Raw genomic sequence first — 55623 nt, 5'->3', positions numbered from 1 at the left:
CTGCGCGACGCGTTCCGCCGAGGCAGCCTGGTGCCGGTGGAAACCCCGGACCTGGACCTGGCGCGTCAGTTTTACTTCATCTGGCATAAACAGAAGTACCAGACCTCGGCGATGCGCGAGTTTCTGGAGCTGTGCCGCGCCTTCACCGCCGGGGTTCAGCGCAGCGACGAGATCGTGCTGCCGAATATCGCCTGATCGTCAGATCAGGATCACGGCCCACACCAGGGTAATCATGGTCAGTGCCACGAATTGCGCGGCGCTGCCCATGTCCTTGGCATTTTTCGACAGGGGGTGACGGTCCAGGGAAATGCGGTCAATGGCCGCTTCCACGGCCGAATTGAGCAATTCGACGATCAAGGCCAGCAGGCACACTGCAATCAGTAACGCCCGTTCGACCCGGCTGACGTTCAGGAAAAAGCTCAGCGGGACCAAGATGACGTTGAGCAACACCAACTGACGGAAAGCAGCCTCGCCGGTGAACGCCGCACGCAGGCCATCCAGGGAATAACCCCCAGCATTGAAGATACGTTTGATACCGGTTTGACCCTTGAAAGGCGACATAGACGTAGGCAACTGAACCAAAGAAGTGGGAAAACTAGATCACGCAAAGTCAAAAAAGCGTGAATCGGCAACAGCTTAATGCTGCGAAATTGACTCAAGTTGTTGCAAGAGCAGCGCCGCCTGGGTGCGCGTACGCACGCCCAGCTTACGGAAAATCGCCGTAACGTGGGCCTTGATGGTCGCTTCGGACACGTTCAGCTCATAGGCGATCTGCTTGTTCAGCAGGCCTTCACAGACCATGGTCAACACCCGGAACTGCTGCGGCGTCAGACTGGCCAAGCCATCGCGGGCGGCCTTGGCTTCGTCGGAGACGTTGATTTCTTCAAACGCTTGCGGCGGCCATGAGACATCACCGTCCAGCACCTTGCGTACGGCGTTCTGGATGTCTTCCATGGCGCTGGACTTGGGGATGAAACCGCTGGCACCAAACTCCTTCGAGCGCACCACCACATCGGCTTCTTCCTGCGCCGACACCATCACCACCGGTATTTGCGGGTATTGCCCACGCAGCAGCACCAACCCCGAGAAACCGTAAGCGCCAGGCATGTTCAAGTCGAGCAACACCAGGTCCCAGTCGGATTTTTCGGTGAGGCGGGTTTCCAGCTCGGCAATGCTGGCCACTTCAACCAGACGCACATCCGGGCCGAGGCCCAGCGTTACAGCCTGGTGCAGCGCACTGCGAAACAACGGGTGGTCATCGGCTATCAGGATTTCGTATGTGGCCATTGATTAAATGATCCTGTTTTTTATGGCAGCCTTGATGGGTTCAAGGTTCGCCAGTACACACGGCAATGGCCAGGCAGCCATCGCCATAGGGCACATTCAACGTCAAATGCACGTGAAACGACGTCGAAAACTCACGGTTGCACCCCAATCGGCGCCCAGCATGCCCAGCGTAGCCTGGGGGGTCAAGCACTACGCCCGTGGGCATTTTAGCGGGTTGCGGGTTTACAGTGCCATCATGCAAACGTCGTCTGGCTATACCGCCGGTATATAGGGCGCAAGTCGCGTATGGACGACATCGCAGGCGTCCAAAGGCATCTGGAACTTGGCGGCCAGATAATGGGTACTGAACACATCGAGGTAGGCGTCCAGCACTTCGCTGGCAACTTCATCCCCGGCCAACTCCAGGCACAGTGCCGCGACTTCGGCGGTGCAGAAATGATCATCACGCTTTGAGCGGCGCAGTTTGTAGCGCGAGAGTTGCTCAGGTGCCAGGCTCAGGACTGGCAAGTGCTCCAGATACGGGCTTTTGCGGAACATCTTGCGCGCTTCACTCCAGGTGCCGTCGAGCAGGATGAATAACGGGCGCTTGCCCTCCGTCACGATGACTTCGCTGACCACCCGTTCAGGCGCCACGAACTCGCCAGGGAATACGATATAAGGCTGCCATTGCGGGTCTGCGAGCAAGGTGAGCAAATCCGGCTCGACTTCGGTGCGCGCCCAGGGGAACGCGGTGGTGTCGGCGATGACGTCGGCGATCAGCCAGCCGGTGTTGCTGGGTTTCATCGGTTCAACATCATGCATCAGCAAGCACATCGCAGACCGGGCCTCGACCTTGGGTCGCCAGGCGCACAGGCAGTACTCTGGAATCACCCGGCAGCCGGGGCAGCGTTCGGCGCGGGAGCCGCGGTTGACGAAGGGCTTGATGGCACGCGCCAGGCGCTGGGTGCGCAGACGTGAAACGGCGTGACTCATCGGATGCACCGCTGGAACGGGTAAATCGACACGGATAGAACTCGTGAAAGGCTGAAGTGGGCGCAGTTTACCAGCGATACGCCTGGCTGTAGTGGCAAGGGCTCACCTATAATCGCGCGCCACTGAACGCACAGCGCAGTGGCTGGTCTATGCACCAGTAACCGAATCAGGAGAGTTTCATGCTGCGTTCCATGCTGCGCTTTGTCGCCCCATCCATCGCCCTTGCGCTGGTGTTGCCTGTGGGCGCACATGCGGCCTCGCTGCTGGAGGCCCAGATGAACAGGAAACTGCAAAGCGTCGCGGCTGAGAGCAACAAAGACCTGCCCCGGGAAATCGACGAAAAAACCCTGGAAGTGGCCTACACCGTTGAAGGCATGCAGTTGATCGATCACTTGAGTGTGATGTCCGACCGCGCCGAGCAAATGCGCGCCAACCCCAAGGCTGTGTATTTCCAACTGGGGCAAAGCGTTTGCCTGAACAAAGGCTACCGCGAGCTGATGGCCAAAGGCGCCGTGATGCGCTACGAAATCACCGAGAACAAGACTAACCGTCCTGTGGCATCGGTGAAGTTCGTGGAAGCGGATTGCCCGGCACCGGCAAAAAAGAAAAAGTAATTCTGTCTGACGTTCGCGCGCTGCTCTCAGTGGCGCGCATCCCCCCGCTCCAACGCCCCTCAAACAGCTAGACTCCGTATTGAGCAACCAATAAGCGGTTGCCAGCCAACGGTTTTTCGGCCCATGATCAAGCCATCCCAACCGCTCACTCACAGCACTTTTCATGCTGTTCTGTAACATTTTCAGGGCAAAAGAAGGTTGCCCCCTGCGGCAAGCAGCGACACATGTAGTGTCGTAGCCTCCGGCGAACTTCTCGTCGGCTACCCGGCCCTGCAAGAAGGAGAAGTTGAATGCCTTACGCACCGAATGACAGCCTGCTCCAGCATTTTGAAAAAAACGGGGCCGACCTCACGCAGCAGGTCGAAGCCCAACTCCAACTGATCGCCCCCGACAGCCCGAATATCCCTCTGTACCGCGACATGATCCTCACCGTGCTGCGCATGGCACAGGACGACCGCAACCGCTGGAATGCCAAGATCACCCTGCAAGCCATCCGTGAACTGGACAACGCCTTCCGTGTGCTCGAACAGTTCAAGGACCGGCGCAAGGTCACCGTATTCGGCTCAGCCCGCACGCCGGTGGAAAGCCCGCTGTACGCGCTGGCCCGAGAAGTGGGCGCAGCACTGGCGCGCTCGGACCTGATGGTGATTACCGGTGGTGGTGGCGGCATCATGGCCGCGGCGCACGAAGGCGCAGGCCTGGAGTACAGCCTGGGGTTTAATATCACCCTGCCATTTGAACAGCATGCCAACCCGACGATTGATGGCACCGACAACCTGCTGTCCTTTCACTTCTTCTTTACCCGCAAGCTGTTCTTCGTCAAGGAAGCCGATGGACTGGTGTTATGCCCTGGCGGGTTCGGCACTCTGGATGAAGCGCTGGAAGTGCTGACGCTGATCCAGACCGGCAAGAGCCCGCTGGTACCGGTGGTGTTACTGGATGCGCCGGGTGGCGGGTTCTGGCAAGGCGCGCTGGACTTTATCCGCAGCCAGCTGGAAGCCAATCGCTATATCTTGCCAACTGACCTCAAGCTGGTGCGACTGGTGTATAGCGCTGAAGAGGCCGTGGAAGAAATCAATCAGTTTTATGCAAACTTCCACTCCACTCGCTGGTTGAAGCGTGAGTTTGTGGTGCGCATGAATCATCCGCTCAGCGATCGGGCGCTGGCCCATTTGCAGAGTGAGTTCGCCAGCCTGCGGTTGAGCGGTGAGTTTCGGCAACTCGCTTATACCGGTGAGGAGCATGATGAGGCACGGTTCAGCCATCTGACGCGGCTGGTGTTTAACTTTAATGGTCGCGACCAGGGGCGCTTGCGGGAATTGGTGGATTACATCAATTTGCCGGAGAACTGGGTGCAAGCTCAGGGGAAGGCGCAGCAACGGATGACGCCAGAGACAGCGTGACTTTTTACAGGCGAAAAAAAAGGCCCACTATTTTCATAGTGGGCCTTTTGTTTTTTGGCGTTCAGTCGTCCATATCCCGACCACTTAACAAGCGGCTGATCATGTCCATCGAAAATCCGCGATAGCTCAAGAAGCGGCCTTGCTTCGCACGTTCCCTGGCATCAATCGGAAGGTGGCCCGCAAACTTGCGACGCCAGGTTTCCTCCAACTGCGACTGCCAACTGATACCGCACTCACGTAGCGCGAGGTCAATATCGGCACGTTGCAGTCCACGCTGGCTCAACTCTTCGCGAATCCGCGCAGGGCCATAACCGGAACGTGCGCGGTAGGACACAAAACTTTCAAGGTAACGGGCTTCCGACAACAGCCCTTCTTCCGTCAACCGGTCGAGGGCTGTTTCGATCATCTCAGGCTCTGCACCACGCTGACGCAACTTACGTGTCAGCTCGACTCGCCCATGCTCGCGGCGAGCGAGCAGGTCCATCGCAGTCCGCCGAACGGCGACGAGTGTATCCAGTACAACAGTCATCTTTTGCTTCAGACGTCAGTATCGGCTTCTTCCACTTCTGCAACCGGCTCGCGGTTGGCAGCAGCTTTCACGTCAGGGGCTGCGGTCAGCAGCTTGTCGCGGATCTGCTTCTCAAGCGTGGCGGCGATATCCGGGTTGTCTGCCAGGAACTTGGCCGAGTTGGCCTTGCCCTGACCGATCTTGCTGCCGTTGTAGGCATACCAGGCACCGGACTTCTCGACGAAACCGTGCAGCACGCCCAGGTCGATCATCTCGCCGTTCAGGTAAATACCTTTACCGTAGAGAATCTGGAACTCAGCCTGACGGAATGGCGGCGCCACTTTGTTCTTCACAACCTTGACGCGGGTTTCGCTACCAACAACCTCGTCGCCTTCCTTCACCGCGCCGGTACGGCGGATATCCAGACGGACCGAAGCGTAGAACTTCAGCGCGTTACCACCGGTGGTGGTTTCCGGGCTACCGAACATCACGCCGATCTTCATACGGATCTGGTTGATGAAGATCACCAAGCAGTTGGCGTTCTTGATGTTACCGGTGATTTTACGCAGTGCCTGGGACATCAGACGGGCTTGCAGACCCACGTGCATGTCACCCATTTCGCCTTCGATTTCAGCCTTGGGTACCAGGGCTGCCACGGAGTCGACCACGATCACGTCGATGGCGTTGGAGCGCACCAGCATGTCGGTGATTTCCAGGGCTTGCTCACCGGTGTCCGGCTGGGAAACCAGCAGGTCGTCAACGTTGACGCCCAGCTTGCCGGCGTATTCAGGGTCCAGGGCGTGCTCGGCATCGACGAACGCGCAAGTGGCGCCCATTTTTTGCGCCTGGGCAATCACCGACAGCGTCAGAGTGGTTTTACCGGAAGATTCAGGACCGTAGATTTCAACAATACGGCCTTTTGGCAGGCCGCCAATGCCGAGCGCGATGTCCAGACCCAGAGAGCCAGTGGAAATAGCCGGGATCGCCTGACGGTCGTGATCGCCCATACGCATTACGGCACCCTTGCCGAATTGACGTTCGATCTGACCCAGGGCCGCAGCCAAGGCTTTCTTCTTGTTGTCGTCCATTAAAGTCCTCACGTAATCAATAAGGCCGGGGCGGCCAACACCTGTATAAGTAGACAGTATTGTTCCACAAAGATCGTAGATCGCCTACCCCTGATTTTCTATTTCTGCTGCAGCTCGTCGCAACAAGCCCTCTAGCGCAGCCTTTACCGTTTGTCGGCGGACCTCATCGCGGTTGCCGGGGAAGTGCTCAAGCTCGGCCGTGACCTCGTCGCCCACGCCGAAGGCCAACCACACTGTACCCACCGGTTTATCTGGCGAACCGCCGTCGGGCCCGGCCACGCCGCTGACTGCCACGGCGAATCGGGCCAGGCTTTTTTCCTGGGCGCCGCGGGCCATCGCTTCCACCACTTCCTGGCTGACGGCCCCGACTTTGGCGAAGAGTTTTTCCGGCACATCCAGTTGCCGGGTCTTCTGCCGGTTGGAATAGGTGACATAACCCGCCTCGAACCAGGCCGAACTGCCCGGAATCCTCGTGATGGCTTCGGCAATACCGCCGCCGGTACAGGACTCGGCAGTGGTGACGTGGGCACTGAGCACCTGCAAGCGGCGCCCCAGTTCGGCAGCCAGTTGAGTGATTTCCTTCACGGTCGTCTCCAGGAATGGGCGGGGGTTTGCCTACCCTACAGGAGCCCATCGACCATGCAAGACACAGAGTGCATCAAGAGACTAATGCGCGACGGCCTGCACGTAGGCCTGGCAAGCGCGCAAGGCGATCAGGGCGTTATCGCCGTCGTCGGTGATGCGGATAATTCGCTGAGCATGCGCCGGGTCAAGTCGGGCTCGCGAGGTTGCATGAACCACGCCGCTGGCGGTGGGGGCGGCAGGCACTGTGCAGCCAATGGCGACGGTGTCGAGAAGGACTGACAGCCGCACATCAGCAGTGGCCAGGCGGTCGCGCAGAGCAGCTTGGTTGCGTTGGGCATCGTTCAATTCCTGGGTGTGGTGCTGGTCGCCGGTGTTGAGCTGTTGTTCAAGAGCCAGGCGTTTGGCCTGTTCGGCCTGTTGTTGCTGAAGAATTGCCTGGCTTTGCTGGCTGAGCGCCTGTGCATGGACCACCGATTGCAGCTCCAACTGCGCCCCGTATCGCCACGCTTGCACCTGCCACACAAGCGCCATGAGCAGGCACACACCGACCAAGCGAAACGCACCTAGGAAACGCATAGCACCGCCTTCGCCCGCGCCCACAACTGCAAACGGTCGTCCAGGCCGTTGAGGCCGCCGTTGATGCGCCGGGTGATGGTGGTGAACTGGCCTTTGTCGGCGAGCTCGTTGAGGCCGTTGCTTTGCCAGAACCAGGCGGCGGATTCGCAGGCCCATTGAGGCTGCTCCAGCAATTTCGGTTGTCGCAGCAGACGATCGTCACCAAACAGAGCTTGGCTGCACGCCATGTAATTACGGCGCCCGGTGATCTGGATCAGCCCCCTGCCCCGATACATTTGCCCATCACCGTCCGCCTCAGGGGTGTTGCCCAGCCGCGCAGCCAAGCTGCCGGTGTCGTACTTGCTCAGGTATTGATCGCTACCCAATTCGCGCACGTACTGTAACTGGGCAGACTCGTGACCGATTTGGGCGAGGAAGGCGGCGACGCGACGGGCCGTATTGATCTGGTGCCCCGCAAAGGCAGCATTTAGAAAGGTTAAAAAAATGCCCGCGCGAAGGCGGGCTCCAGGCATTACACCCAGAAGCTGAGCATGTGTGATTACCATGGGTTTTACTCTAAGAAAGGATCTACACCGACAAACCGCTGGCCTGGACCGTACTCCGATAGCCACCTTTTCGCTCGCCCCTGGATTTCACCGTTTTAATCGACCAGCGCCCTTGCATGAACCCCGGCCACGACTCATCCAACAGCAACAGGCCTTCAGCAGCCAACGAAGGATTACCAGGGCAGACCACATCGATTTGCAACCCTTCGCGCCCCACCCGCCGCATCTCTCCCTGCGCCGCCGAGCGTGCTTCGTCCTCGCTCTGGTATCGCTGTGTCACCACTTTGAAGGGTGCGATGCCCACCTTGACGACACGCTGTTTTCCGGCTGCCGCGTCCCACCATGACGTTTGCGCGCCGTTGTATTTGGCACGGCTGGTGTCGGTGAAACTGGCGCTGATGAACGCGCGCTCGCCTGGACGATTGTCATGGGTAATCGACAACCGTACATCCGGCAATTCCTTGCCCGACAGCGTCTTGATCTGGCCTTTACGCCCCAGTACATACAGCTCATCGACAGGTTTGGCCACCGCATCGAAGCGCTTTGCCAGGCGCGTCAGAAAAGCCATGTCGCTTTCATTGGTCTGATCGATGTGCGCGATCGGCTCACCGTCGAGTTCAGGCGCCACACGCGGTGAAAAACCGTATCGGGTGGTCAGTTGGCGAAACAGCGCACCCAGGGTTATCGGCCCATGGCTGGCGGTGCGGCGCTGTTTAAATTCGTGCTCGTCGAACGGTGCCGCCGTGGCCACCAGCACCAGTCGCAATGGGAACATCGAGGGCGTGCGCTGGGTAATCTTGAACACCCCCTTATCCACCAGGCCCGATTCCAGGTAGCCGATACGCAGGCCAATTTTGCCGCCCAGATCGGGCAGCCCTTCAAGACCCTCGATATCAAGGGTCAGCTTCAGTTGATCAGACACAAACCCCGCTGCGTCGGTGTGTTCCCACTCCAATAGCCGCTCGTTAAATAGCGCGGCATTAGTTCCGTAAAGCTCCACTACAGGTGTAAATCCGAGTGCCATAATGGCTCCTTAATCCCAGGCGGAAACCGGTCGACTTGCGACCGGTTGCGCATCCAATTCGGGCACCAGCACACTGACGCCCGCAGGCAGTACTGCGCCCTGTTCGGCCAACTCCGGATTCAAGCGCCACAACGCCTCTTCTGCGGCATCATCACTGCGCCCCAGTTGGCGGTAGAGCAACAGGTTCACCGAGTCGCCGGCAATACTTCGAACCCTACGCATTGACGAACTCCTCCAGTACCAACGACCAATTGATCACCATGGCCGTACCGTCGTCGATCACGCTGGCTTGTTTTTCACTGATCGACTTGATGGTCCATAACCCCCAGTTACGCCCTAATCCGTCCACCAACGGCAACGGCGTCCGCAGGGCCTGCAGGGCGCGCAACTCATCCAGGCGCGCCATGCCCTTGGCGCGCGCAGCCTTGCCGCCGAATGCCAGCGTTTCGAGCCCCTGGCCGACCTGGCTGGATTTAGGTTTGCCGGCAATGATGTCGAGACTGACCCAGCCCCCGCTGCTCCCACGATCAAGCGTGTCGTAGGCGAACCCACGGGACAGCCCGAAAATAAAAGTACCCAAGACCATCTGTTGTCGCATCACACAGCTCCATCGGTGAGTGCTGCGCCGCGTCGGGTCGCCAGCAGGTTGTCCATCGACAGCGGGGTAAATTGCGCTTCGATCTGTTGCACCACGAGCGCCGCCAGCTGTTGATGGCTGGCTTGCTCAGGCGCGGTGATGGTGATTTGCGGGGCGAAGTTGATTTGGCGGTTGTCGGCTTGAGGGGCGTTGAGGTTTTTGCTGACCTCTGTGGGCGATGGCAGGCGATCGCCTGTCCCCATCACTTTTTCAGCGAGCCACGCACCGACGTCGCTGCCCACGAAAGTACCCACGGCACCGCCGACTACCTTGCCGATTGCGCCCCCGGCGACGCCTCCCATAACCCCGCCCAACACTGTGCCGGCACCCGGAACGACCGAACCGATAACAGCTCCCGCCAGCGTGCCGACCGCTCGGCCAATCGCCATCCCGGCCACATCACCGACGACACCGCCGGCAACACCGCCGCCGATCGAGCCCACGCTGGTGCCAACCGCTTTACCCAGGTTCCCGGTCATCGCGCCTTGCGTCATCTCGATACCGGCCTGGGCCACCACCAGGCTGAGGGAGGCCCCTTTGGCCAGCGTGCTCACCTTCGCAGCGTTGCCAGAGATACCAGGACCGGAGGCCGACGGGCGATTAGCGTTGTGCCCGTCATTACTCGGGGCTTTGCGCTGGCTGTCCGGCGGCGTGGTTTTATTCCCTGCTGCCGGCCCCTCTCCGAGCACTTTCCCTGCGACCTTTTCGAAAATCTTGTCCTTCACGGCACCGAAAACACCGGAAACCACCGGGATCAGCACCGCCCCCGCCAGGGTGACGGCAGCGGCAGCCTTGGGCAGGCCTTCCGCGAGCCAAGCCACGCCACTGACCAGGCCGTTCATTGCGGTCAGCGAGGCATCCACAACGGGGGCCAGCGCTGTATCAGAGGCGGTGCTCAAGCGTGTGGTACTGGCCTCGTAGGCTTGCCGACGTGCGTAAGTAGAGTCCGCACGAACCGTGGCCGAGCGCAGGACCGAACCCTGATCGCCCAACGTGGAAGTAGCGTAGGTGGATTTCTCGGCCACCAGCGAAAAGGCCTGTTTCACGCTGTCGATCACCGGCACCAGGCTCAGAATGGTCTGGTTGCCGTCAAACAACTGCGTCGCCAGCATCGCCTGCCGTTCTGCAGGTTGCGATTTGAGGGCCTCCAGCACCGTAAGTACGGCCTGCGGGGCGTCCTGTTTCATGCCCGCCGCGAGTACTTTTGGATCAAGCTTGAGCTCTGCCCAGGCGCTGCGTTGCCCTGCAGAGGCGTTGTCGCCTTTAGCCAGGACCGCGCTGATTTTTTCCAGCCCGGCACCGGCAACAGCCTTGCTGTTACCTGCGCTCAACAACGCCGCCGAAAGCGCTGCTGCCTGTTCGGGGCTCATGCCCGCAGCCTTCGCGGCAGCGCCCTGATGTTGCACGATAGCGCCGATATCCGCCGATTCAGCCTTGAGCGATACCTGGGTGCCCAGCACGTTTGTTGCGTCGGCAAGGTCCAAGGCTTGTGCGCGATCAAGGTGCATTGACTCGCGCCAGCCGCCCATGAGTTCGCCGGCATTTTTGACGTCGATCTTGAACGCGGTCGCCATGATTGCGGCATCGCGGGTAAACTGCTGCAGGTCTGCCTGGCGCCCAACGGGGTCAATATTGCCTGAAGCGTCCTTACGATCGCTGCCGATACCTGTGCGGGCGGCGGCATACTCAACCTTAGCGAGGTCGACGGCGCTGGCACCACTGGCGGCCACCACCGGCTCGGATGCCATGGCAAGGTTGGCTTCGCGCAATGCCTTGCGCTCATTGCGGGTAAACCTCAACAGTTGATCAAGGTCGGTCATCGCGGCGTCCAGCGCCTGCGAGGGTGTACGCTTGTCGGCAGCCGCGGTGATCTTCGTACCCTCTGCGTTCCCGGCAGCTTCGGCTTGCCGGGCGTCCATCACCTTGAGCAACGAGACGTTGAACAGCTCCAACGTATCGACCAACCGTACCTGCCCGTCCGCCAGATGCTTGATCTGCAAGCTGGCATCGGCCAATGCCAATGCCAAATTCGCCGTACTCCCCGGTGCCACCTCAAGTGGGCTCGGCAGCGCTTGGGTGATAGGTTTGAGACTGGCCTGCATTCCTGTCATCTGAAGTGCGCCCTGAGTCAACACGCCGTCCTTGGCAATGGCTGACCCTGCTCCATGATTACTATCTGCCATTGCGCTCTACTCCTGTTTGACGCCAAGACGACTGATCACGATGTCGTAGCGGCGCAATGCTTTGCCGGCTTCCCAGTCGAGGATTTCCGCTTCGTTTACCGAGTAAACCAGCGGCACTACATCGAGGATCACTTCGATGTCGCGTTCCGAAAGAAGTCCGCCGGTTTGTTTAAAAAATCGTCGATGCGCTCCTGCAGCTCGGTCCAGTCGGGGACGGTCAGGCCGGCAAGATCGGGAATCATCAGGCCGGTGCAGTGAGCGGTGATGAACTCGGCCCGGTCTTTGTTAGTGGCCAGTTTTTTCATCACCTTGGTAGCGCGCAAGGCGGGCATTTCCAGGGTGACGCTGGTGAGAGTGCGACCGCTCGCGTCCAGCGGCAGCAGCAGGGCAACCTGTTCGCACGTCAACGACTCGCGCGGGCTATCGGTTTGCGCGAGAAAAAACGATGCAGGCCGGGTCGACATTTCGTGTACGTACTGCGCAATGCTCACGTAGTCCGGGCGCTTGAGTTGGTCGAGCTCTTTTTCCGACAGGCCGGTGGCGAGTTTCGCCAGTTCGAAGAACTGATCGTCCTCATCATCACCGGCCCGGGCCAGCGCGTCTTTCTGCGCGGCGTAGAACAACGGCTTGAGTTGAACTTGCTCGATCATTGCACCGGTGTCGGCGGTGATCGGGGACAGCAGGATGTGCAACGGTGGCATCCAGGCCATGGGGAATTCCTTGTTGAGCGGTGTTGAAAAGTGTGAAAAATCTAAACCTGAGCACGGCCCCTGTGGGAGCTGGCTTGCCTGCGATGGCATCCACTCGATGCTCCAGGGATACCGAGTCGCCTGCATCGCAGGCAAGCCAGCTCCCACAGGGGCCGTGCTCGCTTCAGATTGCGCCGGCCCTTAAGGCATCAGCACCGCGCGGCGGGCATCGCCAAGAATGTCGACGCCGTTGAGCACGAACTTCTGGGTGCGCACGTCGATGTCGATCACTGGAATGCCATTTTCCAGACGGTTGTAGGTACGGCAGGACAATTCCAGAGTGGTGACCGGCTTGGCGTTCATGGTCAGCGCCGTCTCGGCCAGGGACTTCAGCTTGCCGCCCACGGTGTGGTAGGTGAAATAGGTCTTGCCGTCCTGATCCTGACCGGCTTCACGCACGTTCAACAGGATGTCGTCACCCTGGGTGACGCCAAGCGCCAGCAGGACTTGGGCGCCAACACCTTGCAGTACCAAGGTTGCATTCAGCACTTTGGCGCTTTTGGCGACCTCCTCGGCGATGAAGCGCCCACCGGTCATCGGGTCCATCTCGAACTCGATCTTCGGCGGCGTAAAGGAATCAACGGTTGCCGACAACGGCAGGCCTTGAAGGGTGGCCGCAATGGCCTGTCTGACTCGGTTGGTAAACATTAGAGAACGTCCTCCAGGAACTGCTCGATGATTTCATCGCGGGCGTTGAGTTGATAAACCATGTGTTCGTTCGGCGCGTAGCGGCCGTAGTCGATGACGATGAACCAGGTGCCGTTCTTGTACTTCTCGACGCTGTTCAGTTCCGGGTGCAGGTACACGCTGCCGCCGGGAATGGTTTCGTCGGCCACAAGGGTTTGCAGCCAGTCGTTGATGCGCTTGACCTCCTGGTCCATGAAGGACTTGGTGAGGTTCTTGGACATGGCTTTCTGGCCGGCCTTGACCAGCTTGCGGCTGATGGCATCTTCCAGGCCGACGTAGCTGATGAACTTGCCGGTGATGGAGCGGTTACCCAGCAGCGAGAAACCGCCGAGGATGGTGCGGGCGTAGTAGCTCACGCCGTAGCGGTTGAGCAGGTCGCCTTCGGTGGAGGTGTCGAGGATGTTGTACTCGACCACGCGGGAAACGTCCTCGGCGAAGGTCACCTGATTACCCGGGCTTTCCCACTGCTTGACCTTGGCCAGTGCGGCGATGGCCAGCGAGGATGGCGACAGGAACACATTCTTCTTCGCGGCCTTGGAGTACACCGACGGCATGTTGTGCACCAGCAGGCAACGGTCGAAGCCCAGGTCGGCACCGCCCAGTTCGCCGCTGTAGGTCACTTGGTCGGCCACCGAAGCGTCCTTGCCATCCAGCACCACACGGGCCTTGATGCGCTTGCCGAAGGAGGCGAACTCACCCGCCACAGCCTTGGTGGCGGTAAAGCCCGGTGCGCCAATGATGGTCAAGTCTTCAGGAACACTGCTCAAGGCCGCCAGGCCCAGCTTGCGGCCGGTGACGGGGTCGTTGCCGCCGATCACGTTATTGATGGTGTCGGCCGGGGTCGCGCCTTCTTCGACGATCACCACGTAGACCGGCACCTTCACCACTTTGAGGATCTGGTACACCGCCTGAAACAAGGTGCCCGACTCGGTGCCGGTAGGGTCCAGCAGCGCCTGAGTGGTGAAGCTGTTGATGCGGAACGGTGCGTTTTTCGGGATCGACGCATGGGCCTTCGGTGCGGTGCCGACCAGGCCGATCACGTTATCGCCCAGGCCACCCATGGCCTCGGGGGATTCGGTGGCATTGACGGTGATTCCGTTGTGCTCGAAGTTCAAAACCTCAGCCATGATTAGTCAGCCTTCTTGGGGGTGGAGTTAAGGACGCTGGTCAGTTCCAGGCGGCCAGCGGTGCGCAGGGCGGATGCTTCGACGTCCAGCAGGTCGAGCTCCTCGCCGGCGGTGGACCAATGGCCTTTGCCGATGGGGAATGGGATGAGGACGGTGTAGGTTTGGCGGTTGGCCATGGGTGGAATTCTCCGAGTGGAAAATGCCAAAGCCCCTGCGGGGAGGGGCTTTGGGGAGGCGAAAAAAAACCGCTTTCGCGGTGGGGGGGTTACTTCAGGAAGGTTGGCAGCTCGGGCCACACCAGCTTCGAAGGTTCGCTTGCCTGCTCAGGGATATCGCGCAATGCCTTGCGATACGCAGCTACCTCAGCACGTTGTGCGTCGGTGGCTGGGTGGTCCGGCAACTGGGTGAAATCAGTAGCACGTAGAAATTGATCACGACGGGCGCGAATAGCTGCCCACTCCACTTCCGGCATTGGATACGCAAGCGGCGAAGTTTGAAGCGTTTCAACAGATGTATCAGACATATCAATCACCTCAGTTAAATACCACGTTCTCAGCGCGCGACAACCTCGATTTCAGTTCACCCACATTGAAGAGGCGACCATTACCCACTCGCATCGTGTCGATACGCACAGTTGTATAGTAGATATTTGGCACCAGAATACGCATCACGACGTTTCCGTTGGTATCTGCATAAACGGCAGGCGTCATATTACCAAACGTCGAAATATTCATAAGAGCCCTGTTAGGCTTATAGCAATAACCCACCACCGTCTCATCAATAATCTTGGCGGTTCCGTAGCTATAACCCTGAATATTGAACCAGAACATTTCCGCGCTGACGTTAATATTCAATGGCAACTTGAAATGTATGTATACCTTTTCAAGGCCTCCCAGATCGGTTGAATCGAAATCGCCTACAGACAAGACACTGATAGGAGTCCCCTGCCCGTCGATACCTCCGGTAGTGTAAACATGACCTTGGAAAATATTCCGTCGAACGGAGCCAATTGCGTTGGCACTCCCCTCGACATCCTTGAGATTTCGCCACTCATTGAACTGCGCCAACGCCCCGGCCATGGTCGTATTGATACTGCCAATCTTTCCATTGACCGCAGTGGTCAAGTTATTTGCCGCTGTCACCAGCGACGTAATAGTCGTTTCTAGACTCACGTTTAAAACTCCTTAAGTGTTAATGCCTTAACGGCTCGCTTCCAGCGACATCAAACGAAACAACAATTCGGTGTGACGAGCCATATTGTCGATATTCGCTGTTGCGAGTACCGCAACATCCTCCCCCAACAATATATTGAGGTTGTCACTCCCCACCACAATCGTCACGCTATCCGCCGGCAACGGCGAAATATCCAGCGTGAACTTTTGCAGCACTCGCGCCGCCGCCGCTTTATACGTCAGCAACTTCCCCGCCACGGAATACACCGCCAGCAAGGTCCCGCTGGCGAGGTAAAAGCCGAACTCGCCAATTTCATATTCACCGTCGCCATCAAACAGCGCGGCCATCCTGAGTTGGCGCTCGCCCAGGTCTTCGTAATCCACAATGGCGACGCGCTGGCGCTCATCGCGCAGGGCCAGTTCAGTGCCGTCGGGGTTGTAGCGGCCGGTGCCGGCGCCGACGTGGGTGATTTCGCCTTTCAGGCCCTGGTTCTTTGCCTGCAGCACTTCATCCAAACCCTTGGAAGTGAAGCGCACCAGGCGCGTAATGTCATCTGTCATGGCTGCGCCCTGAGGTCGTAGTCGTTAATGGTGTAGTGCCGGGCCACCCCGGCACTGTTAAGCCGGGCGGCAAGCCCGAACTGCGGAAGCGCCCCTTCAAGCAGCAACTCGCCATCGCTCAGCGGGGTGTGGGCTGCGCTGTTGACGGAGAACGCACCGTGTAGCTTCACGTCGGGCAAGGCGCCGGGCTGGCTGTCGTCGCCGATGCTCAGCCCAGGATCAGCCGCGGCAGCCACGCGCAAGCCTTGGGAGGTTTCATGCACGAGGGTGATCGTGGCCAGGTCCCGCTCGCTTTGCGCCGCGTTGATGCGTCGGATCAGGCGGTTGTGATCGCCACTGGACCAGTTGCGGCCGATGATCGCCTGCACATCGAAGGTGTAAGGCGTACCCTGCGGCCGCTGTTGGTACCAGGCGCTGATATTGGGCGTGAACCCCAATGATTCCACGGCATGACTCAAGGCCTTCGGTGTGCCGGCCTGGCGCTGGATCTGCCAGGACAACGCCACGGTCAGGCGCTTTTCCGTTTCACTGGAGTCGGCGTTCCATTCGCTGACACCTCGGTCTGCGGCCAGGTAGGGAAGAAACTCGGTAGGCGTTTGCAATGGATTCATCAACGCCGGAAACGGCGGTTCAACCCGATCCAGCAACTGGCCAAACCCCAGGTCCAACGCCTTTTCCAGCGGTGAACTGTTAGCCGGCAACAAACTCGCTTTGAGCTCACTCATAGCGTGCGCACCTCCACCTCGACACCCGTGCAATACGGAGCCTGGAACGCGGTGCTGACAATCGGCGCCAGCGGTTCGAGGATGTGCAGTTGCGCAGCGCCGGCACTGTGGATGGCGTAGTCGATCCAGCTGGGGTCCACCCGCCCTTCCAGGCGGTGGCAGGACTCTGCGTAGTCTTGCAGCAGTTTCTGCGCCGCCACTTGGGTCAGCCCCGAGTCCGGGCCGGCGTTGATCTTGGCCACCACGCGAATTTTATAGGGTTGAATCTGCGCGCCTTGGACGCTGACCAGATCGGTTTCGGGCCTTACATCCGGCCGTGCGAAATGTCGACGCACACCGTCAAGCAAGTCGGCAGATGGCGTGCCGTCGCCCTCCCTCGAAAGCACAGTGACCATGACTTCACCCGGTGCGGTGCGGCGAGCGTTGCCGTCCTTGACCTGGGCCGCGTAACCGTCCGGGTCGAAGGTGTAGGTGACCGTGACCACACCGGGCGTCGCACTTTGCACTTTCACCGCCGGGCGCTCACCCAAAGTGAACACTTCACGGCGATACTGCATGCGCGAGCCCGCCGCCGGAGCGTGGGGCGCCAGGTAGTAACGCAGGCGGGCGTCGTCGTCGCTTTCCAAGGTGGGCGGCACCGGCGGGAATGCGGCCGGGTCGCCGGGGTCGAGTACTTGGCGTTCCAGGCCCATATCGGCCAGGCGTGCATCCAGGTTGCTGCCGGTGGCCCACCACGCCAGCATCTGCTTGATGCGGGCGTTATATTTGCGCTCATGGGTTTGCAGGCGCACGCAAAAAGCTTCCAGCGCCAGGGTCAGCAGTTCGCTTTCGTTGTCGAGGCTGACCTGGAGTTTGGCTGCGCTTTGCGGCGCGCGGGTGGCGACGTAGTCGATGACAAACGCTTTGAATTCGGCCAACAACGGTTCGAACTCATCGACCTTAATAATGGCCGGTTCCGCCAGTTGGTTCTGGCCGGGGATCAGCATGCTCATGTCACGACCTCGAAGGATTGTTGGCGGTTTTTCCAGATGCCGGCAAACCGCAACAGCAGGCCGGCGCCTTGGCGGGTGGCGACGATGACCTGAGGGTCGAAGTCGCCGATGCCGTTGTGGGTGTTGTAGAAGGCTTGCGCGGCGTGGCTCTGGGCGAGGATCAACAGGTCATCGCCGAGGTTCTGGCCGAGCAACTGCGGGATCAGCGAGCCGTACAACGGGCGTTTTTGCCGAGTGCCCACAGGGGTGGTCAGCGCTCGGGTGGCGCGCTGCACAAATTGCAGCCAGTCGTCGACGGCCGCCCCGGTGTTCCTATCGATTCCGAGCATGGGGTGTCCTTATCGGGGGCTGATGACGCGTCCTTGATGGTCAACCACCGGGCCGCTGAAGTGCGCGCCGCCGGCATCCAGCAACAGGCTGGTGCCGCCGACTTGCAGGGTGATGCCTTGGGCGTGGAGGGTCAGGCTGGCGGCGCCGACTTTGACGTCAACCTGTTCGCGGGAACCGCTGAAGGTGGTCGGGCCGTTGACCCAGTTGAAGGTGTGGCTGGCGTCGTCGTAGTCGCTTTGGGTGCCGTCTTGGTGTCGGCGCCGGGTCAGCGTCGCCACGCTGGAGACCGGCGGGAAGCGATCACTGTTGAGGCCGAACAGGGCCACGGATTGCACACCGCCCTCCCCCCCGCCGTAGTTGAGCAGCAGGCATTGCTCACCCACCGTGGGGATGCGGGTTTCGGTTTGTGCACCGGCGCTGGGGTTGAAAAAGCGGATCGCCGGGGTGAGCAAATCGCCGTGGCTGACCTTGCAGGTGTTGCTGGCCGCATCGACCTGCTGGCAAACACCGATCCGGCAGAAGCTCTCGGCGCGGCGGTAGAGGTCCTCGAGCTGGGACTCCATCTCGGCCAGGCGTTCGACGATCGGTCCCAATTGCATGCGTAACAGCGCGTCGAACATGGGCTACTCCTCCAGTGGCTGGTATTGGGTTGGGTCGTCAATGTTGGAGACGTCCCAGGTGCAGGCAAATAGCGGTTGGCCTGTGGGATCGTCGAGTAACGCCGGCCCCAGATAGAGGGTTTGCGTGAAGGAAACCGTCCAGGTGTCGTAGTCCGTTTGCACGGAAGTGCGCACAGCGGGCGCAGCGACGATATTCGCCGGCAAATCGCACTGTGCCTGGGGCAAGTTCCAACGGTTATCCAGCACCAGGTCCATCAGTTGGCTGGCCAGGTCGCAGGCGTCGAACGGCAATGCACCGGGGGCGACCATGGCCCTGAGTGAAATGGCCAGAACGTGGGCCTTGCGCCCCTCGCGAGAACGAATGCCCGGGCCATTGCCTTCGACCGTAACCATTACGCCGGTTTGTTCAGCATCGCCTTGAAAGTCTTGGTGACTGCCGACCTTGATGTCCGGGAAGGCCGCATGCAGCACCGAGCCGATGGCCTGGGGCAGTTGGGATGGCTTTTCGATAAACGTCATTTTAAGTCGCGTCCTTGCAACGGTTAGTGCGGGTCCTGGCCGGAGCCTTGGTTGATCCCGATGCGCTTGGCCGCCCATCGTTCATAAAGGCCGATGGCCACATCAGCACCGGCCATGGCGGTCAGGCAACCAATCGCGCCGGCGGTCCAGATCGACATGCCGGCGGCGTAGCACAGCATCAGGGCCGACACCCCGCAAACCATGCACGCTCCGGAACGCAGGGCCAATCGGCGGATCAGCGACCAGCCACGTGCGCCTTCTTTATCGGCGCGCCACATTTCACCTGAGACCCCGCCGATCAGCGCCAATATGATGACCAGCCAGATAGGCATTTCCGCTAACGCTTGCTGTTCATTTGTCATGTCACGCCTCCTGGCTGAGCAATAAATAGTCCGTATTTCATTTACAAATGCTTGGATAGGTAGGCATTCCAAAAAGCCCGGTCGCCCGGGCTTTTCAGTAATGATGTCCTCGGACTTTCGGCGCTACTGGCGCGGTACGGTCCTTCCCTCGATGTTTTTCCGACCACGATCCCTGTCTGCCGGATAACTGCTTCTGGTGCTTTACGCTGCACACCCGGGTCAGTTGCCAACCCTCTGAACCGTTAAGGCCGGTTCATCGCTGCCTGTTGTTGAAGCGTTGAAACTAAAGAGCGTCGGCATCCTTGCCGGTGTTGCCTGGCATCCCTGCCATCGCTTCGATGGCGTCCTTGCCGATGTTGCGTGCCTTCCTTGTCTTCCTTGGCAGCATCCTTGCCGCCTCCACCAGGCCTTGTTGGCTGGCTTGAGATGAAGAATATGCATGTATGCATATACAGTCAATGCATAAACGCATTTATTTTTGCCAAGGAAATGCATTGATGCATTGAAAGCCTTACGGGCTTGGGCTTGGCCGGTTTTCCAGGAGCGAAAAAAAACCCGCACATGGGCGGGTTTCTTCTTACGCGTGGAGGTTAGCGGGCGTACATGCCCCACCAGAAAACATGACCGAGGATACTGATCTGCTCATCCTGGATCTCCTGGAAGCTGTAGTCCTCATCCGGATGTTCATCACGATTGAAGCTGCGCAGGCGAATGCCGGAAGGCAGGCGGTAGAGCTGTTTAACCCGCAACTGGCCGTTGTGATTGATGGCATACAGGTCGCCATCCACAATATCGCCAATGCCGCTCTTGCCGGCATTCACCCCCACCGTGGCGCCGTCGCGCAACACCGGCAACATACTGTTGCCGCGCACTGTCACGCACTTGGCCTGGTCGAACTGCACACCGTTATGCCGCAGGCTGCGTTTTCCAAAACGCAAGCTGGCCTTCTCGCTTTCCTCGATGACGAATCTTCCTGATCCAGCAGCCAATTCAACCTCGCGCAGAAAGGGGATCGACACCTCGTCATCATTAACGGGCGTGTCGTCGTCCCACAGGCTTATGTCCTTGAGTTCAGAATGCATAGGGTCGCGCTCGTCGTCCCGCGAAACGCCGACCTCTACGCGCCCGCGCAGTTGGTCGGTGCTGACGCGGAAGTACTCGGCGATGCGGGAAATATGCTTGTCCGATGGGTCGACGATCTTGCCGCTGAGAATCCGGGACAACGTGGATTGAGGCACGCCGGTACGCCGGTGAAGCTCCGTGGGGGAGATCCGGTCGCGATCCAGCAGTTCTCTTAAGACGATAGAAACGTTGCGTTTTTGCATGATGCGGATACTGACGGGAGATTGAAAGGTTAGCAAATGCTAAACGGCATACATTATGCACTTTTTTATGCATTGACCATGCCCTTAGCAGGTCTGCGAAGGGCAAGTGTTGAGTGATAACCTTATCGCCATCGCAAAACCGACGGGAGACGAGCAAGGATGACTCAATGGAGAACTTACAATTTCTGGACCAAGGCATGGATACTTAGCCTGATGGCACTGATTACCCTCGTTTCCGACGATGCAGATCCAGGCTCATGGGGCGATGGCTCGTCTAATCGCAAACGCGTCTTCAGCCCCGGCTTCATTGTGCTCTGCACTTTGGTGGCGGCGTGCGAACTGATACTCCTGAACCATTTCTACGGTAAGTGAACTGATTTGAAACCCTGTAATTAAGTCGCACCCTTTTGCGTTTTACCTATCAGCTTGCGACCTGCGAAGCCCCGACCTCGCGTGTTAACCTTGCCGCCATCGCAAAATTAGCAGGGCCAGGTGCCCCATCTTTGCCCCACTCCTTTTAACGAATTTGCTAACTATCTGATGAGTAAGAACACTTCCGATCTGTCCTCCCATACCCCAATGATGCAGCAGTACTGGCGCCTGAAAAACCAGCACCCTGATCAGTTGATGTTCTATCGCATGGGCGACTTCTACGAGATCTTCTACGAGGACGCGAAGAAGGCCGCCAAGCTGCTGGACATCACCCTGACCGCGCGCGGGCAGTCGGCGGGGCAGTCAATTCCGATGTGTGGGATTCCTTACCATTCGCTGGAAGGTTACCTGGTCAAGCTGGTGAAGCTGGGCGAGTCGGTGGTGATTTGTGAGCAGATCGGCGACCCGGCCACGAGTAAAGGGCCGGTGGAACGTCAGGTGGTGCGCATTATCACGCCGGGGACGGTGAGTGATGAAGCGTTGCTGGATGAGCGTCGCGATAACCTGATCGCCGCGGTGCTGGGCGATGAGCGTTTGTTCGGCCTGTCGGTGCTGGACATCACCAGCGGCAATTTCAGCGTGCTGGAGATCAAGGGCTGGGAGAACTTGCTGGCGGAGTTGGAGCGCATCAATCCGGTGGAGTTGCTGATCCCGGATGATTGGCCCAAGGACTTGCCGGCGGAGAAACGCCGTGGGACCAAGCGCCGTGCGCCGTGGGATTTTGAGCGTGATTCGGCGCTGAAAAGTCTTTGCCAGCAGTTTTCGGTGCAGGACCTTAAGGGCTTCGGTTGCGAGACGTTGACCCTGGCCATCGGCGCCGCCGGTTGCCTGCTCAGCTACGCCAAGGAAACCCAGCGCACTGCCCTGCCGCATTTGCGCAGCCTGCGCCATGAGCGCCTGGACGACACGGTGGTGCTCGATGGCGCCAGCCGCCGAAATCTGGAACTGGACACCAACCTGTCAGGCGGGCGTGACAACACCCTGCAATCGGTGGTCGACCGTTGCCAGACCGCCATGGGCAGCCGCCTGCTGACGCGCTGGTTGAACCGTCCGTTGCGGGATCTGGCGGTGCTGCAAGCGCGTCAGACCTCTATTACCTGCCTGCTGGATGGCTACCGCTTCGAAAAGCTGCAACCGCAGCTCAAGGAAATCGGCGATATCGAGCGGATTCTGGCGCGGATCGGCCTGCGCAATGCGCGCCCTCGTGACCTTGCACGCCTGCGTGATGCCCTCAGCGCTCTGCCACAGTTGCAAGTGGCAATGACCGAACTGGACACGCCGCACCTGCAGCAGTTGGCCGAAACCGCAGGTACCTATCCGGAACTGGCAGCCCTGCTGGAAAAGGCCATCATCGACAACCCGCCGGCGATTATCCGTGACGGCGGTGTATTGAAGACGGGTTACGACAGTGAGCTGGATGAGCTGCAAGCCCTGAGCGAAAACGCCGGGCAGTTCCTGATCGACCTGGAAGCCCGCGAAAAAGCCCGTACCGGCCTGGCTAACCTGAAGGTCGGCTACAACCGCGTGCATGGCTACTTTATTGAGCTGCCGAGCAAACAGGCCGAGTCGGCACCTATCGACTATCAACGCCGCCAGACCCTCAAAGGCGCCGAGCGTTTTATCACGCCGGAGCTCAAAGAGTTCGAAGATAAGGCGCTGTCGGCCAAGAGCCGCGCCCTGGCTCGCGAAAAGATGCTCTATGAAGCCTTGCTCGAAGACCTGATCAGCCAACTGGCGCCGCTGCAAGACACCGCCGCCGCCCTGGCGGAACTGGATGTATTGAGCAACCTTGCCGAACGTGCGCTGAACCTTGACCTGAACTGCCCGCGTTTTGTCAGCGAGCCGTGCATGCGCATCGTGCAGGGGCGCCACCCGGTGGTCGAACAGGTGTTGACCACGCCGTTCGTCGCCAACGACCTGTCGCTCGACGACGATACCCGCATGTTGGTCATCACCGGTCCGAACATGGGCGGTAAATCCACCTACATGCGCCAGACAGCGCTAATCGTATTGTTGGCGCATATCGGCAGCTTTGTACCCGCGGCCAGTTGCGAGCTGTCCCTGGTGGACCGCATTTTCACCCGAATCGGCTCCAGCGACGACTTGGCCGGTGGCCGTTCCACCTTTATGGTGGAAATGAGCGAAACCGCCAATATTCTGCACAATGCCACCGAACGCAGCCTGGTGTTGATGGACGAAGTGGGGCGTGGCACCAGCACCTTCGATGGTCTGTCCCTGGCCTGGGCGGCAGCCGAGCGGTTGGCGCATCTGCGGGCTTACACGCTGTTTGCCACCCACTACTTCGAGCTGACGGTACTGCCGGAAAGCGAGCCGCTGGTGGCCAACGTGCATCTCAATGCCACCGAGCACAATGAGCGCATTGTGTTCCTGCACCATGTGCTGCCAGGGCCGGCGAGCCAAAGCTACGGCTTGGCGGTGGCGCAGTTGGCCGGTGTGCCGAACGACGTGATCCTGCGTGCCCGCGAGCACCTCAGCCGGCTGGAGACCACGGCCTTGCCCCACGAAACGGTGGTCGCCAGCCCGGTCAAAGCCAACAGCAAATCCGCCGCGCCGCACCAGAGCGATATGTTCGCCAGCCTGCCCCACCCAGTGCTGGATGAGCTCGCAAAGCTCGACCTGGACGGTTTGACGCCACGTAAAGCGCTCGAAATGTTATATGCACTGCAGGTTCGGATATAACGCAGACGCTTGCAAGCTGGTAGACTCTCGCGCGGTTTGGGATGCTGCAGGCTTTTAGCCTGGCCTGCAGACTATCGCTCCCGAACCTCGCGAGCCCTGCCGTAAAGGGTTTCGCCGCCGCCGCCTGAGGAGAAAATTAGAAATGACCTTCGTCGTTACCGACAACTGCATCAAGTGCAAGTACACCGACTGCGTCGAAGTGTGTCCGGTGGACTGCTTCTACGAAGGCCCGAACTTCCTGGTTATTCACCCGGATGAGTGCATTGACTGCGCCCTGTGTGAACCAGAATGCCCGGCCGTCGCGATTTTCTCCGAGGACGAAGTGCCTACGGGCATGGAGCAATTCATTCAGTTGAACGTCGAGCTGGCCGAAGTGTGGCCAAACATCACCGAGCGCAAAGATCCGATGCCGGATGCCGCTGAATGGGATGGCAAGCCCAACAAAATTGAGCAACTAGAGCGCTAAAGCGCCGCTGCCCAACTGAAAAAGCCCCTTTTACAGGGGCTTTTTTGCATTCCGGGGGCAAGCATTTACTTTTTCGCAGGCAAAAAAAAGGGGCGGTATGACCCGCCCACATTTTTTCCCTAGTCCCTGTATTCCTTTTCATCATCCTGATGAATCGCATCCTGCGACGTTCCTTCAAACCATCGTTCCTTGATGGCTGTGCCAATCCGTGGACACAGGGCTGATGTTAGAGGGTTCCCCGGGAAGTTCAACGGGGCACAACTCACCCCGCCACACAGTCACACCCGCAACACGCTATAAAATACTTCTTATATATCAATATCATAGAGATATCTTTCGATATTTAGAGCCGTAAGGATCTGATAGAAAAACCGAACACTTACGCAAAAGTAAGTTAATGCTTACACGCACGACTGAGTAAATGCGCACCCGATACCGCCTGCGCCTTGCGTAGACAAGAAAAAGCCCCGACAACGCGAGGCTCTTTTGCCCTTCAACCCTCTCAGTCGTCGGTGACGGTAATGGTCGGCATGGCCGGTGCCGCCGCCTCCTGCAATACAATCCGCGCGCCCACGTGACGGGCCAGTTCCTGATAAACCATCGCAAGCTGACCGTCCGGCTCGGCCGCTACGGTAGGTTTACCGCCGTCGGCCTGTTCTCGAATGGCCATCGACAACGGCAACGACGCCAGTAATTCAACCCCGTACTGGGTCGCCAGCTTCTCGCCGCCGCCTTCACCAAACAGGTGTTCGGCGTGACCGCAGTTGGAGCAGATGTGCACTGCCATGTTTTCCACGACGCCCAGCACCGGGATGTTGACCTTGCGAAACATCTCCACGCCTTTTTTCGCGTCGAGCAGCGCCAGATCCTGGGGTGTGGTCACGATTACCGAACCAGCCACCGGGACTTTCTGCGCCAGGGTCAGTTGGATATCGCCAGTGCCTGGCGGCATGTCGATGACCAGATAATCCAAGTCGCCCCAAGCGGTCTGCGTAACCAATTGCAGCAAGGCGCCGGAAACCATCGGCCCACGCCACACCATCGGCGTGTTTTCATCGGTCAGGAACGCCATGGACATGACTTCCACGCCCAGGGATTCGATGGGCACGAACCACTTCTGATCCTTGACCTTCGGCCGCGTACCTTCGGCAATCCCGAACATCACGCCTTGGCTTGGGCCATAGATGTCGGCGTCAAGAATGCCTACGCGGGCGCCTTCACGGGCCAGGGCCAGCGCCAGGTTGGCCGCCGTGGTGGATTTACCCACACCACCCTTGCCGGAGGCCACGGCCACCACGTTCTTGACGTTAGCCAGGCCCGGAATCTGTGCCTGGGCCTTGTGCGGCGCGATCACGCACTGGATGTCGACCTTGGCTGAACGAACACCGTCGAGACCTTCGATAGCCATTTGCAACATCTGCGCCCAGCCACTTTTGAACAGCCCGGCGGCATAACCCAGCTCCAGCTGCACCGACACCTGATCCCCCTGGACCTCAATGGCGCGCACACAGCCGGCACTGACCGGGTCCAGATTCAAATAGGGGTCGGTGTACTGGCGAAGAACGGCTTCCACCGCTGCGCGATTCACGGCGCTCATGGGCTACTCCCGAAAAAGACTGACTGAAACAGGCGGCTATCCTAACCGTTCCGGCCGCTGAACGGCATGCTTTCGAAGGGCTGGAAAATTCTGAAACAGCGTCACGGGGTGAAATAAATTTCCCGGCGCTTTATAGTGGCCGACCTCCGTTTCATCAAGTAGCCGAGCCCCATGTCCGAGCCACGCAAGATCCTCGTCACCAGCGCCCTGCCCTATGCCAATGGTTCTATCCATCTTGGCCATATGCTTGAGTACATCCAGACCGATATGTGGGTGCGCTTCCAGAAGCACCGCGGCAACCAATGCATCTATGTCTGCGCGGACGACGCCCACGGTTCGGCCATCATGCTGCGCGCCGAAAAGGAAGGCATCACCCCGGAACAACTGATCGCCAATGTGCAGGCTGAACACAGCGCCGACTTTGCCGAGTTCCTGGTGGACTTCGACAACTTCCACTCCACTCACGCCGAAGAAAACCGTGAGCTGTCGAGCCAGATCTACCTCAAGTTGCGTGATGCCGGGCACATTGCCCAGCGTTCGATCACCCAGTATTTCGACCCGGAAAAGAAAATGTTCCTGGCCGACCGCTTCATCAAGGGCACCTGCCCAAAATGCGGCACTGAAGACCAGTACGGCGACAACTGTGAAAAATGCGGTGCCACTTATGCACCGACTGACCTGAAGGATCCGAAGTCGGCAATCTCCGGCGCCACGCCGGTACTCAAGGATTCCCAGCACTTCTTCTTCAAACTCCCGGATTTCCAGCAGATGCTGCAAACCTGGACCCGCAGCGGCACCCTGCAGGATGCCGTGGCGAACAAGATCGCCGAATGGCTGGATGCCGGCCTGCAACAGTGGGATATCTCCCGCGATGCACCGTACTTCGGCTTCGAGATCCCGGATGAGCCGGGCAAGTATTTCTATGTGTGGCTAGACGCGCCGATCGGCTACATGGCCAGCTTCAAGAACCTCTGCGACCGCACGCCGGAGTTGGACTTCGACGCGTTCTGGGGCAAGGACTCCACCGCCGAGTTGTACCACTTCATCGGCAAGGACATCGTCAACTTCCACGCCCTGTTCTGGCCGGCGATGCTCGAAGGTTCGGGCTACCGCAAGCCGACCGGTATCAACGTGCACGGCTACCTGACGGTCAACGGCCAGAAGATGTCCAAGTCCCGTGGCACCTTTATCAAGGCGCGCACCTACCTGGACCACCTGTCGCCGGAATACCTGCGCTACTACTACGCGTCCAAGCTGGGCCGTGGCGTCGACGACCTGGACCTGAACCTGGAAGACTTCGTACAGAAGGTCAACTCGGACCTTGTCGGCAAAGTCGTCAACATCGCCAGCCGTTGCGCCGGTTTCATCCACAAGGGTAATGCCGGGTTACTGGTTGCAGAAAATGCCGCACCGGAACTGACCGACGCGTTCCTGGCCGCCGCGCCAAGCATCGCCGACGCCTATGAAGCCCGCGACTTTGCCCGCGCCATGCGCGAGATCATGGGCCTGGCCGACCGCGCCAACGCCTGGATCGCCGACAAGGCCCCGTGGTCGCTGAACAAGCAGGAAGGCAAGCAGGCAGAAGTCCAGGCGATCTGCGCCACCGGCGTCAACCTGTTCCGCCAGTTGGTGATCCTCCTCAAACCGGTGCTGCCATTGCTGGCGGCCGACGCCGAGGCATTCCTCAACGTCGCCCCGTTGACCTGGAACGACCACACCACCTTGCTCAGCAACCACCAGTTGAACGAGTTCAAGCCGCTGATGACCCGTATCGACCCGGTAAAAGTCCAGGCCATGACCGACGCTTCGAAAGAAGACCTGGCCGCCAGCCAGACCGACACCGGCTCGGCTGCACCAGCGGGCAACGGTGAATTGGCCAAAGACCCGCTTTCTCCGGAAATCGAGTTTGACGCCTTTGCCGCCGTTGACCTGCGTGTTGCGCTGATCATCAAGGCCGAAGCCGTGGAAGGCGCCGACAAACTGCTGCGCCTGACCCTGGACATCGGTGACGAGCAGCGCAATGTGTTCTCCGGGATCAAGAGCGCGTATCCGGACCCCTCCAAGCTCGATGGTCGCCTGACCATGATGATCGCCAACCTCAAGCCACGCAAAATGAAGTTCGGTATCTCCGAAGGCATGGTGATGGCGGCTGGCCCTGGTGGTGAAGAGATCTACCTGCTCAGCCCCGATAGCGGCGCCAAGCCGGGTCAGCGCATCAAGTAACCCTGCAAATCAGCCCTGCCGTCTCGGCGACAGGGCTGTTGAGCTAGTGCCCCTTTCTCGCTTGCCGGATAATCAGGCCCTGTTTGTTTAACCGGCTTGCCAATGATCACCCCATGAATCTGATTCAACGTATCGACGCGCTGCTGCCGCAGACCCAATGCGGAAAGTGCGGGCACCCGGGTTGCAAGCCTTACGCCGAGGGCATCGCGCAGGGCGAGGCCATCAATAAGTGCCCGCCCGGTGGGCAGGAAACCATTGCAGGCCTTGCGCTGCTGCTGCGCGTACCGGTGCTGGACCTCGACACCAGCCGTGGCGAGGCGCCAGCGCAGGTTGCGTACATCCGCGAGGCTGAGTGCATCGGGTGCACCAAGTGCATACAGGCTTGCCCGGTAGATGCCATCGTTGGCGCCGCCAAGTTTATGCACACGGTGATTATCGATGAGTGCACGGGCTGCGACCTGTGCGTCGCACCATGTCCGGTGGACTGCATCGAGATGCGCCCGCCGATCACCGTGCTGCCTATCGTAGGTGGCCTGGCGGCCAACGACGAAGAACGTCATGACCGTGAAATCAAGCGCAACCGCGCACGGCGGCGCTTCGAGCAACGTAACGCGCGCTTGCAACGAGAAGAAGAGCACAAGCTCGCCGAACGCCTGGCCCGAGCCAGACGCGTGGTACCGGAGCCTCCCACACAGCTGGATACTCACGAGGCCGCGAGGGATGCGTCGATCAAGAAAGCCAAGATCAACGTTGCAATGAGCCGCGCCCAATTACACAAATCGCTGAAGGCATTTGGGCATCCGCCAACATTTGAGCAGCAATCACAGTTGATCGTTCTGCAACAGCAGTTCGAAGCAGCAGAACAGGCACTGGCCGCCTTGGACCAGAACAACGCGCTCGCGACGCCGCTCCCCAGCAACAACAACGCCGCCCTCAAACGCGCCAAGATCCAGTTGGCGATGCGCCGCGCAGAGCTGAAGAAAGCCCAGGACCAACAGGGTGATGCACAACAATTGGCCGACGCAAGAAGCAAGGTCGATGAGGCCCAACGCCAGCTGGATGCCCATGGTGACTGACGCGCCCTGGAGTGGTTGATCGCCATTGCCGCCCCCCTTTGATACCTGCCGGGTTTATGCTACTCGGGTCGTTGCTCGCAGGGTTCCAGGCCTGGACCCACTATTCGAAACTACGCTGATCGCCTGCAAGGAATCCTAAGCCCGATGAACGCCGCAAAACGCCTGGAAATTTTCCGCAGGTTTCACGAAGACAATCCGGAACCCAAGACCGAACTGGCCTACTCCTCGCCGTTCGAGTTGCTGATTGCGGTGATACTGTCGGCCCAGTCTACGGACGTTGGCGTCAACAAGGCCACGGCCAAGCTGTATCCCGTGGCAAACACACCAGAGGCAATCTATGCCCTGGGTGTGGACGGGTTGTCGGAGTACATCAAGACCATAGGCCTGTACAACAGCAAGGCCAAGAATGTCATCGAGACATGCCGCCTATTGGTGGAACTGCATGGCAGCGAAGTGCCACGAACCCGCGAAGCCTTGGAAGCCCTGCCGGGCGTGGGACGCAAAACCGCGAACGTGGTGCTCAATACCGCATTCCGACAACTGACAATGGCCGTGGACACCCACATTTTCCGGGTCAGCAATCGAACCGGCATTGCGCGCGGCAAGAACGTGGTTGAGGTGGAAAAGCAGTTGATGAAATTTGTGCCCAAGCCTTACCTGCTCGACTCCCACCACTGGCTGATCCTGCACGGGCGTTACGTTTGCCAGGCCCGCAAGCCACGCTGCGGCAGCTGCCGCATCGAAGACCTGTGCGAATACAAGGAAAAGACATCGGACGATTGAGAGCTCATTGGTTTTCTCGATCAATCGATTGAAAAAATCTTTTTTACCCGTCCATGGATTATCGTTATAAGGAGCGCCAACGGCAGTCTTACTCCGGAGTTAACGTTATGAGCACTGACAAAGAACAGTTGGATGTGGAAGACGACCTCGTTGAGTCGGATGACGATGACGCGCAACCCCCTGTGGCTGAGGTGGCCAAGACCAATCTGAGCAAACGCCGTACTATCGACAATCTTCTGGAAGAACGACGCTTGCAAAAACAACTGTCCGACTACGACTTCGATCTCTGAGGAGCGCTAGACGGCCGGAAGCCTCCCTGACGGAGGCTTTTTTATGCCGACGGTCCCGGACTATGTGCAGGCTGCCCCCCTCTATACCAAGCCATTACGCTGGGCGAGCTCGATCAGGTCCACGAGGGAACGAGCATTGAGCTTGAGCAGCAGGCGAGTCTTATAGGTGCTGACCGTCTTGTTGCTGAGGAACATTCCGTCGGCGATCTCCTTGTTGGTTCTACCCCGGGCCAATTGCTGCAACACCATCATTTCGCGACCCGACAAACGCTCGACCATATCGGCCTCGCTGGCATTGCCCATGGTAGAGCGTACCGAGTTGAGTGCCTGGTTCGGAAAGTAGCTGTAGCCCGACAACACTGCCTTGATCGCACTCAGCAGCTCGGTCAGGTCCTGTTGCTTGCACACATAGCCGGCAGCACCGGCCTGCATGCAACGCATGGAAAAATGACCAGGGGCCTGCGAGGTGAGCACGAGCACCTTGAACGGTATTGCTTGCTTGGTAGATGACAGCCGGCAAATAACTTCCAGGCCATCGAGTTTGGGAATCCCAATATCCAGTATGACAATGTCCGGCATATGCTCCCGTGCAAGTTGCAACGCATCGACACCGTTATCGGTCTCGGCAACGACCTCATAACCATGGCGTTCCATTAGCATACGCACAGCAAGACGAATGACGGGATGATCATCCACGATCAGCACTTTATTCATGAGAAAGTCCAATTTCGCTGTTCGAATTATTTAGAGCAAGCACAATAGCCTAGTCGTTTGCTAGTTGGCATAGCGCTCCCCCCCAGGCAAGAGCAAGCAGAGACCCACCCCACAGCGATAAAGGAAATGCCCTACAAAAAAACGCAGACTTGGATGTTTCCAGTTTTATAGAGCCTTTCAGACCTTTCCGGCATTTTTCATATTTTGAGCGAAATCTCCCTAGGAACCCCGACACCAAGTAACCATGCTGCACACCGCTATCAGCAAATGCCTCTTGCACATCGACTGCAGAGGCGCGGGCAGGGGTAAAAAAATCAACAGTTTCAGCTCCATTTAACATATTTATTTACATCCTTATTTCCTACAGACCCATGTGTCTTTTACATACTCCCGTAACTACATGAGTGAATTATCTGTAAGACTGGTTCCTACACATATGTAAAAAATTCATTCCTCCCTACAAAAAACGCAGATAACGCACGGCAATCAAGAGTCGAGTTTCCGAAAAGTTTGAACACTGGGTTTAAACAATCTTGAACAACACCGACTTATTTAAAATCCTGGGCAAAAAAATGGCCCCTTGAAAACAAGGGGCCACTCTTCACAACCGGCTAAGCCCTCAGAACAACGAGCGGCCTTTGTTGGCAGCGATGCGCATGCGCAATGCGTTCAACTTGATAAAGCCTGCTGCATCCGCCTGGTTATAGGCGCCGCCATCTTCTTCGAAGGTGGCGATGTTGGCGTCGAACAGCGAGTCATCGGACTTGCGACCGGTAACGATCACATTGCCCTTGTACAGCTTCAGGCGCACAACGCCATTCACGTGGGCCTGGGAGGCGTCGATCATCTGTTGCAGCATCAGACGCTCTGGGCTCCACCAGTAGCCGGTGTAGATCAGGCTGGCGTACTTGGGCATCAACTCGTCTTTGAGGTGAGCCACTTCGCGGTCCAAGGTGATGGACTCGATGGCGCGGTGAGCGCGCAGCATGATGGTGCCACCTGGTGTCTCGTAGCAGCCACGGGACTTCATGCCCACGTAGCGGTTCTCGACGATGTCGAGACGGCCAATGCCGTGTTCGCCACCGATACGGTTCAGGGTCGCCAGCACGGTGGCCGGAGTCATTTCGACGCCGTCCAGTGCGACGATGTCGCCGTTGCGGTAGGTCAGTTCCAGGTATTGCGCCTTGTCTGGAGCGTTCTCCGGGGAGACGGTCCACTTCCACATGTCTTCTTCGTGCTCGGTCCAGGTGTCTTCCAGCACGCCGCCTTCATAGGAGATGTGCAGCAGGTTGGCGTCCATCGAGTACGGGGATTTCTTCTTGCCATGACGCTCGATCGGGATTGCGTGCTTTTCAGCGTAATCCATCAGCTTTTCACGGGAGAGCAAATCCCATTCACGCCAAGGGGCAATCACTTTCACGCCAGGCTTGAGTGCGTAGGCACCCAGTTCGAAACGCACCTGGTCGTTGCCCTTGCCGGTGGCGCCATGGGAAATGGCGTCGGCGCCGGTTTCGTTGGCGATTTCGATCAGGCGCTTGGCGATCAGCGGGCGTGCGATGGAGGTACCCAGCAGGTACTCGCCTTCGTAGACGGTGTTGGCGCGAAACATCGGGAAGACGAAATCGCGGACGAATTCTTCGCGCAGGTCGTCAATGTAGATCTCTTTCACGCCCATGGCTTGCGCCTTGGCACGTGCTGGTTCGACCTCTTCGCCCTGACCCAGGTCAGCGGTGAAGGTCACCACTTCACAGTTATAAGTATCCTGCAGCCACTTGAGGATCACCGAAGTGTCCAGGCCGCCGGAATACGCGAGAACGACCTTGTTTACGTCGGCCATGCCATCACTCCACGGGGTTGTACGGAAAGGCGTCGATTCTACCGACCAAAACCGTGAAATTACAGGGGCGCGACAGCAAATGAAGATAAAGCGACAGATTATGTCGAGGGCGCGACCGACGGCCGCCCCTTAAGAAGTGTGCGCGGGGTTGCTCGGCACAGCAGCCTGAGGCGCCGGTTTCTCGGGGGCAGCCACCCGCTCAAGCTGAATATTCACCCGGCGGTTGCGCGCCCGGTTGGCGGCATTTGTATTCGGTGCCAAAGGATAGCTCTCGCCATGGAAGCGCAGGGTGATCTGGGATTCCTGGATGCCATTGGCCTTGAAGTAGTCCATCACCGCCAGTGCACGACGCCGTGATACATCGCGATTGCTCAGGCGATTGCCGCTGTTGTCCGAGTGACCGTTCAATTCGATGTGGTTGACGGTAGGGTCCGCTTTCAGGAATTCGAGAATCACCGCCAGCTTCTGCTTGGCCGCCGCGTCCAGCTCGATACCACCGCCGGGAAAACCGACTTCGGTCTGCTTGACCTGATCGTAATTCATCGGCAGCAACTTGGCCGTGCACAGCTGATAGTCACTGTAGGCCTTGTTGAATTTCACCGGCAGCAGGCGAATCTCTGAATAGCCGCCCTCGCGCCCGTAGTGACGCACGGTGGGTGAACGGCCATCGAGCAAACCATTGAACAGGCGCCCGGCCTGGGCCTGGGAGCTGTTGAACAGCACATCGCCACTGCCTGCGCGCACGGCGCCGAGATTGATATCGCCACGACCAGGCTGCCACGGCGCCGCAGCGGCCAACAAGGTGGCGGATCCTGAACCCAGCGAGCCGTTATAGGCCTTCAGGCGGAATGTCGCCTGCTCACCGGCCCGGCGCACGAACTCACCCGAACCGAAATCGGTGATCGGTTGGGTCAGGCGGCACTCGAACTTGTCACCCTCCACCTTCCACTCAATATTCTCCAGACGTGTCTGGAACGTGAGGGCCATTGCAGGCAGGCTGGCGAACACACTGAGCAGGGCTAGATAATGCTGGCGCACGGGAGGCTCCACTGGTTTCTACAACACTTCAAAGCGTCATACATCGATAAGGCATACGAAAGGCTATCGGATGCATCCTGCAAAACTTGATAGCGAGTGCCTGCAAGAGTCTTTTCCGGTAGCATTCCCACCAGATTGACCCGCCTGGAATCCCCAATGTCTGACCGCCTGACCCTGCTGCGTCCCGACGACTGGCATATTCATCTTCGCGATGGTGCTGCGTTGCCCCAAACCGTGGCCGATGTAGCGCGCACGTTTGGCCGCGCCATCATCATGCCTAACCTGGTACCACCGGTGCGTAACGCCGCTGAAGCCGATGCCTATCGCCAGCGTATCCTCGCTGCACGACCGGCCGGCAGCCGCTTCGAACCATTGATGGTGCTCTACCTCACCGACCGCACCCAGCCCGAAGAAATTCGCGAGGCCAAGGCCAGCGGTTATGTACACGCCGCCAAGCTGTACCCGGCTGGCGCGACCACCAACTCCGATTCCGGCGTGACCAGCATCGACAAGATCCTGCCCGCCATCGAAGCCATGGCCGAAGTCGGCATGCCGCTGCTGATCCACGGTGAAGTCACCCGTGGCGACGTGGACGTGTTCGATCGCGAGAAGGTCTTCATCGACGAGCACATGCGCCGCGTGGTCGAGTTGTTCCCGACCCTCAAGGTGGTGTTCGAGCACATCACCACGGCCGATGCCGTGCAGTTCGTCAACGAGGCCTCGGCCAACGTCGGCGCAACCATCACCGCGCATCACCTGCTCTATAACCGCAACCATATGCTGGTGGGCGGGATTCGGCCGCACTTCTATTGCCTGCCGATCCTCAAGCGCAATACCCACCAGGTGGCGCTGCTGGATGCCGCGACCAGCGGGAACCCGAAGTTCTTCCTCGGCACTGACTCGGCGCCCCACGCCCAGCACGCCAAGGAAGCCGCGTGTGGCTGTGCCGGTTGCTACACCGCCTATGCCGCCATCGAGCTGTACGCCGAAGCGTTCGAACAACGCAATGCTCTGGATAAACTCGAAGGTTTCGCCAGCCTCAACGGCCCACGTTTCTATGGCCTGCCGGCGAATACCGACCGCATCACCCTGGTCCGGGAAGACTGGACCGCCCCTGCCAGCCTGCCATTTGGCGAGCTGACCGTTATCCCGCTGCGCGCCGGTGAAACACTGCGCTGGCGCCTGCTGGAGGAAAGCAAGTGAGTGAAGACCATTACGATGACGACCAGGAACACGGTGGCGGTGGTTCACGCCACCCGATGGCCGAACGTTTCCGCGGCTACCTGCCTGTCGTTATCGACGTAGAAACCGGCGGCTTCAATTGCGCCACCGATGCGCTGCTGGAAATTGCCGCGACGACCATCGGCATGGATGAACAGGGCTTCGTTTATCCAGAACACACCCATTTCTTCCGCGTCGAGCCGTTTGAAGGTGCCAACATCGAAGCGGCAGCCCTGGAGTTCACCGGGATCAAGCTGGATCACCCCTTGCGCATGGCCGTCAGCGAAGAAGCGGCACTGACCGACATTTTCCGTGGCGTTCGCAAGGCATTGAAGGCCAATGGCTGCAAGCGTGCGATCCTGGTGGGGCATAACAGCAGCTTCGACCTGGGCTTCCTGAATGCTGCCGTGGCGCGCCTGGACATGAAGCGCAACCCGTTTCATCCGTTCTCCAGCTTCGACACCGCCACCCTGGCTGGCCTGGCTTATGGCCAGACCGTACTGGCCAAGGCGTGCCAGGCCGCCGGTATCGACTTCGACGGTCGCGAAGCCCACTCGGCGCGCTACGACACCGAGAAGACCGCTGATCTGTTCTGCGGCATCGTCAACCGCTGGAAACAAATGGGCGGTTGGGAAGACTTCGGCGACTGAGGCTGACTCGAACGGGCTTTCATGGCTAGCCGGGCTTGTTGTGGTGAGCGAGCTTGCTCGCTCACCACAACTACAGGTCAAAACCCGCACATAAAAAAACCGGCCCTCACAGGCCGGTTTTTTTTCGCCGCGAATCTGGCTTACAGCTTGCCAGCGTTCTCGGTCAGGTAAGCCGCAACGCCTTCTGGCGAAGCGTTCATGCCTTTGTCGCCTTTCTTCCAGTTGGCTGGGCAAACTTCGCCGTGCTCTTCGTGGAATTGCAGCGCGTCAACCAGGCGGATCAGCTCTTCCATGTTACGGCCCAGCGGCAGGTCGTTGATGATCTGCGAGCGAACAACGCCCTTGTCGTCGATCAGGAACGCGCCACGGAAGGCAACGCCGCCTTCAGACTCAACGTCGTAGGCCTTGGCGATGTCGTGCTTCATGTCAGCAGCCATGGTGTATTTGACTTTGCCGATGCCGCCATCGTTGATGGCGGTGTTGCGCCAGGCGTTGTGGGTGAAATGGGAGTCGATGGAAACAGCAACCACTTCAACGTTACGCGCCTTGAAATCGTCCATGCGGTGGTCCAGAGCGATCAGCTCCGAAGGGCAGACGAAGGTGAAGTCCAACGGGTAGAAGAACACCAGGCCGTATTTGCCTTTGATGGCTTCAGACAGCTTGAAGCTGTCTACGATTTCGCCATTGCCGAGGACGGCTGGTACGTCGAAATCCGGGGCTTGTTTGCCGACGAGTACGCTCATTGGGTATCTCCTGAGGGGGGTGACTTGAAGTAAAAGGATCCCTTCCAGTGTGTCGTGGGTAAACGACAACGCTGTGACGGAATCACGCTTCGTGAAGACCGACCATCATACACGGCTCGGGAAAAAACCGTTCGTCAGCGGGTAATCATTCTGACCAGAGAAAGACAGAATCTACTTTGACAATCATTCTCGTTAACATTAAGATCCATCGCACTTAAGCCTTAACCCGCGACGGTTCTCCCTTATGTATGTGTGCCTGTGTACTGGCGTCACCGACGGACAAATCCGCGAAGCAATCTATGAAGGTTGCTGCAGCTACAAGGAAGTGCGCGAAACCACCGGCGTTGCCAGCCAATGTGGCAAATGTGCTTGCCTCGCCAAGCAAGTGGTTCGGGAAACCCTGACGCAGCTGCAGACAGCCCAGGCCGCGCTCCCTTACTCAGCAGAATTTACACACGCTTAAAACAGCGTGTTTTAAAGAACCGGACTTAGTGTCCGGTTTTTTTATGCCCGTAATTCAATTAGTTAGCGTCAAGACGCGGAACACAAACATTCTTATTCCGATTAATTTTCATTTATTATTCAATAACTTAGGTTTGACACTAGGGTTTTCGCCGCTCAAACTCCGCCCTATATACAGCTATTACAGGGCAGGACCCCAGTCATGAAAGGCGACATCTCAGTCATCCAGCAACTCAACAAAATCCTTGCCAATGAACTGGTCGCGATCAATCAGTACTTCCTGCATGCGCGCATGTATGACGACTGGGGCCTGGAAAAGCTCGGCAAGCGCGAATACAAAGAATCCATCAAGGCGATGAAGGACGCAGACGCGCTGATCAAGCGCATCCTGTTCCTCGAAGGCCTGCCGAACGTGCAGGACCTGGGGAAGCTGAACATCGGCGAGCACACCCAGGAAATGATCGGCAGCGACCTTGGTTTTGAACGCAAGAGCCACAGCGACCTCAAGGCCGCCATCGCTCACTGCGAAGCCCAGGGCGACTTTGGCAGCCGCGAACTGCTGGAAGATATCCTGGAAGACCAGGAAGAGCACATCGACTGGCTGGAAACCCAACTGGGCCTGATCGACAAGGTCACCCTGGAAAATTACCTGCAATCGCAGATGGGTGAATAACCCGCTCTCGCAGGCGTAAAAAAGCCCCGTTCTCTCACGAGAAGCGGGGCTTTTTATTGCAGGCAAATCAGGCGTCGGTCTTGGCCGCTGCGTTTGCCGCTGCTTCTTTGATCAGCGCCTGCAACGAACCATCAGCTGCCATTTCAGTGATGATATCGCTACCGCCAACCAGCTCACCGGCTACCCACAGTTGCGGGAAGGTCGGCCAGTTGGCGTACTTTGGCAGGTTGGCGCGGATTTCAGGGTTTTGCAGGATATCCACATAAGCGAACTTCTCGCCGCACGCCATCACAGCCTGGGACGCCTTCGCGGAGAAACCGCACTGAGGAGCGTTCGGAGCGCCCTTCATGTAAAGCAGAATGGTGTTGTTGGCAATCTGCTCTTTGATCGTTTCGATGATATCCATGGAACACCTCGGCTGGAACTTTGCGACTCACAGGTCGGCACGGTGGCGCATTGTAACGCAAAATTCCAGCCGGGTGCTCAGGCGGCTGCTACCTGGACCGGAACCCCATTGAGCGCAGCGTTGCCCGATAACTCATCCAACTGCCGTTCGTCGGTCAAATCATTCGCACTCGCCCCCGGTTGCGCACTGGCAATGCTCATCTGCACGCCTGGTCGGCCATGGCCCCAGCCATGTGGCAGGCTGACGACACCGGGCATCATCTCCAGGCTGGCCAGCACTTGCACCTCGATCATGCCGATGCGCGAACTCACGCGCACCCGCTGACCGTTACTCAGTTGCCGGCTGACCAGATCATCGGGATGCATCAACAATTGATGCCGGGGCTTGCCCTTCACCAGGCGATGATAGTTATGCATCCAGGAATTATTGCTGCGCACATGCCGACGGCCGATCAGCAGCAGTTCGCCAGGCCCAGGCAGCGGCTGCGCTGCGAAGCGCGCCAGGTCAGCAAGAATCACCGCTGGCGCAGCCTGCACCGTGCCATCTGCAGTTTTCAGTCGCGCAGCGAGATTGGGCTGCAAAGGCCCCAAATCCACACCATGGGGATGATCGGCCAGCATCGCCACCGACAGCTTACGACTGGACCCATCACCGTACGCCCCGGCACGTAGTCCAAAGTCGATCATCTTGGCCGGCGGCATCGTCGGTTTAAGCACCGCCCCTGTCTGCGCCGCAAAGGCCGTGGCCAGGCCGACGAAAATTTCCCAGTCATGCAACGCCCCAGCAGGCTTGGGCAGGATCGCGCGGTTGAAACGGGTGACGTTACGCACCGCAAACATGTTGAAGGTGGTGTCGTAGTGATCGTTTTCCAGCGCGGAGGTGGACGGCAGGATCAGATCGGCATAGCGCGTCGTTTCGTTGATGTAGAGGTCGACGCTGACCATGAACTCCAACCCGTCCAGCGCCTGCTCCAACTGGCGACCATTGGGCGTCGACAGCACCGGATTGCCCGCCACGGTGATGAGTGCGCGGATCTGTCCTTCGCCTTCGGTAAGCATTTCTTCAGCCAGGGCTGACACCGGCAACTCGCCACCGTACTCCGGACGCCCGGAAACCCGGCTCTGCCAGCGGTTGAAATGCCCGCCACCGGTCGACGCCACCAGGTCCACCGCAGGTGAGGTGCACAAAGCGCCGCCGACCCGGTCCAGATTGCCGGTGACCAAGTTGATCAATTGCACCAACCAATGGCACAGCGTGCCAAACGCCTGGGTCGACACGCCCATGCGCCCGTAACACACGGCCTTGTCCGCGGCGGCAAAGTCCCGCGCCAATTGGCGGATCTGCTCGGCGGGCACCGCACACTGGCGGCTCATGGCCTCGGCAGTAAACCCAGCGATCGCACGGCGTACGTCCTCAAGACCTTCCACCGGTAAATGGCTGGTGCGTGTCAGGCCCTCAGTAAACAAGGTGTTGAGCACGCCAAACAACAGCGCCGCATCGCCGCCCGGCCGTACGAACAGGTGCTGGTCAGCCATGGCCGCCGTCTCACTGCGCCGAGGGTCAACCACCACGACTTTGCCGCCCCTGGCCTGAATGGCCTTGAGGCGCTTCTCCACATCCGGCACCGTCATGATGCTGCCGTTGGACGCCAGCGGGTTGCCGCCCAGGATCAACATAAAGTCGGTATGGTCGATGTCCGGGATCGGCAGCAGCAAACCATGGCCGTACATCAGGTGGCTGGTGAGGTGATGGGGCAACTGATCCACCGAGGTCGCGGAAAACCGATTGCGCGTCTTGAGCAAGCCGAGGAAGTAGTTGCTGTGGGTCATCAGCCCATAGTTGTGCACACTGGGGTTGCCCTGATACACCGCCACCGCATTCTGCCCGTGGCGGGCCTGGATGCCGGCCAGCCGCTCGGCTACAAGCGCAAAGGCCTCGTCCCACGGGATCGGCTGCCATTCGCTGCCCACCCGCAACATGGGCTGGTGGAGGCGGTCCGGGTCATTCTGAATATCCTGCAACGCCACCGCCTTGGGGCAGATGTGACCCCGACTGAACGTGTCCAGCGCGTCGCCCTTGATCGAGGTGATCGCCAGGCTGCCGTCTTCGGCTTGGGTGGTTTCCAGGGTCAGGCCACAAATGGCTTCACACAGATGGCAAGCACGGTGGTGGAGAGTCTTGGTCATGGCCAGTCTCTTTATAGGGGCTTTGATCTGACTATGGGCCGCGACCATGACGGGCGCCAGCATCGTTCGTCCCGTGAATCGCCGGCCATCAGGCCAAGCCATGACCAAGCATGAGCAAATGTTACGAAACCCCGCCCACAGCCTCCGAAACCGACCCAGCCTGATCCAAGCCCGCCCCCGCGCATTGCAAAAGGTTGCGACGCCAGTGTACAAATGGCCCGCTGCTGTCAGGAATTCGTCTTCAAAAGCGCTCTCGCGCCCTTCTTGAACACCCCTAAAAACGTAGCCCTATTGGTAAGACGCGACATTTAATGTCAATATCGCGCCTTCCCCTATTTCGTCGCCCCGTGCGGCTTTCGCCGCAGGTCTCGCCCGTTGTCACAATAAACAAGGCTTTGAGTATCTGCGGTCTGTTGCAAAAAGGTAGTTAATGATGAGCGCAAGGCACTTTCTCTCCCTGATGGATTGCACGCCCGAAGAGCTGGTCAGCGTGATCCGTCGAGGCATTGAGCTTAAAGACCTGCGTAACCGCGGCGTACTGTTCGAGCCTTTGAAAAACCGCGTTCTCGGCATGATTTTCGAGAAGTCGTCGACCCGCACCCGTGTGTCCTTTGAAGCCGGCATGATCCAGTTGGGTGGCCAAGCTATCTTTCTGTCCTCGCGCGACACTCAATTGGGCCGTGGCGAACCAGTCGCCGACAGCGCCCGTGTCATGTCGCGCATGCTCGATGCGGTGATGATCCGCACATTTGCCCATAGCACCGTTACCGAATTTTCCGCCAACTCACGGGTTCCGGTGATCAACGGCCTGTCCGATGACCTGCACCCCTGCCAGTTGCTGGCTGACATGCAGACGTTCCTGGAACATCGCGGCTCGATCCAAGGCAAAACCGTGGCCTGGATCGGCGACGGCAACAACATGTGCAACAGCTATATAGAAGCGGCGATTCAGTTCGACTTCCAGTTGCGCATTGCCTGCCCGGAAGGCTACGAGCCGGATGCGCGCTTCCTGGCGCTGGCTGGCGATCGCGTCACCCTCGTGCGCGACCCACGTGAAGCCGTACTCGGCGCGCATCTGGTCAGCACCGACGTCTGGACCTCCATGGGCCAGGAAGACGAAACCACCAAGCGCCTGGCCCTGTTCGCACCGTTCCAGGTGAACCGTGCGTTGCTCGACCTGGCTGCGCCGGATGTGCTGTTCATGCACTGCCTGCCCGCCCACCGGGGTGAAGAAATCAGCCTCGACCTGCTTGACGATGAGCGTTCGGTCGCCTGGGACCAGGCCGAAAACCGTCTGCACGCCCAGAAGGCCCTGCTCGAATTCCTCGTCCCACCGTCGTACCACCACGCATGAGCCAGCCCCTTCTGCTGAACCTGCGCAATCTGGCATGCGGCTATCAAGATCAACGGGTGGTGCAGAACCTCAATCTGCACCTCAACGCGGGTGATATCGGTTGCCTGCTCGGTTCCTCGGGCTGCGGCAAAACCACCACCTTGCGTGCCATTGCAGGCTTTGAGCCAGTGCACGAAGGCGAAATCAGCCTGGCGGGCGAAGTGATCTCCAGTGCCGGTTTTACCCTGGCACCGGAGAAACGTCGCATCGGTATGGTGTTTCAGGACTACGCGCTGTTTCCCCACCTCAGCGTGGCCGACAACATCGCGTTCGGTATCCGCAAGCATCCGCAAAAGGACCGCGTAGTCGCCGAGCTGCTGGAGCTGGTCAACCTGAAGAACCTAGGCAAGCGCTTCCCCCACGAACTGTCCGGCGGCCAGCAGCAACGTGTCGCCCTCGCCCGCGCCCTCGCCCCGGAGCCGCAACTGCTGCTGCTGGACGAACCCTTCTCCAACCTCGATGGCGAACTGCGGCGCAAGCTCAGCCATGAGGTGCGCGACATCCTCAAGGCACGCGGCACCAGTGCGATCCTGGTCACCCATGATCAGGAAGAAGCCTTCGCCGTCAGCGATCAAGTGGGTGTGTTCAAGGAAGGCCGGCTGGAGCAGTGGGACACGCCCTACAACCTCTACCACGAACCGCAGACACCTTACGTCGCGAGTTTTATCGGCCAGGGTTATTTCATTCGTGGCCAACTGAGCTCGCCCGAATCCGTCAGCACCGAACTGGGTGACCTGCGCGGCAATCGCGCCTACACCTGGCCGACCGGCGGCGCGGTGGATGTGCTGCTGCGCCCGGATGACATCGTCTATGCGCCGGACAGCGCGTTGAAAGCACGGATCGTCGGCAAGACGTTCCTCGGCGCATCGACCTTGTACCGCTTGCAACTGCCGACTGGCGCGCAACTGGAATCGATTTTCCCCAGCCATGCCGATCATCAGGTAGGGGCGGATGTGGGGATTCGCGTGGCGGCTGAACATCTGGTGCTGTTTCAGGCCTCGGGCAGCGTTGCCGCGCAGATCCCTCAAGCCGAATCCGGCGTACGACGCCACAGCCCGACCTGAAAACACAGAGAACACATGTGGGAGGGAGCTTGCCCCCTCCCACATTGGAGTTCACCGGAGCCTGAGATTACTCCCTGCCAATCGGCGCGAACTTGGCCTGGGTGTGTTCAGCCAGCACCTGCGCCGACAGCTCCACCTCCAGCCCCCTTCTGCCCGCACTGACAAAAATCGTTGCAAACGGCGGCGCCGTCACATCGATAAATGTGCGCAGACGCTTCTTCTGCCCCAGCGGGCTGATGCCTCCCAACAGGTAGCCGGTAGAACGCTGGGCCGCAGCCGGGTCGGCCATTTCTACTTTTTTCACCCCCGCCGCCTGCGCCAAGGCTTTCAAGTCCAGACTTCCGACGACCGGCACCACCGCCACCAATAATTCGCCCTTTTCACTGCTGGCTAATAAGGTCTTGAACACTTGCGCCGGGTCTAGGCTCAATTTCTCTGCGGCTTCCAGACCATAGGAAGCGGCCTTGGGATCGTGTTCATAACTGTGGATGCGATGTTCGGCGCGAACTTTTTTCAACAAATCCAATGCGGGGGTCATGACGTCTCCGGCGGTGGCTAACAGATGGCCAATTCTAGGCCAAGCCCACGTAAAACGCTCTAGTGCGCACCTCTCTCCAGCCGATAGTCCGTGGAGCAAGCATGATCATTCATCAAACCCATAGTTAGAAAGTGACTGACCGTTCACTTTCGACCTTTGACAGCGGTCATTCTTGTCTATATTTTTTCGCTTACGAACACTGTACGAATATTCCTACAGCGCTCCAGCAGTAAGCCGTGCCTTGGATGGGGATCCTCGTCACGGTGAAAATCGCGCAACCGTCCGTTGAGGCGGTGCGCCAGACAAGAACAACAATCGAGGTTTTCCATGACAACTGCTCTTCAACAGCCTTCACTTTCGAGCCAATGCATGGCCGAATTCCTGGGGACTGCGCTTCTGATCTTCTTCGGTACAGGATGTGTCGCTGCGCTCAAGGTCGCGGGTGCCAGCTTTGGTCTGTGGGAAATCAGCATTATCTGGGGGATCGGCGTCAGCATGGCGATCTACCTGAGCGCCGGTATTTCCGGGGCTCACCTCAATCCAGCCGTCAGCATCGCCCTGTGCCTTTTCGCCGATTTCGAAAAGCGCAAACTGCCTTTCTATATCCTTGCCCAAGTGGCCGGCGCGTTCTGCTCCGCTGCGCTGGTGTACACGCTCTACAGCAATCTGTTTTTCGATTACGAACAAACCCACCATCTGGTGCGCGGTACCCAGGCCAGCCTGGAATTGGCCTCAGTGTTCTCCACGTATCCACATGCCCTGCTGAGTACTGCACAGGCGTTCCTGGTGGAAATGGTCATCACCGCCATCCTGATGGGCGTGATCATGGCCCTGACCGATGACAACAATGGCTTGCCACGCGGCCCGTTGGCTCCGCTGCTGATCGGCCTGCTGATTGCAGTGATTGGCAGTGCCATGGGGCCGTTGACCGGCTTTGCGATGAACCCGGCGCGGGATTTCGGGCCCAAGCTGATGACCTTTTTCGCGGGTTGGGGTGAAATGGCCTTTACTGGCGGGCGCGATATTCCTTACTTCCTCGTACCCGTTTTCGCGCCGATTGTCGGCGCATGCCTGGGTGCTGCGGCCTATCGCGGGCTGATTGCCCGTCATCTGCCGAGCGCCGCACCTGCTGTAGCTGAAACCCAAGACACCGCCGTCACTGGCGAAACCCGTATTTCCTGATAACACCGCCTGGTCCCTACTGCCCTTTTAGTGGCCCAGGCTGTTGATCCACTCCCTTATTTCTCGTCCAAGGCAATCGACATGACCGACATTCAGAATAAGAACTACATCATTGCCCTTGATCAGGGCACCACCAGTTCGCGGGCGATCATCTTTGATCGTGACGCTAACGTGGTCTGCACCGCCCAGCGTGAATTCGCTCAGCACTACCCGCAAGCTGGCTGGGTCGAACACGATCCGATGGAAATCTTCGCCACCCAGAGCGCGGTCATGGTCGAAGCCCTGGCCCAGGCTGGTCTGCACCATGACCAGGTCGCCGCCATCGGTATCACTAACCAGCGTGAAACCACCGTGGTGTGGGACAAAATCACCGGCCGCCCGATCTACAACGCCATCGTCTGGCAATGTCGCCGCAGCACCGAGATCTGCCAGCAGCTCAAGCGTGACGGCCACGAACAGTACATCAGCGACACCACCGGCCTGGTCACCGACCCGTACTTCTCCGGCACCAAGCTCAAGTGGATCCTCGATAACGTCGAAGGCAGCCGCGAGCGCGCACGCAACGGCGAGCTGCTGTTCGGCACCGTGGACAGCTGGCTGATCTGGAAATTTACCGGCGGCAAGACCCACGTCACCGATTACACCAACGCGTCACGCACCATGCTCTTCAACATCCACACGTTGGAGTGGGACGCGAAGATGCTGGAGATCCTCGACGTTCCGCGCGAAATGCTGCCGGAAGTGAAATCCTCCTCGGAAATCTATGGCCGCACCAAAAGCGGCATTGCCATTGGCGGTATTGCCGGTGACCAGCAAGCGGCGCTGTTCGGCCAGATGTGCGTGGAAGCCGGCCAGGCCAAGAACACCTACGGCACCGGCTGCTTCCTGCTGATGAACACCGGCGACAAAGCGGTGAAATCCAAGCACGGCATGTTGACCACCATCGCCTGCGGCCCGCGTGGCGAAGTGGCTTACGCCCTGGAAGGCGCGGTCTTCAACGGTGGTTCCACCGTGCAGTGGCTGCGCGATGAACTGAAGATCATCGCCGACGCCACCGACACCGAATACTTCGCCGGCAAGGTCAAGGACAGCAATGGTGTGTATCTGGTCCCAGCCTTCACCGGCCTGGGCGCTCCGTACTGGGACCCCTACGCCCGTGGCGCGCTGTTCGGCCTGACCCGTGGCGTACGTGTTGATCACATTATTCGTGCAGCCCTGGAGTCGATTGCCTACCAGACCCGCGACGTTCTCGACGCCATGCAGCAGGACTCCGGCGAACGCCTCAAAGCCCTGCGTGTGGACGGCGGCGCGGTCGCCAACAACTTCCTGATGCAGTTCCAGGCCGACATCCTCGGCACCCAGGTCGAGCGCCCGCAAATGCGCGAGACCACGGCATTGGGCGCCGCCTACCTGGCAGGCCTGGCCTGTGGTTTCTGGGGCAGCCTGGACGAGTTGCGTGGCAAGGCGGTGATCGAGCGCGAATTCGAACCACAGCTGGATGAAGCGGCCAAAGAGAAACTCTACGCCGGATGGCAAAAAGCCGTCAGCCGCACCCGCGATTGGGAACCGCACGAAGGCGCCGAATAAGCCAAGCGCCGGTTGTAACTGGTCGGGAGCAGATTCCTGCGTCATCATGGGCCACTTTTGTATGGCAGCCCAAAGGACGCCCCATGAATCTGCCTCCCCGCCAACAACAAATCCTCGAACTGGTCCGCGAACGCGGCTACGTGAGTATCGAGGAAATGGCGCAGTTGTTCGTTGTCACCCCGCAAACCATCCGCCGCGATATCAACCAGCTGGCGGACGCCAATCTGCTGCGCCGCTACCACGGCGGCGCAGCCTATGACTCCAGCGTTGAAAACACCGCGTACGCCATGCGTGCCGACCAGATGCGCGACGAGAAACAGCGCATCGGCGAAGCCATCGCCGCGCAAATCCCCGATCACGCCTCGCTGTTCATCAATATCGGCACCACGACCGAGTCCATCGCCCGTGCGCTGCTCAATCACAACCACCTGAAAATCATCACCAACAACCTCAACGTCGCCACCATGCTCAGCGCCAAGGATGACTTCGACGTGCTGCTGACCGGCGGTAACGTAAGGCGTGACGGCGGCGTGGTGGGCCAGGCCAGCGTGGACTTCATCAACCAGTTCAAGGTCGATTTTGCCTTGGTCGGTATCAGCGGCATTGATGAAGACGGCAGCCTGCTGGATTTCGATTACCAGGAAGTCAGGGTTTCCCAAGCAATCATCGCCAATGCGCGCCAGGTGATCCTGGCGGCCGACTCCAGCAAATTCGGGCGCAACGCCATGATTCGCCTGGGGCCGATCAGCCTGGTGGACTGTTTGGTGACCGACCAGCAGCCGGTGCCGGCGTTGGTGCAGTTGCTCAATGAGCATAAGGTTCGGCTGGAAGTCGTGTAGCGCCTGCAACACCGCCATCGGGGGCAAGCCCCCTCCCCCCTTTGAATGTGCACACCGATCAAAATGTGGGAGGGGGCTTGCCCCCGATTGCGATCTATCCGACACCCACCCTCCAAGAATCATGTTCACAATTCTTCCTTTCCCTACCCTTTGATGAGTTTTTTCAATCAAAGTCGGGTGGCTGTGCCCGCGTTTATCAGCTACCATTTTCGCAAATGAACATTTATGTTCGAATTCAAAGACGAAAAAATCGCGAGGCCAGCCGATGAACCCTTCCACCTTGCCTGCCCCACCGCTTGCCGAAATCTATGACGTTGCCGTGATCGGCGGCGGGATCAACGGCGTCGGCATAGCAGCGGACGCAGCCGGTCGCGGTTTGTCGGTGTTCCTTTGCGAAAAGGACGACCTGGCCAGCCACACCTCCTCCGCCAGCAGCAAGCTGATCCACGGTGGCCTGCGCTACCTGGAGCATTACGAATTCCGCCTGGTGCGTGAAGCGCTGGCCGAACGTGAAGTGCTGCTGGCCAAGGCCCCGCACATCGTCAAGCAGATGCGCTTTGTATTGCCGCACCGCCCGCATCTGCGCCCGGCGTGGATGATCCGCGCAGGCCTGTTCCTGTACGACCACCTGGGCAAGCGTGAAAAGCTCGCCGGCTCCAAAAGCCTCAAGTTCGGCGCCGACAGCCCGTTGAAAAGCGAAATCACCAAGGGTTTCGAGTATTCCGACTGCTGGGTCGATGACGCCCGCCTGGTCGTACTCAACGCCATGGCCGCCCGTGAAAAAGGCGCGCACATCCACACCCAGACCCGTTGCATCAGCGCACACCGCAGCAACGGCATGTGGGACATGAACATGGAACGCGCCGATGGCAGCCTCTTCTCGATCCGCGCCCGCGCGCTGGTGAACGCCGCTGGCCCGTGGGTCGCCAAATTCATCAAGGACGACCTGAAGCTGGATTCGCCCTACGGCATCCGCCTGATCCAGGGCAGCCACCTGATCGTGCCGAAACTGTACGAGGGCGCCCACGCGCACATCCTGCAGAACGAAGACCAACGCATCGTTTTTACCATTCCGTACCTGAACCACCTGACCATCATCGGCACCACTGACCGCGAATACACCGGCGACCCGGCGAAAGTGGCGATCACCGAAGGTGAAACCGACTACATGCTCAAGGTGGTCAACGCACACTTCAAGAAGCAACTGAGCCGCGATGACATCGTCCACACCTACTCAGGCGTGCGTCCGCTGTGCAACGACGAGTCGGATAACCCATCGGCCATCACCCGCGACTACACCTTGTCACTGTCTGGTGGTTCGGGCGAGGCGCCGATCCTGTCGGTGTTTGGCGGCAAGCTGACCACCTATCGCAAGCTTGCCGAGTCGGCGATGGCGCAATTGGCCCCGTACTTCACCCAGATGCGCCCGAGCTGGACCGCCAAGGCCAGCCTGCCGGGCGGCGAACACATGACCACGCCAGAAGCGCTGGCCGAAGCGATTCGTAGCAAATTCGACTGGGTGCCAAGCGAAATCGCACGCCGCTGGTCCACCACCTACGGCAGCCGCAGCTGGCGCCTGCTGGAGGGCGTGCAATCGCTGGCCGACCTCGGCGACCACCTGGGTGGTGGCCTGTATACCCGCGAAGTCGACTACCTGTGTGCTGAAGAATGGGTGACCCAACCGCAGGACGTGCTGTGGCGCCGCACCAAGCTTGGCCTGTTCACCACCCCGCAAGAGCAGGACAACCTGCAACGCTATCTGTCCCAGGTTGAGCAGAACCGCAGCAAGACCCAGGCGGCCTGACAGACGCATCGTACAAAAGCCCCTGCGCCGTGAGGCCCAGGGGCTTTTTTATGCTGGCCAGATCATTCGGTTTTCCGAACGCGACACCCCGGCCTAGTCGGTTTGCCGGATTAAACAGTTACATATTTACCGTCACACAAAGTTAATAACCATATAAATCAACCAGTTAAGCTTTTACGCCTGGCCTGGCACGACTCATGCTCTACACTCTTGGACGATTGCCTGGGACGCCTCAGGAGCCGTCAAGGGCATTCGCTGTACAAGAGAGCCGTCTAACTGGCTTCATAAAAAAAACAAATGTCGAGGAAGTATTGATGCGCATCGTTCCCCATATCCTGGGCGCAGCTGTCGCTGCTGCTCTGATCAGCACTCCAGTTTTTGCCGCCGAACTCACCGGCACACTGAAGAAAATCAACGACTCCGGCACCATCACCCTCGCTCACCGCGACAGCTCCATTCCGTTTTCCTACATCGCGGATGGTTCGGGCAAACCCGTTGGTTACTCCCACGACATTCAAGTGGCTGTCGTTGAGCAACTGAAAAAAGACCTGAACAAGCCCGACCTGAAGACCAAGTACAACCTGGTCACTTCGCAAACCCGTATCCCGCTGATCCAGAACGGCACTGCGGACCTTGAGTGCGGCTCCACCACCAACAACACCGAGCGCGCCCAGCAAGTCGACTTCACCGTCAACATCTTCGAAATCGGCACCCGCCTGCTGGTCAAGAAAGACAAGGAAGGCAAGCCGTCCTACGCTGACTTCGCTGACCTCAAAGGCAAGAACGTCGTGACCACCGCCGGCACCACGTCCGAGCGCATCATCAAAGCGATGAACGCCGACAAGCAGATGGGCATGAACGTCATCTCCGCCAAAGACCACGGCGAATCCTTCCAGATGCTCGAAAGCGGCCGCGCCGTTGCGTTCATGATGGACGACGCCCTGCTGGCCGGTGAAGAAGCCAAGGCCAAGAAGCCGGACGACTGGGTCATTACCGGTACTCCGCAGTCCTTCGAAGCCTACGCTTGCATGGTTCGCAAAGGCGACCCGGACTTCAAGAAAGCCGTGGATGACGCCATTGTCGCCCTGTACAAGTCCGGCGAGATCAACAAGATCTACGCCAAATGGTTCGAAAGCCCGATCCCACCGAAAGGCCTGAACCTGAACTTCCCGATGAGCGACAAAGTCAAGGATCTGATCGCTAACCCTAGCGACAAACCAGCGCCAGAAGTAAAAATCTGATACCTGACTAAGCTTATGTCCTGAGGGAGCCAACCCTCCCTCAGGCGTCTGTAATTACCTGCTGGCTTTAACTTGGAACACTCGACCTGGCGGTTTTCGAGCCGATCGCGTGTGCCTGGCGTTCATCGTCAGGTGGGAATGGATCTTCCCCAAGCGGGTGCTTGTACATCGATCGACTTCGAGGGGAGACCCTAATGAATTACAACTGGGACTGGGGCGTGTTCTTCAAGTCCACCGGCGTGGGCAGCGAGACTTATCTCGACTGGTACATCGCCGGCCTGGGCTGGACCATTGCCATCGCTGTCGTGGCGTGGATTATCGCCTTGCTGCTGGGCTCCGTTCTGGGGGTCATGCGCACGGTGCCGAACCGCCTCGTATCGGGCATCGCGACCTGCTACGTGGAACTGTTTCGTAATGTGCCGCTGCTGGTTCAGCTGTTCATCTGGTATTTCCTGATACCCGACCTGCTGCCGCAAAACCTGCAGGACTGGTACAAACAGGACCTCAACCCGACCACCTCGGCCTACCTGAGCGTCGTCGTGTGCCTGGGCCTGTTCACCGCTGCCCGTGTGTGTGAGCAAGTGCGCACCGGCATCCAGGCGCTGCCACGTGGCCAAGAGGCCGCTGCGCGCGCCATGGGCTTCAAGCTGCCGCAGATCTACTGGAACGTGCTGCTGCCCCAGGCCTACCGCATCATCATTCCGCCGCTTACCTCGGAATTCCTCAACGTGTTCAAGAACTCTTCCGTGGCGTCCTTGATCGGCTTGATGGAACTGCTGGCGCAAACCAAACAGACCGCCGAGTTCTCGGCCAACCTGTTTGAAGCCTTCACCCTGGCCACGCTGATCTACTTCACCCTGAACATGAGCCTTATGCTGCTGATGCGTGTGGTCGAGAAGAAAGTCGCGGTGCCCGGCCTGATCTCCGTGGGGGGTAAATAATGGAACTCGATTTCAGCGGCATCATCCCCGCCATCCCGGGCCTGTGGAACGGCATGGTCATGACCCTGCAGTTGATGGTCATGGGCGTGATCGGCGGCATCGCACTGGGGACGATCCTGGCGCTGATGCGCCTGTCGTCCAGCAAACTGCTGTCGCGCGTGGCCGGCGCCTACGTGAACTACTTCCGCTCGATCCCGCTGCTGCTGGTGATCACCTGGTTCTACCTGGCGGTGCCGTTCGTGTTGCGCTGGATCACCGGCGAAGACACCCCGATCGGTGCGTTCACCTCCTGCGTCGTGGCCTTCATGATGTTCGAAGCCGCGTACTTCTGTGAGATCGTGCGGGCCGGCGTGCAGTCGATCCCCAAGGGCCAGATGGGCGCAGCACAAGCGATGGGCATGACCTATGGCCAGACCATGCGCCTGATCATCCTGCCCCAGGCGTTCCGCAAGATGACCCCGTTGCTGCTGCAACAGAGCATCATCCTGTTCCAGGACACCTCGCTGGTCTACACCGTGGGCCTGGTGGACTTCCTCAACTCCGCCCGCTCCAACGGCGACATCATCGGCCGCTCCAATGAGTTCCTGATCTTTGCCGGTGTCGTCTACTTCATCATCAGCTTTTCCGCCTCGCTGCTGGTCAAGCGTCTGCAAAAAAGGTTTGCCGTATGATCTCTATCAAGAACATCAACAAGTGGTATGGCGACTTCCAGGTGCTGACCGATTGCAGCACTGATGTCAAAAAAGGCGAAGTGATCGTGGTGTGCGGGCCTTCGGGCTCGGGTAAGTCCACGCTGATCAAGTGCGTCAACGCGCTGGAACCCTTTCAGAAGGGCGACATCGTGGTCGACGGCACCTCCATCGCCGACCCGAAGACTAACCTGCCGAAATTGCGTTCGCGCGTGGGCATGGTGTTCCAGCACTTCGAACTGTTCCCGCACCTGACCATCACCGAAAACCTGACCATCGCGCAGATCAAGGTCCTGGGCCGCAGCAAGGAAGAAGCCACCAAGAAAGGCCTGCAACTGCTGGAGCGCGTCGGCCTGTCGGCGCACGCCCACAAGCACCCCGGCCAACTCTCCGGTGGCCAACAGCAACGTGTGGCGATTGCCCGCGCCCTGGCCATGGACCCGATCGTCATGCTGTTCGACGAACCGACCTCGGCCCTGGACCCGGAAATGGTCAACGAAGTGCTGGACGTGATGGTGCAACTGGCCCATGAAGGCATGACCATGATGTGCGTGACCCACGAAATGGGTTTCGCCCGTAAAGTCGCCGACCGCGTGATCTTCATGGACGCCGGCAAGATCATCGAAGACTGCCCGAAAGAAGAATTCTTCGGCGACATCAGCGCCCGCTCCGAGCGTGCACAGCACTTCCTTGAGAAAATCCTGCAGCACTAAGCCCTACACAGCTGCCACTGTAGGAACATGGCCAATGTGGGAGGGGCTTGCCCTCTCCCACATTGGATCGCGCAGGCCGGTAAGCTCTGGTTGACCCAAGGCATCTGTGATGAAATGCGACCCCAACCAATTTCGCGCCGCACCGCCATCACTTGCCGTGAAGCCTCGTCTGATTCGCCAACTGTTCCTGCCGCCGTTGATCGTCGCCCTGATGATCGGCCTGGGTTATATCGGCTTCTGGATCAGCGAGTACTACGGCATCCGCACCCTCAGCGACACCGGCGAACGCCAGTTGGAGCTGCATGCCCGCACCGTCGAAAGTGAACTCAGCAAATACACCTACCTGCCCAGCCTGCTGGAGCTGGAGACCAGCGTCTCGCAGTTGCTCGCCGACCCGAGCCAGGAAACCCGTAAAAGCGTCAACGATTACCTCGAAGGCCTGAACCGACGCAGTCGCAGTCGGGCCATTTATGTGATGGACACCACCGGCCGGGTGCTGGCCACCAGTAACTGGCGCGATGCCGACAGTTATCAGGGCGAAGACCTGTCCTTCCGCGCCTATTTCCAGAACGCCGTGCGCGGCCAGCCCGGACGTTTCTACGGCATCGGCAGCACCAACGGCGAACCCGGCTATTACCTGGCCCACGGCCTGGAAGAGCACGGCAAGATCATCGGCGTCGCAGTGGTCAAGGTGCGTCTCGAAGCCCTGGAAGAACGCTGGCAACGTGCGCGCCTGGAAGCGTTCGTCAGCGACGAGAACGGCATCATCATTCTCTCCAGCGACCCGGCCCGCCGCCTCAAGGCCGTGCGCCCGCTGAGCGATGAGACCAAGGATCGCCTGGCCCACAGCCTGCAATATTACTGGGCAACACTGAACGAGCTGGAACCGCTGGCCCGTGAACGCCTGAACGAAGGCACCGAAAAACTGACCTTCCCGGCCAACAGCGAGGTGGTCAACGACGAACACGAAGTCAGCTACCTGGCGCAAACCCGCCCGCTCTACGACACGCCGTGGAATTTCACCCTGCTCACCCCGCTCAATGACCTGCGCCGCGCAGCGATCAACCAGGGCATCCTGGTGGCTGTGGCCTTTGGCCTGGTGGCTTTCCTGCTGATCGCCTGGAACGAGCGGCGCAAGGTCATCGCCACCCGCCTCGCCGCGCGTGAAGCGCTGCAGGAAGCCAACAGCCAGTTGGAACGTCGGATTGCCGAACGCACCGCCGACCTGCGTGCCAGCAATGAACGGCTCAAGGGCCAGATCCGCGAACGGCGCCAGGCCGAAGAGACCCTGCGTCGCGCCCAGGATGAGCTGGTGCAGGCCGGCAAACTGGCGGCCATCGGCCAGATGTCCACCAGCATCGCCCACGAATTGAACCAACCGCTGGCGGCGTTGCGCACCTTGTCCGGCAACACTGTGCGCTTCCTGGAGCGCGGCGCCCTGGACACCGCCAGCGCCAACCTCAAGACCATCAACGAACTGATCGACCGCATGGGGCGCATCACCGCCAGCCTGCGCTCCTTTGCCCGGCGCGGTGATGACCAGGGCGAAGCCAACCTCGCCAAGGCGGTGGACGCCGCGTTCCAGGTACTGGGCGCACGCCTGGACAGCCTGGCACTGACGGTGCACCGCGACTTCGCTGCGGCCCAACTGCAGATCGACCAGACGCGCCTGGAGCAGATCCTGGTCAACCTGATCGGCAACGCCCTCGACGCCATGCAGGCCCAACCCACCCCTGAACTGTGGCTGGAAGGCAGCGTTGCCGAAGGCAAATACCGCCTGTATGTGCGCGACAACGGCCACGGCATCGACGCCGAGGCGCGCAAGCATTTGTTCGAACCGTTCTTCACCACCAAGCCCGGCGAGCAAGGCCTGGGCCTGGGCCTGACCCTGTCCGCCAGCCTCGCGGCGGCCACCGGCGGCAACCTCGCCGTGGAACACCCGGCCAGTGGTGGTACTGCCTTTGTCCTGAGCCTGCCATTGGTGGGCGCTCAAAAAGCTGAGTCGACATGAATATTGATCCTCAAGACCTCACCGTGCTGATCGTCGAAGACGACCCCCATGTGCTGCTCGGCTGCCAGCAGGCGCTGGCGCTGGAAGATATTCCCAGCGTCGGCGTAGGCAGTGCCGAAGAGGCGTTGAAGCGCATCGGCGAGAACTTCGCGGGCATCGTGATCAGCGACATCCGCCTGCCGGGCATCGACGGCCTGGAGCTGCTGACCCGCGTCAAGGCCCTGGATAAAAGCCTGCCGGTGGTGCTGATTACCGGGCACGGCGATATTTCCATGGCCGTCGGCGCCATGCGCAACGGCGCGTACGATTTCATGGAAAAGCCCTTCTCTCCCGAACGCCTCGTGGATGTCGCCCGGCGTGCCCTGGAGCAACGCGCACTGGCGCGGGAAGTCTGGTCACTGCGCCGTCAGTTGGCCGAACGCGACTCCCTGGAAGGCCGCATCATCGGCCGCTCCCCGGCCATGCAGAACCTGCGCGAGCTGATCGCCAACGTCGCCGACACCTCGGCCAACGTGCTGATCGAAGGCGAGACCGGCACCGGCAAGGAGCTGGTCGCCCGCTGCCTGCATGATTTCAGCCGGCGTCACTCGCACCAGTTCGTCGCGCTCAACTGCGGCGGCCTGCCCGAAAACCTGTTCGAAAGCGAGATTTTCGGCCATGAAGCCAACGCTTTCACCGGCGCCGGCAAACGCCGTATCGGCAAAATCGAACACGCCCATGAAGGCACGCTGTTCCTCGATGAAGTGGAAAGCATGCCGATCAACCTGCAGATCAAATTGCTGCGGGTCTTGCAGGAACGCACCCTGGAACGCCTGGGTTCGAACCAGAGCGTGGCGGTGGATTGCCGAGTGATCGCCGCCACCAAGTCCGACCTCGACGAACTGAGCCGCGCCAGCCAGTTCCGCAGTGACCTGTACTACCGCCTCAACGTGGTCACCCTGGAACTGCCGCCTTTGCGCGAGCGCCGGGAAGACATCCTGCAACTGTTCGAACACTTCCTGCAGCAGTCGTCCCTGCGCTTCGACCGCAGCGTGCCGGAGCTGGACAACCAGACCTTGTCGAGCCTGATGAGCCACGACTGGCCCGGCAACGTGCGTGAACTGCGCAACGTCGCCGAACGCTTCGCCCTCGGCCTGCCCGCCTTCAAGAAGAGCGGCGCCGGCAGCGGCAACCAGGGCGTGGCCTTCACCGAGGCGGTGGAAGCGTTTGAGCGCAACCTGCTCAGCGACGCCCTGCAACGCAGCGGCGGCAACCTGACCCAGGCCAGCCAGGAGCTGGGGATGGCCAAGACCACGCTGTTCGACAAGGTCAAGAAATACGGGTTGAGTCACTGATGGATCTATTCCTGAAGGCCGCCCTTGGCGCGGCGGTGGTACTGATCCTGGCCGCGCTGGCCAAGACCAGGAACTATTACATCGCGGGGTTGGTGCCGCTGTTTCCAACCTTTGCGCTGATCGCCCATTACATCGTCGGCAAGGGCCGTTCGGTGGACGATTTGAAGACCACGATCCTGTTCGGGATGTGGTCGATCAT

General features: G+C 59.4%; 61 protein-coding genes (2 of these 61 running past the window's edge). 26 read left to right on the top strand and 35 right to left on the bottom strand.

The genetic code is table 11. The features are described 5' to 3' along the window. On the top strand, positions 1-195 hold the 3' portion of the coding sequence (locus EJD88_RS16330) for a LysR family transcriptional regulator (RefSeq protein WP_160385053.1). 732 nt of this gene lie to the left of the window's left edge; only the last 195 of its 927 coding nucleotides appear in the window; its start codon lies off the left edge, out of view; it ends in the stop codon at positions 193-195. 3 nt (positions 196-198) lie between these two features. On the opposite strand, the gene EJD88_RS16325 is transcribed toward EJD88_RS16330, so the two are convergent. The 3 genes from EJD88_RS16325 to EJD88_RS16315 all read right to left on the bottom strand — a co-directional run bounded on the left by EJD88_RS16325 (position 199) and on the right by EJD88_RS16315 (position 2259). Further along, positions 199-561 (bottom strand): diacylglycerol kinase, encoded by a 363-nt coding sequence (locus EJD88_RS16325; protein ID WP_032891758.1) that lies wholly within the window; start codon positions 559-561, stop codon positions 199-201. 75 nt (positions 562-636) lie between these two features. After that, entirely contained in the window at positions 637-1287 is a 651-nt protein-coding gene (gene erdR, locus EJD88_RS16320) for a response regulator transcription factor ErdR (RefSeq protein WP_112193797.1), read from the bottom strand. A 252-nt stretch (positions 1288-1539) separates the two neighbouring features. Further along, a complete protein-coding gene (locus tag EJD88_RS16315) occupies positions 1540-2259 on the bottom strand; it encodes a tRNA-uridine aminocarboxypropyltransferase (RefSeq protein ID WP_158878474.1) in 720 nt (239 codons plus the stop codon). Between the two features lie 179 nt (positions 2260-2438). Here EJD88_RS16315 and EJD88_RS16310 point away from each other — a divergent pair, with 179 nt between their 5' ends. Further along, positions 2439-2873 (top strand): PA3611 family quorum-sensing-regulated virulence factor, encoded by a 435-nt coding sequence (locus tag EJD88_RS16310; protein WP_099583459.1) that lies wholly within the window; start codon positions 2439-2441, stop codon positions 2871-2873. A 290-nt stretch (positions 2874-3163) separates the two neighbouring features. Continuing rightward, a complete protein-coding gene (locus tag EJD88_RS16305) occupies positions 3164-4276 on the top strand; it encodes a TIGR00730 family Rossman fold protein (RefSeq protein ID WP_158878473.1) in 1113 nt (370 codons plus the stop codon). Positions 4277-4337: 61 nt separating this feature from the next. On the opposite strand, the gene recX is transcribed toward EJD88_RS16305, so the two are convergent. The 24 genes from recX to EJD88_RS16195 all read right to left on the bottom strand — a co-directional run bounded on the left by recX (position 4338) and on the right by EJD88_RS16195 (position 20591). Beyond that, the gene (recX, locus tag EJD88_RS16300; RefSeq protein ID WP_003189043.1) at positions 4338-4805 is read right to left on the bottom strand and encodes a recombination regulator RecX; all 468 of its coding nucleotides are present in this window, start codon (positions 4803-4805) and stop codon (positions 4338-4340) included. An 8-nt stretch (positions 4806-4813) separates the two neighbouring features. Continuing rightward, the gene (gene recA, locus EJD88_RS16295; protein WP_032891767.1) at positions 4814-5872 is read right to left on the bottom strand and encodes a recombinase RecA; all 1059 of its coding nucleotides are present in this window, start codon (positions 5870-5872) and stop codon (positions 4814-4816) included. Between the two features lie 84 nt (positions 5873-5956). Beyond that, positions 5957-6457, bottom strand: coding sequence for a CinA family protein (locus EJD88_RS16290; protein ID WP_158878472.1), 501 nt, complete (start codon positions 6455-6457; stop codon positions 5957-5959). Positions 6458-6538: 81 nt separating this feature from the next. After that, positions 6539-7033 carry a lysis system i-spanin subunit Rz gene (locus EJD88_RS16285; RefSeq protein ID WP_158878471.1) on the bottom strand — a complete coding sequence of 165 codons (495 nt, stop codon included), beginning with the start codon at positions 7031-7033 and terminating at the stop codon, positions 6539-6541. Then, positions 7021-7578 carry a glycoside hydrolase family 19 protein gene (locus tag EJD88_RS16280; protein ID WP_158878470.1) on the bottom strand — a complete coding sequence of 186 codons (558 nt, stop codon included), beginning with the start codon at positions 7576-7578 and terminating at the stop codon, positions 7021-7023. The genes EJD88_RS16285 and EJD88_RS16280 overlap by 13 nt, the downstream gene beginning before the upstream one ends. Before the next feature lie 22 nt (positions 7579-7600). Beyond that, entirely contained in the window at positions 7601-8602 is a 1002-nt protein-coding gene (locus tag EJD88_RS16275) for a contractile injection system protein, VgrG/Pvc8 family (RefSeq protein WP_158878469.1), read from the bottom strand. A 9-nt stretch (positions 8603-8611) separates the two neighbouring features. Next, on the bottom strand, positions 8612-8824 hold the full coding sequence (locus EJD88_RS16270; protein ID WP_044272200.1) for a tail protein X: 213 nt from the start codon (positions 8822-8824) through the stop codon (positions 8612-8614). Beyond that, entirely contained in the window at positions 8817-9200 is a 384-nt protein-coding gene (locus tag EJD88_RS16265; protein ID WP_099583465.1) for a phage tail protein, read from the bottom strand. The genes EJD88_RS16270 and EJD88_RS16265 overlap by 8 nt, the downstream gene beginning before the upstream one ends. Then, the gene (locus tag EJD88_RS16260) at positions 9200-11422 is read right to left on the bottom strand and encodes a phage tail tape measure protein (RefSeq protein ID WP_178117288.1); all 2223 of its coding nucleotides are present in this window, start codon (positions 11420-11422) and stop codon (positions 9200-9202) included. Before EJD88_RS16260 ends, EJD88_RS16265 begins: the two co-directional genes overlap by 1 nt. Before the next feature lie 6 nt (positions 11423-11428). After that, entirely contained in the window at positions 11429-11554 is a 126-nt protein-coding gene (locus EJD88_RS27250; protein ID WP_256673698.1) for a hypothetical protein, read from the bottom strand. Then, on the bottom strand, positions 11551-12132 hold the full coding sequence (locus EJD88_RS16255) for a phage tail assembly protein (protein ID WP_099583544.1): 582 nt from the start codon (positions 12130-12132) through the stop codon (positions 11551-11553). Before EJD88_RS16255 ends, EJD88_RS27250 begins: the two co-directional genes overlap by 4 nt. Positions 12133-12312: 180 nt before the next feature. Continuing rightward, on the bottom strand, positions 12313-12819 hold the full coding sequence (locus EJD88_RS16250) for a phage major tail tube protein (RefSeq protein ID WP_044272192.1): 507 nt from the start codon (positions 12817-12819) through the stop codon (positions 12313-12315). Then, positions 12819-13985, bottom strand: coding sequence for a phage tail protein (locus EJD88_RS16245; RefSeq protein WP_099583467.1), 1167 nt, complete (start codon positions 13983-13985; stop codon positions 12819-12821). Before EJD88_RS16245 ends, EJD88_RS16250 begins: the two co-directional genes overlap by 1 nt. A 2-nt stretch (positions 13986-13987) precedes the next feature. After that, on the bottom strand, positions 13988-14161 hold the full coding sequence (locus tag EJD88_RS27020; protein ID WP_178075323.1) for a hypothetical protein: 174 nt from the start codon (positions 14159-14161) through the stop codon (positions 13988-13990). Positions 14162-14250: 89 nt separating this feature from the next. Continuing rightward, a complete protein-coding gene (locus EJD88_RS16240; RefSeq protein WP_244643647.1) occupies positions 14251-14508 on the bottom strand; it encodes a tail fiber assembly protein in 258 nt (85 codons plus the stop codon). Between the two features lie 10 nt (positions 14509-14518). Beyond that, positions 14519-15157 (bottom strand): hypothetical protein, encoded by a 639-nt coding sequence (locus EJD88_RS16235; protein WP_099583469.1) that lies wholly within the window; start codon positions 15155-15157, stop codon positions 14519-14521. 27 nt (positions 15158-15184) lie between these two features. Continuing rightward, positions 15185-15718 carry a hypothetical protein gene (locus EJD88_RS16230; protein ID WP_158878468.1) on the bottom strand — a complete coding sequence of 178 codons (534 nt, stop codon included), beginning with the start codon at positions 15716-15718 and terminating at the stop codon, positions 15185-15187. Next, on the bottom strand, positions 15715-16443 hold the full coding sequence (locus EJD88_RS16225) for a phage tail protein I (RefSeq protein ID WP_158878467.1): 729 nt from the start codon (positions 16441-16443) through the stop codon (positions 15715-15717). The genes EJD88_RS16230 and EJD88_RS16225 overlap by 4 nt, the downstream gene beginning before the upstream one ends. After that, on the bottom strand, positions 16440-17435 hold the full coding sequence (locus tag EJD88_RS16220; protein ID WP_094774803.1) for a baseplate J/gp47 family protein: 996 nt from the start codon (positions 17433-17435) through the stop codon (positions 16440-16442). Before EJD88_RS16220 ends, EJD88_RS16225 begins: the two co-directional genes overlap by 4 nt. Continuing rightward, positions 17432-17764: a phage baseplate protein gene (locus EJD88_RS16215; protein WP_112193769.1), complete on the bottom strand. Its 333-nt coding sequence runs from the start codon at positions 17762-17764 to the stop codon at positions 17432-17434. Before EJD88_RS16215 ends, EJD88_RS16220 begins: the two co-directional genes overlap by 4 nt. A gap of 9 nt (positions 17765-17773) precedes the next feature. Then, entirely contained in the window at positions 17774-18385 is a 612-nt protein-coding gene (locus EJD88_RS16210; RefSeq protein WP_158878466.1) for a phage baseplate assembly protein V, read from the bottom strand. A gap of 3 nt (positions 18386-18388) precedes the next feature. Next, positions 18389-18904, bottom strand: a complete 516-nt coding sequence (locus EJD88_RS16205; protein ID WP_158878465.1) for a hypothetical protein — start codon at positions 18902-18904, stop codon at positions 18389-18391. A 23-nt stretch (positions 18905-18927) separates the two neighbouring features. Then, the gene (locus EJD88_RS16200) at positions 18928-19266 is read right to left on the bottom strand and encodes a phage holin family protein (protein ID WP_112193763.1); all 339 of its coding nucleotides are present in this window, start codon (positions 19264-19266) and stop codon (positions 18928-18930) included. 590 nt (positions 19267-19856) lie between these two features. After that, positions 19857-20591 carry an XRE family transcriptional regulator gene (locus EJD88_RS16195; protein WP_158878464.1) on the bottom strand — a complete coding sequence of 245 codons (735 nt, stop codon included), beginning with the start codon at positions 20589-20591 and terminating at the stop codon, positions 19857-19859. A 540-nt stretch (positions 20592-21131) separates the two neighbouring features. Here EJD88_RS16195 and mutS point away from each other — a divergent pair. Further along, positions 21132-23723 (top strand): DNA mismatch repair protein MutS, encoded by a 2592-nt coding sequence (gene mutS / locus EJD88_RS16190; RefSeq protein ID WP_158878463.1) that lies wholly within the window; start codon positions 21132-21134, stop codon positions 23721-23723. 142 nt (positions 23724-23865) lie between these two features. After that, positions 23866-24189, top strand: a complete 324-nt coding sequence (fdxA, locus tag EJD88_RS16185; protein ID WP_158878462.1) for a ferredoxin FdxA — start codon at positions 23866-23868, stop codon at positions 24187-24189. A 502-nt stretch (positions 24190-24691) separates the two neighbouring features. Here the strand turns inward: fdxA and apbC are convergent. Further along, on the bottom strand, positions 24692-25786 hold the full coding sequence (apbC, locus tag EJD88_RS16180) for an iron-sulfur cluster carrier protein ApbC (RefSeq protein ID WP_158878461.1): 1095 nt from the start codon (positions 25784-25786) through the stop codon (positions 24692-24694). 171 nt (positions 25787-25957) lie between these two features. On the opposite strand from apbC, the gene metG reads away from it, so the two are divergent. From metG to EJD88_RS16160, 4 genes are all read left to right on the top strand, one after another. Then, complete coding sequence (gene metG, locus EJD88_RS16175; protein ID WP_158878460.1) at positions 25958-28009, top strand: methionine--tRNA ligase; 2052 nt, start codon at positions 25958-25960, stop codon at positions 28007-28009. 113 nt (positions 28010-28122) lie between these two features. After that, complete coding sequence (gene rsxB / locus EJD88_RS16170) at positions 28123-29085, top strand: electron transport complex subunit RsxB (protein WP_158878459.1); 963 nt, start codon at positions 28123-28125, stop codon at positions 29083-29085. 144 nt (positions 29086-29229) lie between these two features. Next, positions 29230-29868: an endonuclease III gene (gene nth / locus EJD88_RS16165; protein ID WP_099583483.1), complete on the top strand. Its 639-nt coding sequence runs from the start codon at positions 29230-29232 to the stop codon at positions 29866-29868. A gap of 107 nt (positions 29869-29975) precedes the next feature. Beyond that, positions 29976-30158 (top strand): PA3496 family putative envelope integrity protein, encoded by a 183-nt coding sequence (locus EJD88_RS16160; RefSeq protein ID WP_158878458.1) that lies wholly within the window; start codon positions 29976-29978, stop codon positions 30156-30158. Positions 30159-30239: 81 nt separating this feature from the next. On the opposite strand, the gene EJD88_RS16155 is transcribed toward EJD88_RS16160, so the two are convergent. The 3 genes from EJD88_RS16155 to EJD88_RS16145 all read right to left on the bottom strand — a co-directional run bounded on the left by EJD88_RS16155 (position 30240) and on the right by EJD88_RS16145 (position 33747). Then, positions 30240-30872: a response regulator transcription factor gene (locus EJD88_RS16155; protein WP_099583485.1), complete on the bottom strand. Its 633-nt coding sequence runs from the start codon at positions 30870-30872 to the stop codon at positions 30240-30242. A 619-nt stretch (positions 30873-31491) separates the two neighbouring features. Further along, positions 31492-32709, bottom strand: coding sequence for an argininosuccinate synthase (locus EJD88_RS16150; protein WP_049709749.1), 1218 nt, complete (start codon positions 32707-32709; stop codon positions 31492-31494). 129 nt (positions 32710-32838) lie between these two features. After that, positions 32839-33747 (bottom strand): OmpA family protein, encoded by a 909-nt coding sequence (locus EJD88_RS16145; RefSeq protein ID WP_158878457.1) that lies wholly within the window; start codon positions 33745-33747, stop codon positions 32839-32841. A gap of 156 nt (positions 33748-33903) precedes the next feature. Here EJD88_RS16145 and pyrC point away from each other — a divergent pair, with 156 nt between their 5' ends. Next, positions 33904-34950 (top strand): dihydroorotase, encoded by a 1047-nt coding sequence (gene pyrC / locus EJD88_RS16140; RefSeq protein WP_158878456.1) that lies wholly within the window; start codon positions 33904-33906, stop codon positions 34948-34950. Then, positions 34947-35618 (top strand): ribonuclease T, encoded by a 672-nt coding sequence (gene rnt / locus EJD88_RS16135; protein WP_032891788.1) that lies wholly within the window; start codon positions 34947-34949, stop codon positions 35616-35618. Before pyrC ends, rnt begins: the two co-directional genes overlap by 4 nt. Positions 35619-35758: 140 nt before the next feature. On the opposite strand, the gene EJD88_RS16130 is transcribed toward rnt, so the two are convergent. Further along, on the bottom strand, positions 35759-36361 hold the full coding sequence (locus EJD88_RS16130; protein ID WP_003172097.1) for a peroxiredoxin: 603 nt from the start codon (positions 36359-36361) through the stop codon (positions 35759-35761). Positions 36362-36605: 244 nt separating this feature from the next. On the opposite strand from EJD88_RS16130, the gene EJD88_RS16125 reads away from it, so the two are divergent. Together EJD88_RS16125 and bfr are read left to right on the top strand one after the other, a co-directional pair. After that, positions 36606-36824, top strand: a complete 219-nt coding sequence (locus EJD88_RS16125; protein ID WP_010564137.1) for a bacterioferritin-associated ferredoxin — start codon at positions 36606-36608, stop codon at positions 36822-36824. Positions 36825-37025: 201 nt separating this feature from the next. Continuing rightward, positions 37026-37496: a bacterioferritin gene (bfr, locus tag EJD88_RS16120; protein ID WP_017526353.1), complete on the top strand. Its 471-nt coding sequence runs from the start codon at positions 37026-37028 to the stop codon at positions 37494-37496. Positions 37497-37563: 67 nt separating this feature from the next. Here bfr and grxD read toward each other — a convergent pair whose 3' ends face one another. Both grxD and EJD88_RS16110 read right to left on the bottom strand, forming a co-directional pair. After that, a complete protein-coding gene (gene grxD, locus EJD88_RS16115) occupies positions 37564-37902 on the bottom strand; it encodes a Grx4 family monothiol glutaredoxin (RefSeq protein WP_158878455.1) in 339 nt (112 codons plus the stop codon). Between the two features lie 77 nt (positions 37903-37979). Next, positions 37980-40088, bottom strand: coding sequence for a molybdopterin oxidoreductase family protein (locus tag EJD88_RS16110; RefSeq protein ID WP_158878454.1), 2109 nt, complete (start codon positions 40086-40088; stop codon positions 37980-37982). A 433-nt stretch (positions 40089-40521) separates the two neighbouring features. Here EJD88_RS16110 and argF point away from each other — a divergent pair, with 433 nt between their 5' ends. Continuing rightward, positions 40522-41442, top strand: coding sequence for an ornithine carbamoyltransferase (gene argF / locus EJD88_RS16105; protein ID WP_158878453.1), 921 nt, complete (start codon positions 40522-40524; stop codon positions 41440-41442). Further along, complete coding sequence (locus tag EJD88_RS16100; RefSeq protein WP_099583491.1) at positions 41439-42545, top strand: ABC transporter ATP-binding protein; 1107 nt, start codon at positions 41439-41441, stop codon at positions 42543-42545. The genes argF and EJD88_RS16100 overlap by 4 nt, the downstream gene beginning before the upstream one ends. A 67-nt stretch (positions 42546-42612) precedes the next feature. On the opposite strand, the gene ybaK is transcribed toward EJD88_RS16100, so the two are convergent. Beyond that, the gene (gene ybaK, locus EJD88_RS16095; RefSeq protein ID WP_158878452.1) at positions 42613-43083 is read right to left on the bottom strand and encodes a Cys-tRNA(Pro) deacylase; all 471 of its coding nucleotides are present in this window, start codon (positions 43081-43083) and stop codon (positions 42613-42615) included. A gap of 327 nt (positions 43084-43410) precedes the next feature. On the opposite strand from ybaK, the gene EJD88_RS16090 reads away from it, so the two are divergent. From EJD88_RS16090 to EJD88_RS16040, 11 genes are all read left to right on the top strand, one after another. Beyond that, positions 43411-44265 carry an MIP/aquaporin family protein gene (locus EJD88_RS16090; RefSeq protein ID WP_099583493.1) on the top strand — a complete coding sequence of 285 codons (855 nt, stop codon included), beginning with the start codon at positions 43411-43413 and terminating at the stop codon, positions 44263-44265. A gap of 81 nt (positions 44266-44346) precedes the next feature. Further along, entirely contained in the window at positions 44347-45852 is a 1506-nt protein-coding gene (glpK, locus tag EJD88_RS16085) for a glycerol kinase GlpK (RefSeq protein ID WP_017137034.1), read from the top strand. 83 nt (positions 45853-45935) lie between these two features. Beyond that, entirely contained in the window at positions 45936-46691 is a 756-nt protein-coding gene (locus tag EJD88_RS16080; protein ID WP_017526345.1) for a DeoR/GlpR family transcriptional regulator, read from the top strand. Positions 46692-46956: 265 nt separating this feature from the next. Further along, a complete protein-coding gene (gene glpD, locus EJD88_RS16075; RefSeq protein ID WP_158878451.1) occupies positions 46957-48495 on the top strand; it encodes a glycerol-3-phosphate dehydrogenase in 1539 nt (512 codons plus the stop codon). 314 nt (positions 48496-48809) lie between these two features. Further along, positions 48810-49736, top strand: a complete 927-nt coding sequence (locus tag EJD88_RS16070) for a glutamate/aspartate ABC transporter substrate-binding protein (protein ID WP_158878450.1) — start codon at positions 48810-48812, stop codon at positions 49734-49736. A 194-nt stretch (positions 49737-49930) separates the two neighbouring features. After that, positions 49931-50677, top strand: a complete 747-nt coding sequence (locus tag EJD88_RS16065; RefSeq protein ID WP_158878449.1) for an amino acid ABC transporter permease — start codon at positions 49931-49933, stop codon at positions 50675-50677. Further along, on the top strand, positions 50677-51348 hold the full coding sequence (locus tag EJD88_RS16060) for an amino acid ABC transporter permease (protein WP_158878448.1): 672 nt from the start codon (positions 50677-50679) through the stop codon (positions 51346-51348). The genes EJD88_RS16065 and EJD88_RS16060 overlap by 1 nt, the downstream gene beginning before the upstream one ends. Continuing rightward, positions 51345-52079, top strand: a complete 735-nt coding sequence (locus tag EJD88_RS16055; RefSeq protein WP_049709764.1) for an amino acid ABC transporter ATP-binding protein — start codon at positions 51345-51347, stop codon at positions 52077-52079. Before EJD88_RS16060 ends, EJD88_RS16055 begins: the two co-directional genes overlap by 4 nt. A gap of 109 nt (positions 52080-52188) precedes the next feature. Next, a complete protein-coding gene (locus tag EJD88_RS16050; RefSeq protein ID WP_112193742.1) occupies positions 52189-54090 on the top strand; it encodes an ATP-binding protein in 1902 nt (633 codons plus the stop codon). Further along, the gene (locus tag EJD88_RS16045) at positions 54087-55424 is read left to right on the top strand and encodes a sigma-54 dependent transcriptional regulator (RefSeq protein WP_158878447.1); all 1338 of its coding nucleotides are present in this window, start codon (positions 54087-54089) and stop codon (positions 55422-55424) included. Before EJD88_RS16050 ends, EJD88_RS16045 begins: the two co-directional genes overlap by 4 nt. Continuing rightward, positions 55424-55623: the 5' portion of a GlpM family protein gene (locus EJD88_RS16040; protein ID WP_112193739.1), read on the top strand. It continues 139 nt past the right edge of the window; only the first 200 of its 339 coding nucleotides appear in the window; the start codon lies at positions 55424-55426; the stop codon falls past the right edge of the window. Before EJD88_RS16045 ends, EJD88_RS16040 begins: the two co-directional genes overlap by 1 nt.

It is taken from the genome of Pseudomonas sp. PB105, from assembly GCF_009764655.1.
GTDB classification, from domain to species: domain Bacteria; phylum Pseudomonadota; class Gammaproteobacteria; order Pseudomonadales; family Pseudomonadaceae; genus Aquipseudomonas; species Aquipseudomonas cyclaminis.
This window is presented reverse-complemented; position numbering and strand designations above follow the sequence as displayed.

What these genes read in the sequence shown, in the direction of transcription:
- rsxB (WP_158878459.1), top strand. Translation starts at nt 28,123, where the DNA reads ATGAATCTGATTCAACGTATCGACGCGCTGCTGCCGCAGACCCAATGC.
- EJD88_RS16275 (WP_158878469.1), bottom strand. Translation starts at nt 8,602, where the DNA reads ATGGCACTCGGATTTACACCTGTAGTGGAGCTTTACGGAACTAATGCC.
- EJD88_RS16045 (WP_158878447.1), top strand. Translation starts at nt 54,087, where the DNA reads ATGAATATTGATCCTCAAGACCTCACCGTGCTGATCGTCGAAGACGAC.
- EJD88_RS16130 (WP_003172097.1), bottom strand. Translation starts at nt 36,361, where the DNA reads ATGAGCGTACTCGTCGGCAAACAAGCCCCGGATTTCGACGTACCAGCC.
- EJD88_RS16215 (WP_112193769.1), bottom strand. Translation starts at nt 17,764, where the DNA reads ATGCTCGGAATCGATAGGAACACCGGGGCGGCCGTCGACGACTGGCTG.
- bfr (WP_017526353.1), top strand. Translation starts at nt 37,026, where the DNA reads ATGAAAGGCGACATCTCAGTCATCCAGCAACTCAACAAAATCCTTGCC.
- EJD88_RS16065 (WP_158878449.1), top strand. Translation starts at nt 49,931, where the DNA reads ATGAATTACAACTGGGACTGGGGCGTGTTCTTCAAGTCCACCGGCGTG.
- EJD88_RS16205 (WP_158878465.1), bottom strand. Translation starts at nt 18,904, where the DNA reads ATGACGTTTATCGAAAAGCCATCCCAACTGCCCCAGGCCATCGGCTCG.
- EJD88_RS16260 (WP_178117288.1), bottom strand. Translation starts at nt 11,422, where the DNA reads ATGGCAGATAGTAATCATGGAGCAGGGTCAGCCATTGCCAAGGACGGC.
- EJD88_RS16055 (WP_049709764.1), top strand. Translation starts at nt 51,345, where the DNA reads ATGATCTCTATCAAGAACATCAACAAGTGGTATGGCGACTTCCAGGTG.
- EJD88_RS16250 (WP_044272192.1), bottom strand. Translation starts at nt 12,819, where the DNA reads ATGTTTACCAACCGAGTCAGACAGGCCATTGCGGCCACCCTTCAAGGC.
- EJD88_RS16060 (WP_158878448.1), top strand. Translation starts at nt 50,677, where the DNA reads ATGGAACTCGATTTCAGCGGCATCATCCCCGCCATCCCGGGCCTGTGG.
- EJD88_RS16070 (WP_158878450.1), top strand. Translation starts at nt 48,810, where the DNA reads ATGCGCATCGTTCCCCATATCCTGGGCGCAGCTGTCGCTGCTGCTCTG.
- recA (WP_032891767.1), bottom strand. Translation starts at nt 5,872, where the DNA reads ATGGACGACAACAAGAAGAAAGCCTTGGCTGCGGCCCTGGGTCAGATC.
- EJD88_RS16310 (WP_099583459.1), top strand. Translation starts at nt 2,439, where the DNA reads ATGCTGCGTTCCATGCTGCGCTTTGTCGCCCCATCCATCGCCCTTGCG.
- mutS (WP_158878463.1), top strand. Translation starts at nt 21,132, where the DNA reads ATGAGTAAGAACACTTCCGATCTGTCCTCCCATACCCCAATGATGCAG.
- EJD88_RS16210 (WP_158878466.1), bottom strand. Translation starts at nt 18,385, where the DNA reads ATGTTCGACGCGCTGTTACGCATGCAATTGGGACCGATCGTCGAACGC.
- EJD88_RS16270 (WP_044272200.1), bottom strand. Translation starts at nt 8,824, where the DNA reads ATGCGTAGGGTTCGAAGTATTGCCGGCGACTCGGTGAACCTGTTGCTC.
- metG (WP_158878460.1), top strand. Translation starts at nt 25,958, where the DNA reads ATGTCCGAGCCACGCAAGATCCTCGTCACCAGCGCCCTGCCCTATGCC.
- EJD88_RS16225 (WP_158878467.1), bottom strand. Translation starts at nt 16,443, where the DNA reads ATGAGTGAGCTCAAAGCGAGTTTGTTGCCGGCTAACAGTTCACCGCTG.
- glpK (WP_017137034.1), top strand. Translation starts at nt 44,347, where the DNA reads ATGACCGACATTCAGAATAAGAACTACATCATTGCCCTTGATCAGGGC.
- EJD88_RS16285 (WP_158878471.1), bottom strand. Translation starts at nt 7,033, where the DNA reads ATGCGTTTCCTAGGTGCGTTTCGCTTGGTCGGTGTGTGCCTGCTCATG.
- EJD88_RS16325 (WP_032891758.1), bottom strand. Translation starts at nt 561, where the DNA reads ATGTCGCCTTTCAAGGGTCAAACCGGTATCAAACGTATCTTCAATGCT.
- EJD88_RS16220 (WP_094774803.1), bottom strand. Translation starts at nt 17,435, where the DNA reads ATGAGCATGCTGATCCCCGGCCAGAACCAACTGGCGGAACCGGCCATT.
- EJD88_RS16305 (WP_158878473.1), top strand. Translation starts at nt 3,164, where the DNA reads ATGCCTTACGCACCGAATGACAGCCTGCTCCAGCATTTTGAAAAAAAC.
- EJD88_RS16230 (WP_158878468.1), bottom strand. Translation starts at nt 15,718, where the DNA reads ATGACAGATGACATTACGCGCCTGGTGCGCTTCACTTCCAAGGGTTTG.
- EJD88_RS16110 (WP_158878454.1), bottom strand. Translation starts at nt 40,088, where the DNA reads ATGACCAAGACTCTCCACCACCGTGCTTGCCATCTGTGTGAAGCCATT.
- EJD88_RS16245 (WP_099583467.1), bottom strand. Translation starts at nt 13,985, where the DNA reads ATGGCTGAGGTTTTGAACTTCGAGCACAACGGAATCACCGTCAATGCC.
- EJD88_RS16160 (WP_158878458.1), top strand. Translation starts at nt 29,976, where the DNA reads ATGAGCACTGACAAAGAACAGTTGGATGTGGAAGACGACCTCGTTGAG.
- EJD88_RS16150 (WP_049709749.1), bottom strand. Translation starts at nt 32,709, where the DNA reads ATGGCCGACGTAAACAAGGTCGTTCTCGCGTATTCCGGCGGCCTGGAC.
- ybaK (WP_158878452.1), bottom strand. Translation starts at nt 43,083, where the DNA reads ATGACCCCCGCATTGGATTTGTTGAAAAAAGTTCGCGCCGAACATCGC.
- pyrC (WP_158878456.1), top strand. Translation starts at nt 33,904, where the DNA reads ATGTCTGACCGCCTGACCCTGCTGCGTCCCGACGACTGGCATATTCAT.
- argF (WP_158878453.1), top strand. Translation starts at nt 40,522, where the DNA reads ATGAGCGCAAGGCACTTTCTCTCCCTGATGGATTGCACGCCCGAAGAG.
- EJD88_RS16315 (WP_158878474.1), bottom strand. Translation starts at nt 2,259, where the DNA reads ATGAGTCACGCCGTTTCACGTCTGCGCACCCAGCGCCTGGCGCGTGCC.
- EJD88_RS16280 (WP_158878470.1), bottom strand. Translation starts at nt 7,578, where the DNA reads ATGGTAATCACACATGCTCAGCTTCTGGGTGTAATGCCTGGAGCCCGC.
- EJD88_RS16050 (WP_112193742.1), top strand. Translation starts at nt 52,189, where the DNA reads ATGAAATGCGACCCCAACCAATTTCGCGCCGCACCGCCATCACTTGCC.
- EJD88_RS16100 (WP_099583491.1), top strand. Translation starts at nt 41,439, where the DNA reads ATGAGCCAGCCCCTTCTGCTGAACCTGCGCAATCTGGCATGCGGCTAT.
- EJD88_RS16195 (WP_158878464.1), bottom strand. Translation starts at nt 20,591, where the DNA reads ATGCAAAAACGCAACGTTTCTATCGTCTTAAGAGAACTGCTGGATCGC.
- EJD88_RS16200 (WP_112193763.1), bottom strand. Translation starts at nt 19,266, where the DNA reads ATGACAAATGAACAGCAAGCGTTAGCGGAAATGCCTATCTGGCTGGTC.
- apbC (WP_158878461.1), bottom strand. Translation starts at nt 25,786, where the DNA reads ATGAGCGCCGTGAATCGCGCAGCGGTGGAAGCCGTTCTTCGCCAGTAC.
- glpD (WP_158878451.1), top strand. Translation starts at nt 46,957, where the DNA reads ATGAACCCTTCCACCTTGCCTGCCCCACCGCTTGCCGAAATCTATGAC.
- grxD (WP_158878455.1), bottom strand. Translation starts at nt 37,902, where the DNA reads ATGGATATCATCGAAACGATCAAAGAGCAGATTGCCAACAACACCATT.
- recX (WP_003189043.1), bottom strand. Translation starts at nt 4,805, where the DNA reads ATGACTGTTGTACTGGATACACTCGTCGCCGTTCGGCGGACTGCGATG.
- erdR (WP_112193797.1), bottom strand. Translation starts at nt 1,287, where the DNA reads ATGGCCACATACGAAATCCTGATAGCCGATGACCACCCGTTGTTTCGC.
- EJD88_RS16125 (WP_010564137.1), top strand. Translation starts at nt 36,606, where the DNA reads ATGTATGTGTGCCTGTGTACTGGCGTCACCGACGGACAAATCCGCGAA.
- EJD88_RS16265 (WP_099583465.1), bottom strand. Translation starts at nt 9,200, where the DNA reads ATGCGACAACAGATGGTCTTGGGTACTTTTATTTTCGGGCTGTCCCGT.
- EJD88_RS16240 (WP_244643647.1), bottom strand. Translation starts at nt 14,508, where the DNA reads ATGTCTGATACATCTGTTGAAACGCTTCAAACTTCGCCGCTTGCGTAT.
- EJD88_RS16090 (WP_099583493.1), top strand. Translation starts at nt 43,411, where the DNA reads ATGACAACTGCTCTTCAACAGCCTTCACTTTCGAGCCAATGCATGGCC.
- EJD88_RS16155 (WP_099583485.1), bottom strand. Translation starts at nt 30,872, where the DNA reads ATGAATAAAGTGCTGATCGTGGATGATCATCCCGTCATTCGTCTTGCT.
- EJD88_RS16255 (WP_099583544.1), bottom strand. Translation starts at nt 12,132, where the DNA reads ATGGCCTGGATGCCACCGTTGCACATCCTGCTGTCCCCGATCACCGCC.
- fdxA (WP_158878462.1), top strand. Translation starts at nt 23,866, where the DNA reads ATGACCTTCGTCGTTACCGACAACTGCATCAAGTGCAAGTACACCGAC.
- nth (WP_099583483.1), top strand. Translation starts at nt 29,230, where the DNA reads ATGAACGCCGCAAAACGCCTGGAAATTTTCCGCAGGTTTCACGAAGAC.
- EJD88_RS27020 (WP_178075323.1), bottom strand. Translation starts at nt 14,161, where the DNA reads ATGGCCAACCGCCAAACCTACACCGTCCTCATCCCATTCCCCATCGGC.
- EJD88_RS16080 (WP_017526345.1), top strand. Translation starts at nt 45,936, where the DNA reads ATGAATCTGCCTCCCCGCCAACAACAAATCCTCGAACTGGTCCGCGAA.